The following is a 42,449-nucleotide window of genomic DNA, read 5'->3' as shown; positions in this document are numbered from 1 at the left end:
CAGCTCCGACAAGCGTAAGACAAGCCTTGTAATGGCGCTCTTTGCCATGGAGAGGATTGACTTACGACCTCGAGGAGCTAGGCGCCGGAGCTAGACAAGAAAAGCGTAGGCGCCTTGATCAGCTCCGACAAGCGTAAGACAAGCCTTGTAATGGCGCTCTTTGCCATGGAGAGGATTGACTTACGACCTCGAGGAGCTAGGCGCCGGAGCTAGACAAGAAAAGCGTAGGCGCCTTGATCAGCTCCGAAAAGCGTAAGACAAGCCTTGCTTTTTCTTGCAACAAAAAAACCACTTTCTCAATAGATAAGAAAGTGGTTGTATTGGAAATAAATAGTATGTACACATACAAAACCATACACATACTGGATCCGCAACTCCACTTCCCTACGCCGGTATCAACCAGATCAGGTTCTAAGGGTCTTAAAGCATTCACTTTAATCTCAACCTCTATGCAAGTTAAACTTACAGAAGGTCCCCCTAGTGGAAGATAATTACTAATTCAATTTTCATATTTATAATAACACGATTTAAAAAGAAGTCAACAGGAGGACAAAATTCTTTATTTATGTTAACGTTTACAAATAAAAGGATTAACTTACATGATGCTGTTCTTTACTTATCTCTACCAACTTTTCTTTCTCATCAATCTGCTTAAATTCCAATAATTTAATTCGATTTTCCTCGGTCTCTAAAATTTTGACATCAAAATCGTCCAGTTCAATTGTTTGACCGACTTTTGGAGGATTTTCGATCTTTGTCAAAATATAGCCACCAATCGTGTCAATTCCATCAATCTCTTCTAAGTTTAAACTCAACTCATCATTTACTTGATCAATCAGGACACCTGCATCCACACGAATCTTATCCTGATACTTCCTTATCGGCTCAACCTCATTATCATATTCGTCTTGGATTTCACCTACGATTTCTTCTAAAATATCCTCAATCGTAATTAGCCCGGATACTCCTCCATATTCATCCGTGACAATCGCCATTTGATAGTGGCCTTTTTGCATTTCTTTTAATGCTTGTTTTATCGGCCTCATCTCATATATTTTCGGTATGTTCCTTATTACTTGTTTGAGGTCAACTTCTTGACCATCTTCGTCCATACTATATAGGTCCCTAACATTGATAAACCCTAATATATCATCCCGGTCTTCACCACAAACAGGGAACCGAGAGTGTTTACTTTCCTTAATATAAGCGATATTTTCTTTCCTATCGTTTTCAATATAAATGATATCCATATCTTTTCGGTGTACCATGATTTCCCGAACAAAACGATCGTCAAAATCAAAGATCTTTGTCAGCATCTTTTGCTGCTCTGGCCCTAAATCAGGACTTCTTGAAAGAATCATTTTAATTTCTTCTGTAGAATGTGCTTCCTCCTCATTTCTAGAATCTACTCCGACTACCTTCAGCATGACATCAGTAGACTTCTTTAAAACCTGAATAGGTAGGTAGGTGATTTTACAAAATATATATAGCGGAAGAGCAACCATTAGACTAACATTTTCATTTTTTTGAATGGCCCACATTTTCGGCACCTGTTCTCCAATCGTAATGTGAAGATAAGTCGCAATCGAAAATGCAATGACAAAGGAGATGGTTTGAACAACAGTAGCAGAAATGTTAAGCTCCATAAAGCGAAAAGCATTTTCGATTAATACCGCAATCGACGGTTCAGCAATCCAACCAATACCTAGCGATGTTAACGTAATTCCAAGCTGAGCTGCTGCTAAATGCATATCCATTTCATCAACAACTTTTCTAACAAACTTTGCTCTTCGATTGTTTTCCCGCTCTAGTTGTTCAATTTTTGTTGGTCTTATCTTCACAATCGCAAATTCCGCTGCAACAAAAAAGCCATTTAACAAAATCAACGAAAACATTACTACAAAAGATAATATACTGACCGACTCGCCTTCCAAGAAAAATTCCCCCTTAACAACGTTTGAAATTTTAGCACCAGGTCAACCATGTACTTGCCCATTTGCCTCATATTCCTTTTTACTGGTACTGTATTTAACATTTTACCATAATAGATCACCAAATTTAATTAATTTTATGCTGTTTTCGAAAAGCTTATTGCTATTAACGCAGAAAAAGAAAGCAACAGAAACGACGAATAGGTTTACATCAAATAGTCAATGATAAACTTGATATGTAGGACGTGTCCGTAAAACACTTAATTAAGGGGAAGATAAGAGTGCAAGATTCTATAATTAGCATAGTAAAAAAGGGAAACAAATCATCTGGAATTGCTATGATTGGTAATGCTATTATTGCAGCATCGAAATTCATCGCTGGGGCGGTTAGTGGAAGTGGTGCAATGTTCGCTACAGCTATGCACTCGTCAGCCGATGCCGTCAACCAGGGCTTTGTATACATTGGAAGTATTTTAGCAGAAAAACAGCCTACAACTAGGTTTCCAACCGGATTTGGCCGAGTCATTAATATTTTTTGTATGGTTGCTGTTATTGTTGTAACAATCATGGCATATGAAACAATCCGGGAAGGATGGCACCTCTTACAAGAGCCAGAAGGTTCAGAAGGAGGTGGCTTTCTACTCAACTTACTTGTGTTATTTCTCAACATTACCGTTGATGGAGCGATTCTTATTAAGGCAATGAAAGAAATAAACATTGAATCACGGTCGAACGCAAAGGGACTTGGGATTGTACGAGGAGCGTTTAAAAATGTCGGTAGAGCAGCTCCCCCAACACGACTTGTATTTTACGAAGACCTTGTCGCTGTTACAGGTGCATTGTTAGCCTTATTTGCTGTAGTTGTTATTTCCATCACCCACTTTGAACTCCTTGATGGCTTTGTCACGATCTTAATCGGCTTGCTTATGATTGCTGTTGCCTTTCGCGTCGGTTATGACAACATGGTTGGTTTAATCGGCGTTGCTGCACCAAAAGATATTGAAGAGCGTGTAGCGAATATGATTTTTAAAGATGAAGACGTGACCGATATAAACAAAATTAGAATTCTCCAAGAAGGACGTTACTACCACGTTGAAGCATTAATTGAGCTAAGAGAAGGGCTATCCTTAGCCGTTGCAGATGATATTAAATTCCGCGTCCAGGACAATCTTCTCTCAGACCCTGACATTTCTGACGTCGGAATTAGTATCATCGAAGACAACGGTGTACTTGACTGGAAAAAATAATAAGAAAAGCGTAGGCGCCTTGGTCAGACCCGACAGGCATAAGACAAGACCTGACGTGGCGGTCTTTGCCACAAAAGGGATTGACTTATGACCCCGAGGGGCTAGGCGCCGGAGCTAGACAACAAAGAAAAGCGTAGGCGCCTTGGTCAGACCCGACAGGCATAAGACAAGACCTGACGTGGCGGTCTTTGCCACAAAAGGGATTGACTTATGACCCCGAGGGGCTAGGCGCCGGAGCTAGACAATTTTTTTATCTTTCTTATCTTGTAAGAAAAGCGCAAGGCACGCCAGCAATTCTCAAGGCTTTCGTAAACCTTGGGAATTGCTACTATACTATATTTTATCGGTCTTCAACGACTACATATGTCGCCTTGATTGGTCCGTGAACACCAACAACTAAATTCATCTCGATATCAGCACTATTACTCGGACCAGTTATGAAATTAACACACGACGGAACACGTTCACCACCGCTAACACGATTGTGAATTTCTCTAGTTGCTTGGGACATTCGTGGTACAAGTGTACTTTTTGGCACAATCGCAATGTACGTTGCAGGAAGGAGACTTACCGAGCGCCCCTTTCCTTTATCACTAAAAAGAACGACCGTACCAGATTCTGCTAATGTTATGTCACTAAAGGTAATCCCTACGTCAGCCTTCTCAGCAAAGTGAAGACTCTCTGCCCCGTTGGATGAATTCCACTTTTGAACATTAATCCCTCGTTCTTTCCAAGCTTCAAATGGTTCATCTAACTGAAAACTACCAAATCGCGGATCGTCCCATGTGATAACTGATTTTCCACCGTAATCATCAATAACATCAAATAGTGCTTTTGCTAAATCTCGTTCCTTTGTTCGGATTAATTTCGTATGAATCGATTTGCACTGCTCCTCCAACACATCAACAAGCTCATTCTCAGATAGTCCGGCAAGCACATCCCATTGGACTTGATGATGAAAGTTAGGGCGTTCCACTCCTTTTGATCGTCGCTTTCGACCAAGCTGGGTCGCAATAGTATCTAAGAAAGCCTCTCTGTTTTCAATCATACCTTTAGGCACCTTGACCATCTCCTTTGTTGCGCTTGTTAAACCAATCTCTGAAGCGTTCTTTGGCCGGTGATGGAAGGTCACGAGAAGAAGTCCAACCCTTTATCGGCCCCGGGCCATTGGAAATAACCCCATCCTTCACGAACGGCGTCGAAAGAAACGGCGCTGTCTTCGTAGCAATCTTAAAAAGCTGCGCAGAACCAGCTAATTGACCAAACGCCTGCATGGCAATCCGTTCAGCCAAACCAGATTTTTTTTCTTCCTCCGCAATCTTTTGGCGGTGCTGAATTAAATGTTTATGGAGTGGAATTTTAACCGGACAGACCTCCGTACATGCACCACATAAGGAGGAAGCATAAGGGAGCTCTTTGTAATCATCATATCCACCTAACAAAGGAGTTAAGACTGCACCAATTGGACCAGGATAAATCGAACCATACGCATGCCCACCAACATGACGATAGACAGGACATACATTGATACAAGCAGCACAACGTATACAATGAAGCGCCTCTTGGAACTCGGTACCAAGAATTTTCGAACGCCCATTATCAACAATTACTAAGTGAAATTCCTCTGGTCCATCAACTTCCCCTTCGATTTTAGGACCAGTTAAAGCGGTTACATAACTAGTTAATTTCTGACCGACTGCCGCCCGTGTTAACAAACTAACCACTACATCAAGATCCTCCCAGGTCGGCACAATCCGTTCCATCCCCATCACAGTTACTTGTGTCTTTGGGAGCGTTGAAACCATTCGTGCATTGCCTTCATTTGTCACTAACGCAAACGAACCCGACTCAGCAATGGCAAAATTGCAACCAGTAATACCTACATCTGCTGCTAAAAATTCCTCGCGAAGTTTTTCTCGAGCAAACAAGGTTAGCTCTTCAGGCTTTTCCGATTTCGTATAGCCTAGTTTTTCCTTGAAAACATCACGGATTTGCTCTTTGTTTTTGTGTAACGCAGGTGCAACAATATGCGACGGTGGGTCATGGTCATCGATTTGTAAAATGTATTCCCCGAGGTCTGTTTCAACTACCTCACAACCATTTGCTTCTAGAATATCATTTAAGGCAATTTCTTCGGTCACCATCGATTTTGACTTTGCAACCTTTTTGGCACCTTTCTTCTTGATGACATCACTAACATATTGGTTAGCTTCCTCTGCTGTTTTGGCAAAAAAAACATGGCCACCGAGCTCTGCTACTTTATCGGTTAATTGTTCCAAGTAATAGTCCAAATTTTCCATCGTATGCTGGCGAATTTCTTGACCAAGGTTACGCCACTCTTCCCATTCCCCAAGCTCTTCAGCAGCCTTTGCACGATTAGTTTGCAACCTTCCCTGCGCAGAGCGAACTGCCCCTCGCATAAAACCATCACTCAGACCTTTATCAACTCGACTCGAAAAGTTCTTTTCGCCAATATGCATCGGCATTAGCTTTCACCTCGACTATTCAAAATCTCTGCAATGTGCATCACTTTAATTGGCTTTTTCTCACGGTTAATCCTGCCACCAATATTCATTAAACAACCACCATCTGCGCCTATTAAAAACTCTGCTTCCGTTTCTTCAATATGGTTTACCTTTTCATCGACCATCTGCTGTGAAATGGTCGGCATTTTCACTGAAAAAGTTCCACCGAATCCACAACATGCCTCCCGGTAAGGTAAATCAATCATTTCTAACCCTTTTACGTTACTTAGCAATTTTAGCGGGGCTTCTCTGACATCCAAAAGACGTGTCATATGACACGATGTATGATAGGTTGCTTTACCATGAAATTCTGAGCCAGTATCTTCAATTTTTAATACATCAAGGAGAAATTGGGTTAATTCGTATGTTTTCCCCTTTAATTCCTTTGCCTTTTGTTGCCAAACCGGATCGTCTTGGAACAATTCCTCATACTCATGAAACATATAGGCGCACGAACCAGATGGACTAACGACGTATTCTGCATGTTCAAAGGTTTGAATCATATGCTTGGCTGCCTTTTTAGTACTTTCTCGGTAGCCACTGTTGTAAGCCGGTTGGCCACAGCACGTTTGTGCATCTGGAAAATCAACTTCACAGCCAAATCGCTCTAATAACTCCACAGTTGCCTTTCCTGCATTGACATAAAACACATCACCAAGACACGTTATAAATAAGGAAACTTTCAATTTGCTCCCTCCCCTTTATTCCAATGAGATTATATTCCCTTCCAAGCTGTTTTTCCCCTTAAATCAGGAACATACACTTTTTTATGTTCCTAAAACGCTATATTCTTTAACCCATTGGGAACATACTTTTTTTATATTACTGACTTATCAACCTCTACTAGGTTTTTTGTAACGAAAATTCTTTTATGTTACCAATACGGTCTATCTTCAGTCTCTATTGGGTAAATAAAGCCGTTTACGTCACCAAATTAGTTACATTAACGAATAAAAAAGTCACATAAAAGCATTTATGTTACTAATTGGCCAACATCTCTATATCAGTAGGCACATAATTTTTTATACGTTATACAAAATCATTATTCTCATATATTTCAGTAAAATAACAACTACACCTTCATCAAATTCAACGATCTATCCATTATCTTCTCAACTGTTATAGAATCAACTTTGCTATCGGTAATAATATGATCAATCGTTTCTAATCCACTTATCCGCGAAAATGCCTGTACACCAAATTTACTATGGTCAATCATGATATATACCGATTCTGTAATATCCATCATTTGTTTCTTTATCCTTGCTTGTTGCTCATCGGATTCACTAATTCCTCGGTCAAGGTGTAGTCCTTTACAAGAAATAAAAGCCTTATTAACGTGGTACGAATCTAAAGCAGTTTCTGCTAGTGGTCCTACATATGCCAATGAATCAGGCAATAAAACTCCACCTGTAGATATAACAGTGATTTCCTTTTTCGCACTTAATTCCATCGCTACTTTAATTGAATTGGTCAAGACAGTAATAGGTTTATTCGGAAGCGCCTTCGCCATATACCAAGCGGTCGTACTTGCATCCAAAATAATTTTGTCTCCTACTTCAACATGTTTTACGGCTTCAAGTGCAATTTCTTTTTTTTCTTTCACATTCATAACTTCTCGTTGAGAGTAAGGTAATTCGATATCATCTTTTGATTGAATACTGACCGCACCACCATGACTACGAGCCAGTTGTTTTTCTTTTTCAAGCTTTTCTAAGTCTCTCCGAATGGTTTCTTCGGTAACAGAAAAAATATTACTTAATTCCGTCACGCGGATGCTTTTTCTTTCGTTGACTAAGTCAACGATCTTTTGTTGTCTTTCAGCAACAAGCATGACATCTCCTTCTTTCTTCACCATTAACTTTATATCCCCTATTATATCGTAATTACTTGAATACCGGATAAGAAGTTTCAATGAACTCCCTATCCGGTATGTTAAATAATTATCTAGTAAATGCAGCAGCTACCCCACCATCAACAGTAACCATACAACCTGTTGTTTTAGCCGATTTTTCTGAAGCTAGGAATGCAATTGATTCTGCAATGTCTTGCGGCAAGATATTCACATTTAAAATCGTACGCTTACGATAATGTTCTTCTAGATCATCCGCTCCGATACCGTAAGAGGCAGCTCTTTCCTCTTTCCATGAAGAATCCCAAATTTTAGAACCACGGATAACCGCATCAGGGAGTACGGAGTTTACACGGATTCCATACTGACCACCATCAGCTGCCACAGTACGCGCTAAGTGAACCTCAGCAGCTTTTGCTGTACTGTATGCTGCAGCATTTTTACCAGCATAGATGGAGTTTTTCGAACCAACAAACACCATGTTTCCACCAATCGCTTGTTCCTTCATTAATTTAAATGCTTCCCGCGCTACTAGGAAATATCCAGTTACAAGTACATTTATATTTAGATTCCAACTATCCATCGTTGTTTCTTCGAATGGACTAGAACTGGCCAAACCTGCATTGTTAACGATAATATCTAAGCCACCATACGTTAAGATAGATTGTTGAATAGCCTCAGCTACCTCTGCTTCGCTAGTTACATCCATTTTCACTGCAATCGCACGGTTCTCACCAAAACGCTCGTTAATCTCACTAGCAAGTTCTTGTGCACCCTCTAGGTTAATATCAGCGACAACAACATGGGCTCCGTCTCTGACCAAACGAATACACGTTACACTACCAATACCACCAGCACCACCCGTTACAAAAGCAATTTGCCGAGAAAAGTCAGCTTCCGGTGGAGCAAGGCTAAGCTTATAAAGTTCAAGTGGCCAATACTCGATAGCATAAGACTCTTCCTCATTAAGCGAAACAAAGTTACCAAGTGTCGTAGACCCACGCATAACAGCAATTGCTCGATGATAAAGTGACTCACTTACGTTAGCTGCTGTCCAATTTTTACCGGTATTGATCATACCTAGACCCGGGATTAACACAACACGTGGTGCTGCTTCTACCATTTTGTCTCCATCTGATTTATTACGATTGAAGTAAGCCTCATACTCTTCTTCAAAAGCAGCGATACCCGCTTTAACACTTTCAACTAAACTATCAACATCATTAGTGCTAGGATCCCAATCAACAAACAAAGGTGTGCGCTTTGTATGTACTAGGTGATCTGGACACGCTGCACCAATTTTAGCCAGCTCTTGTGCATCTTGGCTGTTGACAAAGTTTAATACTTCTTCACTATCATCAAACGTCACAATCATTTTCTTGTTTGAACTTACCTGACCACGTACGACAGGAAGTACTTTTGCCAAAACTTCTTTTCTTACATCGGCAGACAAAGCTTTGTACTTCGAACCACCAAAAAGTATTTTACCAGTAGCTTTTGCTTCAATATAATCTTCTGCTTCTTGAATGATAGAAATTGTTTTGTGATAGCTTTCTTCCGATGTTTCTCCCCATGTAACAAGACCATGCTTCTCCATAATTACGAGCTCCGCATTAGGATTATTTTGCACACCTTCTGCAATCATTTTTGATAGTTTGAATCCAGGACGGATGTAAGGAACCCAAACAAAACGATCACCATATATTTCTTTTGCAATTTCTTTTCCATTATCTGCACAAGCGATACTTATGATAGCATCTGGATGTGTGTGGTCTACATGTTTGAATGGTAAAAATGCGTGCAACAATGTTTCAATTGATGAGCGTGGATGCTTGGCATCAATCATACAGTGCGCAAGATAGCTAACCATATCCGCATCGGACATATCTTCCTTTTCCATTAACGGACGAATATCTTCCATTTTAAGTCCTGTGAAATTTTTTGCTTTCATTGTTGCAAGGTCAGAGCCACTACCCTTCACCCACATCACTTCGATATCATTACCACGAAAGTCCTTTTCGATTGATTTCGTCGACGTGTTGCCGCCACCCCAGTTAGCAACAGATCTATCAGACCCTAATAAATTTGAACGATAAACCAACTGATCTAAACCACTTTCTACATTCCCCTTATTCTTATCCCATTTGTTTTGTACCAATGTCATTTCCTCCCCGTTTATTCGCTAAACACAGAATAACACACATTTGTTTATTTTTGAACAGTTTTTGAATACTTTTGTTTTAGATTATTTAATAATTTGTTTTTGTTTGGATTTCTGATGCAAACAACTCAAAAACAGTCCACAGACAAAAACCTAGTAGCATAAACTACTAGGCTCCACCATCAAACATTACCTTTTCGAAAGTACTTCCTTCTCATATGTCTTCACTTCATCCAACCAAGCTTCTTTTACAGGAACTTCCATTTGCTCACAATAGTAATCCCAAATTGCCCCAAATGGATAGGTCTTGAACTCCTCAAACAATGCTAGGCGGTCAGTAAAGTTACCCTCCTCTTGGAATTGTTTTAATGTATCATTTGGTAGAAGTAACGCATATAACAACGACTTTATCATGTTACGTGTTCCAATTGTCCATGCGGCAACCCGGTTAATACTAGCATCAAAGAAATCAAGTCCAATCATCACTTTATCCAATGCATCGTTACGAACAATTTCTAGGCCAATTTCTCGTAATTCGTCATCAAGCACAATAACATGGTCACTATCCCAACGTACAGGTCGAGATACGTGTAATGCTAGCTGGTCACTATAAAGTAACATCGCAGAGATTTTATTCGAAACTACTTCTGTTGGATGATAGTGTCCTGTGTCAAGCAAGCAAAGCTTATTGTTTTTGAGTGCATATCCCAAGTAAAATTCATGGGAACCTACTACATACGCTTCAGAACCAATCCCAAACAACTTACTTTCTACCGCATCGATATTATATTTCTCATCAATTTCTTCTTTAAAAATCTCATCCAATGAATCTTTTAATCGTTGTCTTGGTGTTAAACGATCACTCGGAATATCCTTATATCCATCTGGAATCCAAATATTAGTTAGTGCAGGGGTACCTAGTTCCTTACCGAAATACTCGCCAATTTTTCGGCTAGCAATACAATGCCTAATCCAGAAATCGCGAGTTTCCTTATCTGGATGGGCTAGCGTTAAGCCATCCTCCGCTTTTGGATGGGAAAAAAGTGTTGGGTTGAAATCTAAACCAATTCCATGTTGCTTTGCCCAGTTTACCCAGTTCTCAAAGTGCTCTGGCTTGATTTCATCTCGTTCGACCACTTCACCATTTGTTTCCCCGTAAATGGCATGCAAATTAATGCGATGCTTCCCAGGAATAAGTGATAACGCTTTTTCAATATCACTTCGCAATTGTTCCGGATTGGTAGCTTTCCCAGGGTAATTACCAGTTACATCAATCCCACCTGATAATTCTTGTTGATTGACTTCAAATCCACCAATATCGTCCCCTTGCCAGCAGTGAATAGAAATCGGTACACTCTTTAATTTTTCCAGCGCTTCTTCTACATTGACTCCCCATCTTTCATAATCTAATTTCGCTTTTTCAAAGTTTTCTTTAACAGACATGTAATTTCCTCCCGTTTATGCCGTTATGGCTTGATACTTTTTCATTTCAAAGGATTGTTTAACTAAGTTTCTCGCTTCGTTTATATCGTCTATGTCACCTAGTGCTAGCAGCTGGGCAACGATATTCCCGATTGCAGTAGCTTCGACAGGCCCAGCTACTACTTCCTTGTTAGTCGTATCGGCAATTAGTTGATTTAACATTTCATTTTGACAGCCTCCGCCAATAACGTTGATTGTTGCAAATTCTGTTTCATAGATTTCTTCAATTTGATTAATCGCTGTTTGGTAGCTAACTGCTAGACTATCAAACACACACTTTGCCACTTCACCAGGTGTATTTGGCACATCTTGATTCGTTTCCATGCAATACTTTTGAATTTCTTCAATCATGTTATCTGGCTTTAGGAAGCGGTCATCATCGACATTAACTTTTGCTGAAAAATTATTCGCTTCATTGGCAAGCTTAACAAACTCGGCAAAATCATATTGATCGTTATAGTTTCGTTTCACTTCTTGAATCATCCAAAGTCCCATGATGTTTTTTAAAAACCGATAACGATAGTCTACCCCACCCTCATTGGTGAAATTGTAATCCAGTGCTTTCGTTACACAAATTGGGAACTTGTTTTCGACACCAATAAGCGACCACGTTCCTGAGCTAATATAAATCGTGTTATTTACTTCTGGTACTGCTAGCACTGCAGAACCGGTATCATGAGTAGCAGGTAAAATGACCTCCATGTCAAAGCCGAATTCTTCGACCAATTCTTCCCTTAAGTTTCCTAACTTTGTTTTTGGAGGCAAAATAGCTTGGAACATCTGTGTGTTAATGCCTAGCTGATTGAGTAACTCGATATCCCATTTTTTCGTGAACGCATTGACTAATTGCGTAGAGGTTGCATTCGTATATTCATTCACCTTCTTACCTGTTAGCAGAAAATTAAGATAATCCGGTATCATCAGAAATGACTTGGCCTTTTGTAATACTTCCGGTTGATGCATGTTTAAGTAATAAAGTTGGTAAATTGTATTAAACTTTTGAAACTGAATACCTGTTTCCAAATATAATCTTTCTTTACTTACTTTTTGGAAAACCTCTTCCATCATCCCGTCTGTACGTGGGTCACGGTATGCAACAGCATCTGTTAACAGCTGATCGTTTTCATCAAGTAAAACAAAATCGACAGCCCACGTATCAATCCCGATACTTACCGGGGTAAACCCCTGGCTCTTACACCGACCAATGCCTGTTTTAATTTCTGAAAAAAGCTTCTCGATATCCCAACAAAAATGGCCGTTCTTTTCAACTAACTTATTTTCAAATCGATGAATTTCCACTAGCTGCAATTGACTATTTTCGATATAGCCTGCAATTAGCCGTCCGCTCGATGCACCAATATCAATTGCTATACTGCATTTGCTCATACCCTCACCCCTTATTGAAAGCGTTTTATACCACTATAGTAAAGGATTATAGCAAAATAATAAATATCTTTATTCATCGTATTTTTTGTCCTTATTTGCAAACAGTCTACAGGACATTTTTAAATTGATTGCGAATCCAAACTAGATTTAGATTATTCGGCAGTTCATGTTTATCGTCATTAACGAACCATTACGACCGAGCTTTTTCAAAAAGGATAGGTGATTTATTGTAGATTTCCACTATATATTGAAGGAGATATGTAGACTGACCCTAAGCCCCTTACCAAATTACATCGATCATAATTCAGAAAAGCTTATGTCTAAAGGAGAGAAAATTGTTTGCCGAAATTTAACTGGTTGGCATTTCACTTGGTACTCCTAGGAACCTTGTGCATTGGTGTCGCCGTCGCCCTTTTTAGGCTTAGGTGTCAGTAGTTTCATGGAATTGTCATTTGGCTTGTACCAGCACCTGATTAGAACCTAAACCTCCATCAAGCGTTGATGAATTAAATAAAATTGCTTAGCTAAATAGGCTGGTGTATAAGGCATGCCGTTCCGCAGCCACGCTTCAATCGTACCAATTATCGCGGCTGAATCATACCACAATAAAATATCCTTTTGAATTTCTGCCTTTTGAATGAAGGAGTTACTCCCCTTACTATCTATCCTCATCACCATCCACCGTGTTAAAAATGTTACTAAACGATCTTTAAAAATCGGAATCCCCCTCGAACCAAGGATCGTTTGATAAAACTTGGCATTTTCCGCTACATGGCAAAGGAATTTCTCCAGCATTTCTAGATTTTGTTCATGATTAGACTCTGGAGCAGCTGCCGGTTCTCCTAAAACTTCAGAAATCTCGTCAATCATTTCATCAGCCAACTTTTCTAGCATATCGGAAATATCGTGATAATGGTGATAGAAAGTTACACGATTAATGGTAGCCCGTTGCGCAAGACGGTTTACAGTGATTTTTTTTACATCCACTTCTTGTAACAGTTCAATTAGAGCATTTTTCAACATATACCGCGTTCGAACAACTCGTAGATCTGTTTGTTTCCGTTGGTCCTTCACTAACTCATCTCCTCTTTCTATTAAGAAAAGCGCAAGTCGCGACTTACCCAGCCTAAGGCAAGCTAAGTCAAGCCTCGTAATGGCGGATGAGCGGGATTCGCTCTTCCCTGTCCGAATTCACCCTCAATTCGGACTCAATCAACTCAGATTCGCTCTTCCCTGTCCGAATTCACCCTCAATTCGGACTCAATTAACACAGATTCGCTCTTCCCTGTCCGAATTCACCCTCAATTCGGACTCAATCAACTCAGATTCGCTCTTCCCTGTCCGAATTCAACCTCGATTCGGACTCAATCAACTCGGATTCGCTCTTCCCTGTCCGAATTCACCCTCGATTCAGACTCAATCAACTCAGATTCGCTCTTCCCTGTCCGAATTCACCCTCGATTCGGACTCAATCAACTCGGATTCGCTCTTCCCTGTCCGAATTCAACCTCGATTCGGACTCAATCAACTCGGATTCGCTCTTCCCTGTCCGAATTCACCCTCGATTCGGACTCAATCAACTCAGATTCGCTCTTCCCTGTCCGAATTCAACCTCGATTCGGACTGGGTGAATGCTGAGATTTTTTATTAAGAAAAGCGCAGGGCGCCTTGCTAGACTAAGGCAGACATAAGACAAGACCTGACGTGGCGCTCTTTGCACAAAGATTTTTTGCTTCTTTTAAAATAAACAACACCATGATTTGAAATGTCTTATTTATCTTTGTTAATCAACACACAGCCTATTTATGTTAAATATTTAACACATTCTATCCATCTGTATGTTGTAACTACCTTTTTTTACTTTTATAATTTAATTTATGTTTTGTAAATTATACTACACTTTGTAAATTATCAACAACTAGGAAAGGATGAAAAAGTGTGAGTAGTAATACGACAACAAACACCACTGTAATCAAAAAAGGACCTGTCTTGTCAATAATGATTTTAGGTGCCTTCTTTACAATCTTTAACCAAACAACGATGACGATTGCCTTGCCCACCTTGATGGAGGATTTTCAAATCGAGGCTTCGACTGGCCAATGGCTTACTACTGGATATATGTTAGTCAATGGTGTACTTATACCGGTGACCGGCTTCTTAATGAAGCGATTTACGACACGCCAATTATTCCTAACATCCATGTTCATTTTTCTAGCCGGAACGCTAGTCTCTGCTGTTGCAACGACTTTTCCTATCTTACTTACTGGAAGACTCATACAAGCAGCGTCAACCGGAATAACAATGCCACTATTAATGAATGTTGTGTTGACCCTTTTCCCACCACATAAACGCGGGACGGCAATGGGTACAGTCGGCCTGGCAATTATTTTCGCTCCAGCTGTCGGCCCAACACTGACAGGCTACGTTTTGGATGTGTATCCATGGAAAATCTTGTTTTATGGGCTAATACCATTTATTATCGCACTCATTATCTGTGGGTTTATTTTTCTTAAAAACGTCTCAGAAACAGACCAAAGTAAACTTGACTTTATTAGTCTTGTTTTGTCAACGATTGGATTTGGGGGGCTTCTTTACGGATTTAGCGAGGCAGGCACTGAAGGTTGGTCTAATCGTGAAGTAATCCTTTCTCTTACTATTGGTGTCCTAGTGATTGGTCTTTTCACCTGGAGACAATTGGTTTCTAGCAAACCATTCCTAGATCTTCGTGCCTTTAAATATCCTATGTTTTCCTTAACGACGATCATTAATTCCATCATCACAATGGTCATGTATGCCGATATGATTCTCTTACCATTGTATTTACAAAATGCCCGTGGTTTTACTGCTTTAGAGGCTGGTGTACTCATGTTCCCTGGTGCACTTTTGATGGGATTGTTAAGTCCTGTAGTTGGAAAACTATTTGATCGTTTCGGAGCAAAATGGTTATCCGTAATCGGGATTACTATTATACTAGTTACAACATACGGTTTTACCACTTTAACCGATGCAACCAGCTATCAATACCTTATTTGGATGTATGCAGGTCGCCGAATTGGAATGGCTTTATTTTTAATGCCGATTCAAACAGCCGGACTAAACCAATTACCAGCAAGTTTACACGCCCACGGAACAGCAATTTCCAACACAGCAAGACAGGTAGCAGGCGCAATTGGCACTTCGTTGCTCGTGACGATCATGACAAACCGAACAAAATCACATTTTGAGGAAATTATCGCAGGGGCTGGTACGAATGGTGGAACAAAAGCACAAATGGTAATGGAAGCATCCATCCAAGGAATTAATGACACCTACTTTGCTATCATCATTATAGGAATCATCAGTCTATTATTATCTTTCTTTATCAAACGTGTGGAGCAGGCGCCAGAAATTCAGTAACCTTTAGGCTGGAAATTAATTTTCACTTTATTTACTATTTAAAGAAACAATTTAACAGTAGGAAGAGGCATATCTATGAAAATTGATCTACCAAAAGTAGCAAAAGAATTACCAATAAAGCGTTTTGCTGATCTTTTCTATGAAGAAGATCCTGAATTTGACAACTGTCAAATAATCGATTCAAACTTTGAAAATGAGGTATTGGAAAAGGCGAGGTTATCAAATGTAGTCATCAAAAACTGTACATTTAATCAAACAGACTTACGTCACATAGACATTACCGACGTGCGATTTGAAAATTGCGACTTATCTAATGCGGTATTGAGAAATGCATCGATTCATCGCGTCGAATTCATAAACTGTAAATTATTAGGTGTAGATTTAACGGAATCTAGTATCGGAAATGTAAGGTTTAAAGATTGCTTGTTAAAGCTTGCAGGATTCGGGAATTCAAAGATAGAGAAAGTCATCTACCATGACACCTCCCTCGTCCAAGCAGACTTTTATGATTGTAAATTAAAAAAGCTTGAATTTCTAGCTTGTGACTTGAACGAAGCAAGTTTTGAACAAACTGCCTTAAAAGGAATAGACATTAGCACATCAACATTTGAAACATTAACTGTCTCGTTAGAAAACTTAAATGGGTGTAAAGTATCTCAAGACCAGGCCGTTCGATTCGCTTCCTTAATCGGATTAATTATTACTGACTAGCAGCTCTTTTTCATAACTGATAAATAACAAAATTTCAAGTAACACTTATTTATCCCTGACAAGCTAAGCGAAATATCTGTGGTGCTCTTTGCTATATTTCAATGAATGCCTTAAGGGGATAGGCGCTCGGTGCTATACAATTATTGGACAGCTATAACAATATTTAAAACCTAACCACAATTGATTCCTAGATAACAACTTTATCCTATACTTTCCTCGATAAAAGGTTTTAACCAAATCAAAGGAACTGCTAATAATGCAACTACCATCGCTATCTTGTACATACTGGAAATCGTGACATAGTTCAGCAGCCAGCCTGCCAACAAATTACCAACTACACCGCTTAAACCTAGCGTAACAGCCCAGTAAATTGTTTGGCCGGTTGCACGATAGTTAGGTGGAGTGATTGCATTAACATAAGCAACAGCTACAAAATATTGGATACTAAAAGATAAGCTTAACAAAATTTGCGAGCCAACCAACACTGAAATTTCGTTGCTAAATCCTAAGAAGAGCCATCTGATCGCATACATGACTGCAACTAATGACAATAAAACAGGATAGGAATATTTATCCATTAATTTCTTTGACATGGCAAAAAACGGGATTTCTAAGATAGACTTGATTAATAAAGCAATGCCAACAATCGTCACCGTCGAACCGAGATTTTGTAGGTAGATGGCATAAAAAGAGTTATTTGCATGAACAGTCAGCTGTAAGAAAAAACTAAAAAGTAACAGGGCAATAAACGTCCGATTCTTGAATAAACCGACAGCCTCGACCGCTTTAAAGCGTTTTTTACTATTCGCCTTTATCGGTATTTTCAGCACAAGTAAGAAGGCCACAAGTAGAAACGCACTGTGCAAGAAGAATAAGGTGGTGAGACCGAAAAGATCCAATAGGCGCCCAATCACCAACACGCTAACGGCATATCCAAGCGAGCCCCAGAGCCGAATTTTCCCGTAATCATCCGTATCATCTAATAAGGAGATTACCGTCACATCAGCAATCGGTGGAATAGCACTTTGAAAGAAAAAATATCCTATATTTAATAGTAATAAGTGCGTAAATCCGGTGGCTAACGGAAAAAATAACGCCGTAATCGTAGCTCCGATTGTCATGATGATCAAGGTTAGCTTCGGGGAGCCTAAGAAATCGGTGATAAGTCCCCATAACGGCTGCGCAAACATTAATACAAATGGACCTATTGCAAACAATAACCCGATTTGACCAGAGTTTAGTCCAAAATTAACATAAAATAAGTTGACGAATTGAAATGCTCCTACTGATAAGAAAAAATTAAAATAAAATGTCCTCATTAACCAAATCATAAAAAGGTACCTTTCCAAGACAGATTTTTTGGGAAGCAAAAAGGAATTCTCTGACTTCTTTTTGAAGTCAGAGACTCCCTATCTCAGTCAATGTTTAATTGAATTTCCTTTCCCTTTTCACTTGATTCATAAATACCACATAAGATTTTCATAATTTCAACCCCGTCTTGAACTGGGCTTAACGTTTCTTTTTCCCCTTTGACACTAGCAATAAAATGATTAATTTCATTTTGAAAAGCTTGGACAAAATCGAAAGAGGCACTATCAGTTTGTGGTGTTGCATTTAATATGATGTCGTTTTTTTCTGTAATTAAGTGCAGGGCTGGTTCAAGTTCAGCGCCACCTTTATCCCCATACAAGTTCACCGAAATCCTGTCTTCCTTGGCATGGAGTGTGAAACTGACATCGACCATGAGCGATGCCCCATTTTCAAAGCGAATGATGGCATTAGCTAAATCCTCAACTGTATTTTTGTCAGGATCATAATCGGCCGCTTTGTAAAAGGATAAGTGTTTAACATTGGAACGATTACCCAGTCTCGCATATGTGTTGCCACTTACGGACGCAACCTTTGGCTTGCCCATTAAATACCAGCAAACATCAATAATATGCACACCTAAATCGATTAATGGACCGCCACCTGACCGCTCTTTATCAGCAAACCAACCACCGGGGTTACCTAGTCTCCGGAGACAAGTCGCTTTTGCATAATAAATGTCCCCTAAATCATTGGAATCGACGAATTGTTTAATGATTTGTGTATTTGTCGCATACCGGCGCACAAAGCCTACTTGTAACACCTTTTGATTTCGGTTGACCGCTTCTTCTACCTGGAGCGCCTCTGTTACTGTTTTACACAATGGCTTTTCGACCAGAACGTGCTTACCTGCATCTAAGGCAGCAATAGCAATTTCCGCATGCGAGTTGTTCCAAGTACAAATGCTGACAGCCTCCACGTTTTCGTCTTGGAGTAAGTCCTGATAACTTCTATACACTTTTGTCGCTTGGTATATTTTTGCTTTTTCCTGTGCTCGTTGTTCGTTCAGATCACAAATTGCATAAATTTCGGCCTCTGCATTTTTTGAGTAAGATTGTAAATGACTGTCTGAAATGGAACCAGCACCAATTACACCGATTTTCACTGTCATATTTCGTCTCCCCCTCTATCATAGTAACTTTTTCAAAGGTCTAGCAGGGACTAGCGTGTAAACTTTTAAATTCAAGCTATCAATCCATTTGCTTCCAAAGCCTGCGGACATTGTCCATGCTTAATTTAGACCCTTGTTGACATTCTTCCATCCCTTCAAATTCAACGGAAATATAGCCATCATATCCGGATTCTTTTATTATTTTTAAAATCTCTCTTAGGTTAATATCCCCATGGCCAATAATGGAACCGCGTAAGTAGTCTCCGGCAATTGTCTGTAACCACCCCTCACCAGGATATTGGGACGCTGGCCTGTGGTAAAAGTCTTTAATATGGACCATCGTGGCAAAAGCAATGTTCTTTTTAACGGCAGCGACTGGATTTTCATCGGCGCATAAGAAATTACCAACATCTAATGTTGTTCGAAAATTAGCCCGATCAACGTGGTTAATCAGCGTTTGCACTCGATCACTTGCTTGCACAAAATAACCATGGTTTTCCACACTCGTCGTAATTCCATATTGGGCAGCATAATCGGCAATTTGTTGACAGGCTGCAACCAGTCTTGGCAAATCCTCTTCAAATTGTTTAATCGTACATTCCTGAATTGGGCGGGAAGCAACGTCATGGCGCATCAGCTTCACACCGAGTCGATTCGCAATATCTACTTCTCGTTGGACACGTTCAATTTCGGCTTGATAGCTAGCTTCCTCCTCTTTGAGAAAATCAGCACCAATGGCATAATTAGAGATTGCAATCCCAACCTCAGCTGCTTTGTCTCTAATTTCGTCGACTAAGTTCACTTCATCTAACGTAAATCCAAGATTGGGGACAATCTCGATATGTTCACCCCCTTGATCCGCCACCCATTGAATCGCTTCCAAGATTGTGATTTCCTTAGCTTTTAATGCGGAAAACAAACTGTAGGAGCTTAATCCTAACTTCATCATCATACCTCCTGTTGTAGACTATAATTAGGTGTGGCTACAAGTCACACCTAATCTAATTTCTCTTCACAAGTAACATGTCTGTTCTTGTAAATTATTTTTCAGACAGCAAACAAAAAGTGTTTGTTTTAGGCAAAACTAGGAAAGCAAGGCATTTGATTTACCTGTTCCTATTGATTTGCTGACCACTTTTCTGCACGCTCCTGTAGATTATCTAAGAAAGGTTGAATTTCTGGTGCATTACCGTTACTTGCTTTACTTATAAATCCGTTTATAGCTGGTGTAATTTCACTACTGAAGAAAGGATTTGCTTCATCCATTAACGTCGATTTAGTGACCGAAGCAATATCTGCAGCTACTTTCATAAAAGTGTCTTGATCACTCACAAAGTCTGCGTCGGCAAGTGTTGGCGTCATGGTATAATTTTCATAGTTATGCTTTTGTGCTTCATAACCTGTTAGAAATTTAAGTACCTCCCAGGAGGCTTCAACGTTTTGTGCGTCTTTTGCCATGACATATGGATCAACCGCTACCCATCCTTGACCATCTGGTCCAAGATTTAAAACTGGCTTAAATCGATCAATTAACGCATCATCATCTGTAGCACGAACTTCACCCATTGTAGCTGCGCCAGAACCATCCAGTCTTATAGCAATATCATTGCCTTCAATCCCAAAGTTCTCTGCACCTTCTGCATTGACGAAACCAGAAGGTGGTAACTGTGCAGCCTCTTCTATCCATTCCAACACTTTTACCATTTCTGGACTGTTCAATTTCCATTTTATGTTTGCTAAATCATCCAATGAACCCTCAGCACCTGGTGCTCCAAAAGCATGTGTCAAGGCAACAAATGTTGATGCATTTAAACTTTTACCATCAAACCATAAGCCGTAGTTCTGCTTTCCTGTTTCTGGGTTTTCGCCTGTCATTTGCTTTGCTTTTTCCAAAACCTCTTGTGGACTTGGATTTTCAGAAAGAGGCTCTACCCCCCACTGGTCAAATATTTCTTGATCATAAATCGTGACTCGTCGACCCAATACTGCCGGAATACCAAAATGGACTGTTTTATCGAAGGACTTTGTACTATAGGAACCTTTCCATAAACCTTCTAAATATAAACTAGAATCAAAGCTATCATCATTTTCTATCAAACCATCCAGTGGTTTTAATAAACCTTTCTGATTCCATTGCGATGCAAATGCCCCTCCTGAATACAAAACATCGACGTCTCCGGACTGCAACATAGCCGTTTGTTTGGCTTTTGCATTCTCCCAGGGAACTTGGGTAAGCTCTACTTTAATATTCGGATAACGTGGCGTAAACTGTTCCTTGATGAATGTCTTCATTCCTTTGTTCTCCACACCCGTAATTGGATCCATCCCGTCTTCTAATTGAAACCCTGCTAATGCAACCCGAACTGTCCCCTCTATATCAGAAACAACTTCAATATCACTGTTTTGACCTTCAACACTACCAGATTCAGAGGAACATGCAGCTAATGTAAAAACAGATAACATGCAAACAACAAGGAAAAGCTTCAATTTCATAACTCCACCCCTTTTAAATTTTGACTACATTAAAATATCAAGATAGATAAATTGAATAAATATGCCTCCTTCCCCAATTATTGTTTAATTCCGGACAACGCTATACTTTCAACAATATATCGTTGTAGGAATAAATACGTAAGAATAACTGGAAGCAAACTAACTGTTGTTGCAGCCATGATGACAGAAGGTAATGGTAAATCCTTATTATAGGAAAACATCGCCAAACCTAGTTGGATTGTAAATTTGTCTGGTGTCTGTAACGCCAATAACGGCCAAAGTAAATCGTTCCAAACAGCTAAGAATTGTAAAATGACCATCGTTGCCAAAATCGGTAAACACAACGGCAAGTAAATCTTTAAAAATACGATAAATTCACTCGCTCCATCTATAATTCCCGCTTCTCGCAGGGAAGCAGGAATCTGATCTACGAAAGATTTGGACAAAAAAGTTCCAAACGCAAAATTAAGTGCAGGTAAATAAAAAGCCCAATAAGAATCTAGCAAACTTAACTTTGAAAACAATAAATATTGTGGAATCATTGTCATCTCAAAAGGTATCATCATCGTACTCAATGCTAAGACCAACACAATGGTCGATCCTTTAAACTTTAATTTTGAGATCGCATAGCCAGACATAAGTGCGGAAGATAAACTAACCACTATCACTCCAATAGATATAAGCAATGAATTAAAGATATATTTCATCATTGGAATGTTAGAAAATGCAAGCGTGTAAGTTCTGATAGAAAATTCTTTCGGCCAAAATCTAGGAGGAAATGGGATATTCAAACGCGCTTGCCAGTCAAAGCTTGTTAAAACCATCCACAGGAAAGGAATAATCATGATGAGGGAGCCAAATAAAAGAATTCCTGTTAGCACAATATTACCGACCAATCGCGTTTTTTTAATTGATTTATATGCTATCACTTGATTTTTTTTAATTTCAGAATCTATCGGTACAGTCTTCATTTATATCCCTCCTAATCAAAATTATTTTTCCTATTCGATATTAATAACACAATCGTCAAGACGAGAATAAACATAAATAAAATATAAGAGGCTGCTGTTGCAATTCCCATTTGTGAAGAGAGAAATCCATTTCGATAGATATATAATACTGCGGTCATTAAGGAGCCCGCTGGATTTCCAGCTGTCCCACCAATTAACCAAACATCCGTAAACCGTTTCATTGCGTTTATTGTCCCGATTATGACCATAAACATGATGATTGGTTTTAAATAAGGAACTGTAATATAAAACCACTTTTTAAACCAATTTGCCCCGTCTATTTCCGCTGCTTCATACAAATCCCTAGGTACACTAGTCAAGGAAGCTATAAAAATAATAGTATTGTACCCGAGCATCCCCCACAGTGTCATTAACACGATACTAAATCTTGAATATGTGGGATCTGTAAACCAGCCAATTGGATCAAATCCAAACAACCCAATAAAAAAGTTTAAGAGACCCTCTTTACCGGGGTTGAATAAAAAGGTAAATAAAATACTAGTGGCAACAAGCGAAACAACATTAGGCAAGAAATAAACACCCTTAAAAAAATTTCGCCATTTACTAGACGGGACATTATAGATTAAACTAGCTAACACGAAAGAAAGGATGACACCAAGCACAACTGATAATATCCCCATATAAAATGTGTTGTAAATTGACTGCCAAAAGATCTGATCTGTTAATACATACACGTAATTACTAATACCCACCCATTCACCCACCAAAGAGTTCGATGTTTTTTGGAAACTCATGATGAATGCTGCTACCATCGGATAGATGGCAAAGCCTAGTATGCCAATCAATAAAGGAGCAGAGAAAACATAACCAGCCCAATCCTTTGAGGTGAATAATTTTTTCTTAGGAACTGCACTTTGTTTTACTGCCATAACATCACTCCTATCCAAATAATCCTTAGCTATGGTTTCAGATTTCAACTCGCTCCAATAGAAGCGACTGTTTCTGATGTGCTGATCGATAAGCAGCTTTGACTACCTCCAAGGTTCTCAACCCATCTTCCCCCGAAATCGATGGGTCTCGCCCTGACTTTACACAATCGATAAAGTCATCGATTAACTTTCCATCTATGTCCGATCCCCATGGCAATTGTTGCACTTGTTGGTCGGCATCGTTGTAATACAAGGAATGTTGCTTCAACGCATCAACCGAGAGGTTTCCTTTTGTTCCGGTAATCTCCACCGTGACGTCTCCCCAGGTTGGAAAAGTTTTTGGTCTTGACCAGCTTGGATCAATCGTAACGATGACTCCCGATTCCAATTCAAGTGAGACAATGCCACAATCCTCCACCTCAATATCATAAAAACGGGTATCGAGTTCAGCATAAACACTTTTCACTTCATCGTTTAACAGCCATCGGACGAGATCCATTATGTGAACAATATGATCTGTAGCGGCACCACCACCAGACAAAGATTTATCCACAAACCATCCACCCGGCATTTGACCATGATTCGTTCCATTTATGGCAACAACATCCCCAATTTGCCCTGATGTCACGATTTCTTTAACCCGCTTGATCACTGGCGAAAACCGAACAGGATAAGCCACTTGCAAAGTCACATCTTCCTCACGACAAACAGCAATCATTTCCTTAGCATCGTCTATTTCTGTTGCAATCGGCTTTTCACACAAAATATGCTTTTTCGCCCGTGCTGCTTTGGTTACATGGAGTTTATGGTTTGCGTTTTCGGAACAAATTACAACCGCCTCGATATCCGTTTGTAAAAAGGCATCTAAATCTTGGTAATAGTCGCTCTGATATTGTGTTGCCATCGCCTCCCCTCGCTGTTGGTCCTCATCCCAAATTGCAGACAATGAAACGTCCGGATGATTTAGATTTAGTAAATGCTTGGCATAACTCTGGGCATGCATATGAGCAAAGCTGATGATCCCTACCTTCACCTTAAAGCCCCCTTTTCGACTAAATTTACTGGCTGCCCTAATGACGCTGAAAGAATCGCAGCCTCCGCAACCTCTATCGCTTTTGCCGAATCCTTTGCTGTTACAATTGGCTCCGTTTTACCTTCTAAACAATCTTTAAAATGGCTTAGCTGTTTTAAAAAAGGTGACTCTTCTAGTTGATTGTTGGGTAGATAACTCGCAGCACTTGTTTCGCTTCGGTTCATCAACTGGATTGGCACAGTTTCTTTACTACTATTTACCAACATCCCTTTATCACCAGCTATTTCAAAGGATGTTTCTAAACCTTGTTTGGCCCAGGATAGTTCGACATGGGCAATCGTTCCATTCGCCATTCGCAAAGTAACTAGCGAATACTCCCATTCATTCTCGCTATCTAGACGTTTTTGGATATGGCGGGCCATCACCCTTTCGACATCACCAAACGTCCAGATTAGCCAGTCAAAATCATGAACCCCTAAATCCAGGATTACCCCGCCACTTTTACTGGCATCCCCGTACCATGAGCTCTTTTCTCCAGGATAAGCTGTTCCTCGAGAAAGACGAACTACACCCGGGTTGCCAATTGCCCCGTTTTTAACCTGATTGTGCGCCTCCGCATAAGCAGGAAAAAACCTGAGTGTTTGACCAACGTACAATTGGACTTGATTTTGTTGGCATATGTGAATCATTTCTCTCGCTTCTTTGACATGCAAAGCTAATGGTTTTTCACAAATAATATTCACTTTTGCCTCTGCAGCTGCTTTCACATTGGTAAAATGAAGATAGGTCGGTAAACAGATGTCCACTACATCTGCGTCTATCCTGTTAAGCAACCCCTTTAGTTCAAATCCTGTTTTTGCTTGATACTTTTTTCCAAATCGGTCTAATTGATACTGATTGCGGCTAACCAGACCAACAATCTCGCAACCATCAATCTGTTCCCAATTGTCTAAATGTCTTTGGCCAATTTTCCCCAGTCCTACGACTACTACCTTTAACATCGAATCATCCTTTACCTTAAGAAATGGTTTTTTACGCTAATGATGACTGCCAACCCTTGATTTGGACAGGGTTACCCGTTTGTTGTGATTCATTTGCAGCCAGCGTAACCCCCAACGTTTTCAGGCCATTTTCATAGTTTGAAAGAATCAAGTCTTCATTGTTTGTTAGAATTGCTTGAATAAAAGCTTTATCTTGTTCTTCATAAAAGTTGACTTTCGATTTATACGTCATAGTCCGACCCACTTCTACAATTGTCACCTCTACCCCATCTACAACGACGCGAAAATCCTTACCCAATATCTCCACACCCATTCGGTGATCAGGCTGGGTAAACGTACTATCCAGATGGCCGACCGCTCCATTGGCAAAAGTGAAATTGACGGAGGTTACGTCAGGAATATCGATCCCAGGGATATCCTCTGATACTTGCAAACTCATGTTGGCATAAACACTCGTCATTTCCCCTGTCAAATAGCGAATCAAGTCTAAGGTATGCGTTGCTTGCTCGACTAATTGACCACCTGATTTATCCATTTCTCGGTACCAGGGAGTAGGGACAAAGGAAGTAAGATAATGTCCGCGGACCATTGCAATTTCTTTATCTTCCAAATAGCGCTTGGCTTCGGCAACGGTATCTAAATATCGTAGGCAATAACCCGTTGCACAAAGGATGTTTGCTTGTTTGATTTTTTCATGTTTACTTTGGACTGTCGCCAGCTCCAATCCGATTGGTTTTTCAACCATGAGATGGATTCCTAGCTCTGCGGCCCTTTCCTCGATGCTTCCATGCGCAAATGGTGGAACACAGATAAAGAGTGCGTCTAGCTCCTCGTTGTGAAACATCTCATCCACGTCTGTATACCATTGGCAGTCATATTGCGCCCCAGATTTGGTAGCGCTTTCACTGACGATGTCACATACCGCTACAATGTCAGCATCCTGATTTTGGGCGATATTTTTCAAATGCTCAGCTGCTATTCCTCCAACACCTACAAAACCAACTTTTACCTTATTCATTACGTCTCCTCCTATACGGTAGTTTTTGTTTCTAGATGGATGATAGTCTCCATATGTCTTGCCGTATCTTCAGCCGCCGATCGCGGTCCGACAGCATAAGGAGAAAGCTCGGCGGTAAGAGTGTCCTCATAGCCAATTTCCGCTAATGCCTTCCTTACCTCTAACCAATTCACATCACCCACTAACAATGGGACAAACCCAGTAATATTTCCGACTGCAGTATTAAAATCCTTTACATGGATTTTCTTAATGCGTTGTCCTAGAGTTCGAATCCATTGTTCCGGATAGCCAAACTGCAACACATTGCCGACATCAAAATAAGCACCAATATACTCCGAATCTAGTTCATCGATAAATCTCGCCATTTCCAAGGGTGACAGCAAAAATTTATTCCATACGTTTTCAATGCCAATCTGAACCTGATATTTTTCGGCTACTGGAACCAATTTTGCTAACTCCTCTTGACTCCGTCGATAACAGTTTTCATACGAAGTCTTAGCACTGACGGCACCCGGAACAACTAGGACAGTATCCATTCCCATCGCGTGTGCTAATTGAATCTGTTTTTCGACAACGTGTCTGCCTTGGTCTCGAACAGTTTTATTTTCATCAGACAGAGGCGATTGCCATAACAGACCAGTCGAGATACTTCTTAATTGCAATTGATAGGACGTCGCTAACTCAAGAATAGCTTGCGCCTCTGCTTCCGATGTCGTCATTGTTAAACCAACCCCATTATTCGGATTGAGATTTAACTCGACAGCATCAAAACCCGCATCACGACTATATTCAAACACCTTTTCCAGTGGCGTCCCCTCAGGATAGCACCATTGATTAACCCCTTTTAACATTTAAATTCCTCCTTCTATAATAAAGAGCTGTTTGCAATTCCCCCATAACTAGCTTGTTCCTTCGCTTAAAAATTACGATAATTGAAATTTGAATTTCCCATGAAATATAACTGCTGCAGTACCTAATAATTCAAATTCAGGACCTAATGATGTTGACTGAATATTTATCTTATCTTGTAAAATTGGAATAACTTGATTGGCAACACTAGTTTTCATCTTTTCTAATAAAACAACATTGTTTTGGATAATATCACCGCTTAAAATGACAACTTCTGGATTAAACAAGTGAACAGCATTTTTTATCGCGATTGATAGATATCGGATTACTTCCTCCATGATCTCCATTACTAGTTCGTCATCTTGATTAACTGCATCCACAAACACTTTAGGATGGATATTATTTAAATTGTGATCAATCATTTCTGTAATAACTGTATCTCGTCCCTTGGTCATAATCCCTGTTACAATTTTTGAATAGATGGCTGGCCAATTGACATAGTTTTCGAGACATCCTGTTTGACCACATTCGCACCTTACTCCATCTTGAACAACAGTCGTATGCCCAAATTCACCAGAACTGCCCATAAAACCGCGGAATACTGAACCATTAACCATCATCCCAGCACCTACTCCATCACCAATTGTGATAAAAAGAAGGTCTTTATAAGTGCTAAATGAACCAAAATAACTTTCGGCTAACACAAGAGCATTTGCATCATTGTCTACGTATGTGGGTAAATGCGTTCTTTCTTCTATCAACGATTTCAGTGGTACATCATATAATTTAAGTTTTGAGTTATATGTAATCACCCCGTTTTGTGCGTCAACAATCCCTGGCGTAATCACAGAAATACCTTGACAGTTATCAATGTCTGCTTTTTTAAATAGAAATTGCTCTACTACTTCTAAAATATGATCAACCATTTCTTGCCCTTGGTATTGGTAGGTAGGATAAATTTCTTTCCGCAATGCTTCGCCTTCCAAATTCATGTCAGCTATTTTAACCATAGAATTGGAGATAGATAGACCAATAATTGTGTGATTGTTAGGATTAAACCGTAACAATACAGGTTTTCTTCCTCCGTTTGAAACCCCGACACCATCTTCATAAACAAGTCCCTCTTGAATTAATTCATAAACTGCTGAAGTTACCGTTGTTGGACTAAGATCAATAATTTTAGCAATTTCACTTCTAGAAATGGGGCCTTTTTTTCGAATTACATCTAAAATTATTGATCTATTTAATTCTTGAATTAATTTTAAATCTCCAGTTCTTTGTCTTTGCACCTATTTCATTCCTCCTAGGGTATTTACGTCAATCGCTTTTAAAGATTCACTATCTTTTTCCATTGCCTTTATTAACAAATTAATGAGTGCCACTTCTTAATCTAAATGAGTAATTGACAGCCATGTTATGAACTAATATCTTGACAATAATGCTAGTAGATTTTTGACAGGGATTATGGAGCCCACTTTCTTTTTCTAATGGTTTTATTAAGTATAAAATAACCTCCCCCTATTGTAAACGCTTTCAACAAATGATTTTAAAAGCTTTCATGTTTCGACAATTTTAATTATCACAAACTTTATTATAAATAAAAAAATATCAGATACCTTCATTCGACATTTGCCAATTTCGGTACCTGATCCTATATTTTTATCTACTCATTTTAACTAATGACCCTGCACCAATCACGCCTGCATCATTTCCTAGCTGTGCTAGTTTAATTTCTGTACTTGTTTTTACTGGTGGAAAGGCATACTTTTCGAAGTACTCTCTAACACCATCAACTAATACGTCTCCGGCAGCTGATACACCACCACCAATCACAATCGCATTCGGACTTAAAATGTTAGCAATATTGCCGCAAGCAAGGCCAAGATAAAACGAGAATTTATCAACAACCTTTTTAGCCAGTGGGTCGCGTTTTTTTGCTTGATCAAAAACTATTTTGGCAGTTATTTCCTGTTTCTGATCGATTAAGCCTTTTAACTCGGAATCTCCAGCATAGCCCTCTGCATAATCTTGTGCTAAGTGAACGACACCTGTGGCACTAGCAACTGTTTCTAAACAGCCAACATTTCCACACGTACATTCGTAGCCATTCGGGTCTACATTCATATGACCAATTTCACCAGCAGTGCCAGCACCATGAACAAGTTTCCCTTCCGCAACAACTCCACCGCCAACACCAGTACCTAACGTAATAAAGACAACATTGGCATTACCTTCACCAGCACCCTTCCACTGTTCACCCAATGCCGCTACATTCGCATCGTTATCTATGTAAAAAGGAATACTGGTGCCAGCCTCTATCTGTTCTTTCACTTGCTGCAAAGTTTTCCAATTCAAATTATAAGCACCTATCACTGTTCCCTTGTCAATATCAACTGAACCAGGAGAACCCATGCCAATTCCGAGAACATCGGTCGATGACAGTCCACTTTGACTTAGTTGCTGATTGATTGAATCGATTATATTCGGAACAATGTTTATTCCCTCACGTTCAATATCGGTAGAAATACTCCATTTCTGTTCTATCTCTCCCGCTTCATTCAATATGGCAAATTTTGTCGTGGTGCCTCCTAAATCTACTCCAATTATTTTTTTCATGTTTTCGCCCCTTCTCTTTTATCACAACTTAAAGCTTATATCTTTCCATCATGATACTATCTTTGCAGCCAAGATACTAGTTTACACATCTTTTTTCAATAAAAAAAGAATCTCTGACCAGATAGGAAAGAGATCCTTTTTAAGAATTGGGGTTAAACCTACTATTACCTACTCATATTCTGGCAACCATTCACCGTGTTCTTCAATTAAATCATCACATAGAGCAATGATATCATCAATAGACAGCTCTGCTGCTGTGTGAGGATCGAGCATCGCTGCTTGATAGATCTTACTCTTCTTTCGCGTCATTGCAGCTTCGATAGTTAATAACTGTGTATTAATATTCGTCCGATTTAACGCTGCACATTGCTCTGGTAAATCGCCCACATAGGTTGGGGTAACACCACTAGCATCAACTAAACACGGCACTTCAACCACAGCGTTTTCAGGCAAATTACTTATTAGTCTTCCCGTATTCAATACGTTTCCACCAATTTTAAATGGTTTATCCGTCTCCATTGCTTCGATAATATAAGATCCATATTCATGCGTCCGTTCGTGGTATAAATTTTTATCGTGGACAAGGTCGTCTCGCATCTTTTTCCAACCCTCAATTTGGTTGATACAACGTCTCGGATATTCATCTAATGGAATATTATATTTTTCTATAAGCTCTGGATAGTTACTCTTAATAAAATATGGATGGTATTCCGCATTATGCTCTGATGATTCTGTTACATAGTAATCGAACTTATCCATTAATTCAAACCGAACCATATCATGATGCTTTTCCTTTTGCTTCTCTTTCGCACGTTTCTTTATTTCTGGATATAAATCTTCACCGTTTCGAGTAATTTCTAGCAACCACGCCATATGATTAATCCCGGCAATTTTCCATTGGATGTTATCCTTCGGCATATCCAAGGAATCAAGCAAATGATCGGCGCAAACTTGGACACTATGACATAAACCAACCGTCTTAATTCCCTCGCGCAGCATCACATTCGTTAACACTGCCATCGGATTTGTGTAGTTCAACAACCAAGCATCTGGACAAACTTCCTTTATATCTCGAGCAAATTCCTGCATGACAGGGATGGTTCTTAGATTCCGGAATATCCCACCAATCCCTAACGTATCTGCTATGGTTTGCCGTAAGCCATACTTTTTCGGTATTTCAAAATCGGTAATTGTACACGGATCATAGCCACCTACTTGAATGGCATTAACAATGTATTTGGCACCACGTAATGCTTCCTTGCGATCATGGTAGGCTTTTACCGTTACATTCGAGTTAAGGCTTTGCTTCAGGTTATTTAACATCATCTCTGAATCATTTAGTCGCTCATGATCGATGTCATACAAAGCAAATTCAAAATCCTGTAACGCATCAACTGTCATACAATCTCCAAGTACATTTTTGGCAAACACAGTACTTCCTGCTCCTAAAAAAGTAATTTTAGACATATTTTTTCCTCCCCTTATATTCCAATCATTCATATGCTAATATTGTTGTCTTACCAACAATATTAAGGGGAGGAAAGCGTTTTTACAATCGTAAAAAAATTTAATATAAGTAAAATATTGCTCATTTCTTAATCAAGAAATAACTGATTTACCGGCATAATTGATTTACTATTGCGATATTCACTAGGTGTGACATCTACTATACTTTTAAAGACTTTGCTAAAATAATTGGCGTTAGCATACCCTACGTTTCTCGCCACTTCATCAATCGTTAGGTCCATATTTTGCAATAACTCTAAGGCATGATTCATTCGTAATTTTGTTAAATATTTGATTGGGGTGTCATCTACCGTTTTATGGAACAATCTAGTAAAATGGTATTTGGACAATCCAGATACATCAACAAGATCAGCCAATGTTAAATCCTCTTGATACTGTTGCTCCATAAATTTAATTGTTTTTGCGATAGCTACTGGCAGCTTATCGACTTTATTTTGGTCATGTTCAAAAAACTGCATGCATTCCATTAAGAAACTATAGGCATAGCCCGATAATTCATACGCGTGATGAATACCCGTTGTTTCCACTTTATGTAATAAGTGAAATATGTGTTTAATTGGTCTAGCATTCGTCTCCAAGTCTAAAATGTGGCCATGTTTCTCGGTAATTTCCTGATAATAACGCGCGGCTTCTTGTCCATATAACGTAATAAAAATGAATTCCCAATGAACGGATTCGTCAGGCAAATAATAACAGTGATCACTAGGAATTTCGACGAAGAAAGCTTTACCTTTACTTAAAGGATGCGTTTGTTTTCCAATTCGAATCGCACCTTGCCCTTCTAATGTGTATTGAAAGACAATTCTCCCGCTCTCATTTCGTCTTAGTCCGTCCCATTGATATAACTCATTGGATCTATTTTCCTTTCCTATTGAATGAATCCCCGCAACACGCGTCTGATGCTCACCCTTTAGTTTAAATCCATATGAATTGTAATCATTCATTTTATTCATTAGAATAGCGCAGGTCGCGCCTTACTCCCCCCCGACAAGCTTAAGTGAGAATAGCGCAGGGCGCCCTGCGCTAGACAGCTCTTGGATTTTTTTATACTTTCTTATCTTTCAAAAAAAGAGCGCTTTTCGCACTCTTAGTTATTACTTTTATTTTTCAATACATAAAGTTCTCTTTCTAGCTTGTTTACCTTATCAGCAATAAAATCCACGTTAGTAATTCTTGATTCATTCGTTAATTCAAACTGTCCCCCAACACCTTCCAACTTCCGTTCGATTGTGTCAAATCTATTATGGCATTTCTGATTTCATACTTTTCATTTCTGAATTTACACTCTGCATTTCTGACTTCATACTTTTCATTTCTTTGTTCATTTCAGTAAGTAAATCAAGAATTTGCTTATCCACTTTATCACCTTTACCATGATATCTAATCTAATTATACCATTAAAAATTACAAAGACACAGATAGCTATAAATGCTATTTGTGCCTTTTCACTTACAAAACTTTCGACCGCTCCTTAGTTAGAAGAAAAACTATTCTAGCACCCGTTAGTTGTCTTCATGTCCGAAGATGACTTTAAGACGATATAAAAACCCCAACTTCAAATTTCATAGCAATGAAGCGGGGTTTTTTCGGATGAATAGTTATTTTTTTGCATCGAGCTTTTTTTGTTGAACATAAAGATAAGCTCCATACACTACTGCTAGCACAATAATCCAAAACGTTGTCCATTGTCCTGCAGATAGATTTAAGAAGTATTTCGGTGAGTCTCCCCGAAGAAATTCAAACATAAATCGTTGTAACGAGTAAAGTATTATATACGTTAAAAACAGCCATCCTTTTGGTATGTTTTTAGAACTTAAGATGTAGAGTATAGCGAATACGGCAAAAAGGAACTGTCCTTCCCATATATCAGCTGGCCACAACGGCTGTGAACCAAAATAGGAATAGGCAACAGTACCCTCAGGATAAACCATTCCATAATTTCCACCAGTTGGGTTTCCAAAAACATCACCAGCTAAAAGCTCTGCAGCTCGTCCAATCCCCTGACCAAGTACCAATGCTGGTGCCAAATAGTCAGCAATCTCAAGAAAATTGAATTTATGTTTATAACTGTACCAGATTAGCACGGCGATTCCACCGACCGTTGCCCCAAGTATCGAAATACCACCTTTCCATATCATCAATATTTCTCCTGGATTCTGGGAAAAGTATGGCCATTGGAAAATAAACACGTGCCAAATTCGCGCACCTATAATTCCCCCAATAATTGCATATACCAAAAAACGATCTAAATGCTGCTCAAACGGAGTACCTTTCACTCGCACTTGTGCAACCCCATATGCCAACATGATCGCGATTACCGAAACAACGCCATGTGTTTGCACAGTATAGCCAAAAATATTAAACAGATCCTTGTACATGTAGTGCCTCCTTCTATTACTTTTCAAATAAGTATAGGACATAAATATGTGGAAAAATTGAAGATTCATAAGAAAATGAAGTATCTCTTAGAAAAGTGAACCACATTGCTAAGCCCTCACTAAACTAACATCTTTAAATTATTGACTTGCTTTTCTCCCAAGGATTATACTATAACCTTTTTTGCAATCTTTCAACTCCCACATTGAACCGATATAAGAAAGTTTTTACTTATAACTAGCTTTCTCTACAAGCTTCTCTATCATTTTTATTCGGATCATCCTTAACTAGCAGTCGTATAAGAACATTTGTATCCATTAGAAATTAGTCTGGGGGAATGTATAACTTCACTAAACCTTCTCTATCAGTGGCGGAATTTCTGTCCAACCTGGGGATATCATCATCGGCGATGTTATGTTAATGGTGTAGTAGTTGTCCCACAAAACATGGAGCAAGAAGTACTTAAGAAATCAAAAGAAAAACTTGAAAAAGACATAGCTCGTGATGAGAAAGTCTCGGGAAAACCTGATGAAATAATAAAGTATATCAATAATATGTTAGACAAGGGGAAATAATTTCTTATCATCCTGAATTTCGAGTCTATGGATAGGTCAATTTACCCACAGACCCGAAATTGAGGATTAATCAATAAGTACCGTGGTTATTTTACAAGGCAATTTGAATGATTTTCGGTCCAAAAATGCGCAGGGCGGTGAAGCTGGACGTGGCTGTTGCTAAGATGGTATCCACACTTGAATCTTTTTATAGTTTTGTATCTTTTAAAAAGGAGCCAATGATTGGCGCCTTTTACGATATCGAATATTTATTGATTTCCCTTTTCAACCCATTCTGCTACTGTAACAGTACGTTTCGCTTGATGTTTCACTGCAGCTTCAACATCTTCAATCATCTTACCATCCTGGCCGACTGTTACACTTGTTCCATAAGGATTTCCACCTGCACCAAATAGTACTGGGTCCGTGTAACCAGGTGCAGCAATGATCGCACCCCAGTGCATCATAGATGTATATAATGACAATATTGTTGCTTCCTGACCACCATGTGGGTTTTGCGCAGAAGACATCGCACTGACAACTTTATTAACCGTCTTACCACTTCCCCATAGTGCACCTTGTGTATCAAGAAACTGTTTCATTTGAGATGCCATGTTCCCGAAACGTGTTGGTGTACTGAAAATAATTGCATCTGCCCACTCTACATCATCTGATGTCACTACTGGAACGTCTTTTGTTGCATCGACGGTTGATTTCCATACTTCATTTCCCTCAATGACCGATTGTGGAGCTAATTCTTGAACTTTTAAGACTCTTACCTCCGCACCAACTTCTTTTGCTCCTTCTTCCGCCCATTTTGCTAATTGATAGTTTGTTCCACCCATGCTATAAAAAACTACAGCTAATTTTACATTTGACATATTATCCGTCTCCTTTGGTTTTCTAAATAGTTTGTCTAAAAATCCCATATTTTACACCCACCTCTGTTTATTTTTCTATTCCTTATAAGAACCACCTCCATTGAATATCAACCATTTCAATGATTCCCTGTTCTTTTGTTCCTATTCAGATATTACTAATATAATTAATTCATATCTCTTGATTTAGAGATATAATAGATAAAAAAATGATTTCATTTCTATATCTATAAAAGTTCCCGCCCTTTTTGCTTTATTCATCTCTGTCCTGAATATCACCACTTAATATATCTCTATTTCAAGATATTTATAATGATTTTTCACGTTTAGAAAATGCAAATGGTGCTCCCAAAATTCAACAGAACTAGTCGGAATGATATATCTTGTTACTCCTACCTGACCTATCCGATACGTCCTTTCCATTGTTTCTTCCCGGAAAAAAGGTAATTACAGTCCCTGGGCCAACAGAATCATTTCCAAAATAAAGATGATACACTTCGGGCCGATCAAAGTTTATTGTCTTTTTCACAAGTCGTAACCCTAAAACACCAGAATAAAAGTCTATATTTCTTTGTGCATCATTAACCATCGCTGTAATATGGAGAATACCTGCTGTTTTCTACAATCTACTCACTCCATTCTTAAGTAAGATCCACCCAAAAATTATTTGGGTCTTTCCTTAGTGAAGATTTCACCAATTTTTGCATAATCATGCCCCGCTAACCTGCTGATGGCACCGAGACCTCTAGGATCAATTTTCCCATTTTCATAAATATCGTTATCAATGTGAAATTGCACCACTCTTCCTATCAGAAAATCACACCCTGGTATATCTTCGTCCCCTAGCTCTAATGCATGTTCCAGCACACATTCCATACGAACTTTTGCTTCTTTCACACCTGGCACGGAGACTTTTACACTTTCTACTTGCGTTAACCTAGCTAACTCAACTTCACTTTGACTTGGTGGTAGATTTGCTGCAGTCGTATTTATTTTTTCAACATTTTGTTCATCGACAATATGAACCACAAACTCCTTACTCTTCCTAATGTTTCTAGCAGTATCTTTCTGGTCCCCTGCAGATCGTTGTATCGATAAGGAAAGCATTGGTGGATTAGAAGATACAATATTAAAATAACTAAAAGGTGCTCCGTTTAAGGTAGCATCTTCTGCTAAACTGGTAACAAATGCAATTGGTCTCGGTATAATACTGCCGATTAAAAATTTGTAATTCTCTCTTTCCGTTTTTGTCCGCGGATCAATCGAAAGCATCGAATCACTCCTTTACAAAAAATTAATCAAGTTCTTTTACTTTTATTGGTATCAACCTATTTTCTAATTGTTCTCTGTATTGTTCATATTGGACTGGTAACATTAACTGTTCTCCCATAGTTTCATGTGATTCATCATGAGCAAACCCTGGAGGGTCTGTTGCAATTTCGAATAGAATCTCCCCATGTTCTCTAAAATAGATAGCATTAAAATAATTTCTGTCTTGTACAGGTGTAACACCATATCCATTTTTCTCAATATACTTTCGCCATTCTAACTGATCCTTATCATCAATTGCTCTCCATGCAATATGGTGAACTGTGCCTACACCCATTTGTCCACTTCCTATTGTTGTTAATTTCAAATCAATGACATTTCCAATATCACTTGAAGAACGGAAACGAACAAAACCTCCTTCTTCCCCAACTTTTTCTAGCCCCATTACCTTTTCTAATAATTCAGCTGTTTTTTCTGGTTGTTTGGATAAAAGGGTTGCTCCGCCAAATCCTTTTATTGCATTATCTGGTGTTATTTCCCCGAATTGCCAGTTGTTCTTGTCCCCTCCTTCTCTTTCAACTATTTCTAGGTGAAGTCCATGAGGATCATCAAACTCCAAATAATCCTCTCCAAAACGGTTCATCTTTTTATAAGGAACGTTAAATTTTGTTAGTCTGTTTTCCCAGAATGTCATTGCCCCTTTAGGAACGACATAAGAAGTAACACCTACCTGACCATCTCCGATTACTCCTTGACGAGCACCTGCCCATGGAAAGAATGTGATGATAGTTCCTGGTTTACCGCCTTCATCACCAAAATATAGGTGGTAAGTACCTGGATCATCAAAATTAACAGTCTTTTTCACCAAACGTAAACCTAGAACACCAGCATAAAAATCTACATTTTCTTGCGGATGACCTACAATTGTCGTAATGTGGTGAATTCCAATTGTTTTTTTAATCATTTCATTTCACTCCTATTTTATGTTATAAGTTACAAATTCACTTGCAGATTTTCTTTCCGAGTGGTATCAACATAGCAACTAGTATTGTTTTGTTCACCTATCTTTACTTCATTTTTAACCCTTATAGAGTCAAATCCAATCATTAGACAATGATCACTCGTCCAAATAATTATTACGAATTAATATATTATTAATTCGAGACATTATCATAAAAAAATTTACATACTCTGCGCATGGAAACCTAGTTTTTTTAATTGTTCAATTAAAACTTCTTTTTCTTTCATGTCTAACCCACCAAATATTTCTTTCATTGCTGCTTTATGTTTTGGAAAGACTTTGTTCATCAGTTCCGTTCCATCATTTGTTATAGCAGCATAAGTTATCCGCCGATCTTTAGGACAAGGCTTTCTCTCTATTAAATTTTTCTTCTCTAGCTTATCTACAACATAGGTAATACTACTACTTGCAATCAGAACCTTTTCGCCAATTTTTTGTATTGGCTGATCACCTTTACTATAGATTAATTCTAAAACAGCAAACTCAGTTGGATTTAATCCTAAGCATTTTATGTCTTCTTCCACGCGCTTTTTAATCGATTGTAATGCTCTCGATAAAACAATAAATGCCTTTAAAGACAAATCTTCTTCATATTTATTTATATCCTTACTGTCCATAATTTTCATTCCTTTTTACTATCTCGAATTCGAGGTAATTATATAATACCGATTTTTATGTGTCAACCTTTTCTAAAATTAACTTTCAAATAAAATAATTCACCTCTGAACAGTATCGTTAAACTATGCAACTACAATAAATCTTCTGGCATGTAGTATTCGCAGTCCAACTTTTTAAAATCTTTCCTATCCCAAGTTAATACAGGAAGTTTTCTATTAGATTTACTCGAAATTAAAGCATCAGCAAAATCCACATTCTTATCCGAATACATTTTAAGCGCAATGACTACATTATCTTCTTCTACTTCAACATTCTCAGATTCAATTACATCTAATAAATATTCGGTTATTTTGCGTTTATCTAATTTATAGAAAGACTTTAGTAACCAACAGCATTCGGCAATTACGACAGTAGGGATTACTAAAGTTAATTCATTTTTTTCTACCTTCTCTACAAGCTTCACTATAGTATTAAATTTATTTGGATCGTCCTTAACTAGCAGTCGTATAAGAACATTTGTATCAATTAGAAATTTATTCATGTTCAAATCCCTCTGATAGAATATGTTTAGATGCTTCTTGGCGAGCAATTTCTCTCATTTTTTCAAAATCAATTGACTCTTCAGAAGTAATTCTACCAATTGCTTGACTTAATAATTTCTTCTTAATTGGTTCTATTCTCACTTCATCGTTTTCAATTAAAAATTTGAATTGGTCGCCCTCACTTAAACCTAGCTTTTCTCTAAGTTCTTTTGGTATTGTTATTTGTCCTTTACTCGTCATCTTCCCACTTACTAATTCCATTCATCATCACCCCTTACTTATCTTTTTGTATTACATATATTATAAGTATTACTAAAACACTTTGCAAACTCAACTGAATAATATGCGTCGAATGTAGCATATTACACTATTCATCAATACGTAACCGTAGTATAGAACACATAGATTTTTTCTAATGTGTAAAACATCTCAATTTGAATATATTCCCATGCTAAAGGCAATCTGTAATATAGATATGGGATTAAAACCAAGTATTTTTCACGACGTATATTTCATAAATGTTAGCAAGGACACTATATTTCACGTATATGATGATAGGGGGTGTGATTTGCTAGCTACCTCGCCTGATACAATACGAGAAATTTATGAAGAGTACAATGATTGGATATTAGATTATGACCGAGATGAAATTGATAAAGTTTTTCAAAAAGGGTTTTTAAATATCTACATTAAGAATTTTACATCCTTACGGTTAGTAAAATAATAAAAGCCGATTTTCTTACATTAGAAAATCGGCTTAATCTTAATTCTTTTTGCACTGTTCCCAAATAGGTCGAGACCATACAATTTCCCCATCGTCCTCACTGTTGTCAATTAATACAAGGTTGTCAATCAGGTAGGCATAGTCATACAGATGTTTAAACGACGTTTTATTTCTTCTAATAATATCTTCAGTAGGAATGTTATGGCCCCATTCTTTACTCTCACTGCAACCCTTTCAATGTTTTGGCTGACATTACTTAATGCAACATAAAACATCGTTATCTCATAAGCCATCTGGGTCGATTCTTCGAGTGATAGCATCTGGATCAATGTTAATATCAACACCAATTTTATCCATTATTAAAACTTTTACCACTTCCGTTATTACCTGCAAACACAAAAAATATTGGTTTGTGGCTGTGCATTAAGATTCACTGTCTTTTTTTAGAGGAACAATGTCACCATTAGGAAATTCCTTTACAAGCTTACCGCCTTTTTCATATACGATATACGTGTTATTTACTTTTGCATCAATTCTAGCCCGTTCACCAGTCATATTAGCCCATTTACTTAACCATTCATATTTTCTTTTAGGTTCATTGTTTTGTTCTTCTAACATAAGGAACACCACCTTTATATAAATTATATCAGATTGATTATTAAATTTATAAGCTAATTGAAATGCAATGGTACTGAAACTTTGTGAGGTTTTTAACTTAAACTATTGAGGGCGTTAGTGGAGGAACAAATTAAGGCTTGGATCTATTTCCAAGCCCTTTTCTTATTTGTCAGTTTGGCACTCAACTTCTGTTCCATCCAGCAAAGTTACAATTACACACCTTCTCTTCTTTGTTGACCGTCATCTTCTCGGCTAGTTTAAAGAATAAATTTACATCAAACGCTGTAATTGGTGTAGCATCTTTTATGATCTCAATAAACTGCTTAGCTTTATATCTCTCGAGGAGATTCTCGCTAGTTTTCTTTTCCTCCCACTTTTGCATAAAATACTCGCTGTTATCTATGATGGCATTAAAAACATTAATAAAAATTTGGTAGAGTACTTTATCTTCAATGTGCGTGTTGTTGCAGCCCTTTTTCCCTTTCTCAGCATACTTCTTGTTACATCTCCATACCTTCCTTCTAAACCGATCATCATTGGAGTTCCAAACCTTTCTGCCAAAGGCCTGCTGCAATCGCCACATATCACTTTTCCTGCAAATGGGTTATCGCTGGTTCCATAGTCCACTCTTTTAAATCCATGGTTTTCTGCAAATACCTTTTTTCTCTCCATTTCAAGCTGTACGGCTTCCCACATGTCCTTATCAATAATCGCGGGGTGATTGTCTTCCACATAATACCGTGGAACTTGTCCAGTGTTCTCTACTCTTTTCTTGGTTAAATAATCAACGGTGTAGGTCTTTTGAAGAAGGGCATCGCCTTTATACTTTTCATTACTCAACATCTTTCTGATGCTGCCTTCATACCATTTGGCTGTTCCGTTCCAGTTTGGAGCATGCTCTTCCTCAAGCTCCCTTGCAATTCGATTTGGCCCTTTCCTATCAAGATAATCGTTAAATATCCTTCTGACAATCTTGGCTTGTGGTTCGTTAATGATCAAGTTGCCATCTTCATCTTTATCATAACCTAGGAATTTTGTATGGTTGATGGCGATTTTTACCTGCTCAAATCGTCGCCTGATTCCCCAGGTAGAGTTCTCTGAAATAGATCTAATAAACTCACTTGTAATTTCCCCCCCAGAAAATATGCTATAATGTAAGAAAGGGAAATTAGAGGAGCAGGAACTTGTTAGAAAAATTTAATATTAGTTATCATGGCACAATCAGTGATTATGCAGATAAAATTGTGGCCAATATAGATATAACAGCAGGTAGGACATTTACAGATTTTGGGCAAGGGTTCTATGTGACAAATAACATGAACCAGGCAGAAAAGTGGGCATTAAAGAAATTTCACGACTATAAAGAAATGAACCAAATGTTGTTCCCAACTATTATTGTGCTGGAATTAGATTTTGAAAAACTAAGCCGTTTAAATGGGCAAGAGTTTGAAAATCCTTCTACACTATGGGCCAACTTTGTTTATAATTGTAGAAGAATTGGTAAACGTGGCGGTCTATATCATCAAGATGACTATGTTTGTGGTCCCCTGGCGGACGGAAAGATTGTACCGCTTCTAAAGCGACTAGAAAGTCAGAGAATTAGTTTTGAACAATTTCATCAAGGTATCATGCCCTATACAGAAATCAGTAACCAACTATCACTAAACACATTACAAGCAATAAAATGTATTAAATACATGGAGGTGAAACGCATTGACATTAAATAAATATAACTTCGATGAAATGGACATGGAATTCATTTTAGATGTTCAATTTGAACTAGAAAAACATTTTGGAAAAGAGGCATCTACCATTTTAGTTCAGTCGGATTTCTTAAAGAGGCTAGCAGATGATCCAATGTATGTTCACCATTATGATGAAACATATTGGGCGGAGCGAATTCGGGCACTTCATGTAAAAAAATCTAATAGTACGGTAAACTAGGAAGAAGTAGCTAATACAGTGATTAGTTACTCCTTCCTTGTTTTATAAGAGCCGCAACTTACAAATCAGGAAAAGCAGCAGTTTTCTCGCAGCCATTCATTTTATATTCCATACCGTTATTTGCGGTCCAGAATTCGAGCTGCGGACCAATTTTCGGTCCAGGTCTACTTTTGTAATTGTCAACTGAAAATTCCCCCACATAGTCATTTAAAATTCCCCCACCTATAATTTTAATATTGGATAGGGGAATGGGAGTTATCAAAACGGTGTGATGCCTAGCTCTTGCTCTAATTCTGAC

Annotated in this window: 39 protein-coding genes, 2 pseudogenes and 1 riboswitch; of the genes and pseudogenes, 6 read left to right on the top strand and 35 right to left on the bottom strand. The window is 38.6% G+C overall.

The window, feature by feature from the left end; translation table 11 throughout:
• Nucleotides 1–364: 364 nt before the first annotated feature.
• Nucleotides 365–489: riboswitch (TPP riboswitch) on the bottom strand.
• Between the two features lie 101 nt (nt 490–590).
• Nucleotides 591–1,934 carry a hemolysin family protein gene (locus NC799_RS14280; RefSeq protein WP_272447114.1) on the bottom strand — a complete coding sequence of 448 codons (1,344 nt, stop codon included), beginning with the start codon at nt 1,932–1,934 and terminating at the stop codon, nt 591–593.
• 278 nt (nt 1,935–2,212) lie between these two features.
• Between NC799_RS14280 and NC799_RS14275 the strand changes: the two genes are divergently transcribed.
• Nucleotides 2,213–3,178 (top strand): cation diffusion facilitator family transporter, encoded by a 966-nt coding sequence (locus tag NC799_RS14275; RefSeq protein ID WP_272447113.1) that lies wholly within the window; start codon nt 2,213–2,215, stop codon nt 3,176–3,178.
• 340 nt (nt 3,179–3,518) lie between these two features.
• Here the strand turns inward: NC799_RS14275 and NC799_RS14270 are convergent, their stop codons facing one another.
• From NC799_RS14270 to NC799_RS14235, 8 genes are all read right to left on the bottom strand, one after another.
• Nucleotides 3,519–4,247, bottom strand: a complete 729-nt coding sequence (locus NC799_RS14270) for a LutC/YkgG family protein (RefSeq protein ID WP_272447112.1) — start codon at nt 4,245–4,247, stop codon at nt 3,519–3,521.
• Nucleotides 4,231–5,664 (bottom strand): LutB/LldF family L-lactate oxidation iron-sulfur protein, encoded by a 1,434-nt coding sequence (locus NC799_RS14265; RefSeq protein ID WP_272447111.1) that lies wholly within the window; start codon nt 5,662–5,664, stop codon nt 4,231–4,233. Before NC799_RS14265 ends, NC799_RS14270 begins: the two co-directional genes overlap by 17 nt.
• Nucleotides 5,664–6,389, bottom strand: a complete 726-nt coding sequence (locus tag NC799_RS14260) for a (Fe-S)-binding protein (RefSeq protein ID WP_272447110.1) — start codon at nt 6,387–6,389, stop codon at nt 5,664–5,666. The genes NC799_RS14265 and NC799_RS14260 overlap by 1 nt, the downstream gene beginning before the upstream one ends.
• 386 nt (nt 6,390–6,775) lie before the next feature.
• Nucleotides 6,776–7,537 (bottom strand): DeoR/GlpR family DNA-binding transcription regulator, encoded by a 762-nt coding sequence (locus NC799_RS14255; protein ID WP_272447126.1) that lies wholly within the window; start codon nt 7,535–7,537, stop codon nt 6,776–6,778.
• Between the two features lie 109 nt (nt 7,538–7,646).
• Complete coding sequence (locus tag NC799_RS14250) at nt 7,647–9,719, bottom strand: bifunctional aldolase/short-chain dehydrogenase (protein WP_272447109.1); 2,073 nt, start codon at nt 9,717–9,719, stop codon at nt 7,647–7,649.
• A 186-nt stretch (nt 9,720–9,905) separates the two neighbouring features.
• Nucleotides 9,906–11,159: an L-rhamnose isomerase gene (rhaA, locus tag NC799_RS14245; protein WP_272447108.1), complete on the bottom strand. Its 1,254-nt coding sequence runs from the start codon at nt 11,157–11,159 to the stop codon at nt 9,906–9,908.
• A gap of 15 nt (nt 11,160–11,174) precedes the next feature.
• Nucleotides 11,175–12,584, bottom strand: a complete 1,410-nt coding sequence (gene rhaB, locus NC799_RS14240; protein WP_272447107.1) for a rhamnulokinase — start codon at nt 12,582–12,584, stop codon at nt 11,175–11,177.
• 480 nt (nt 12,585–13,064) lie between these two features.
• Nucleotides 13,065–13,658, bottom strand: coding sequence for a TetR/AcrR family transcriptional regulator (locus NC799_RS14235; RefSeq protein WP_272447106.1), 594 nt, complete (start codon nt 13,656–13,658; stop codon nt 13,065–13,067).
• A gap of 864 nt (nt 13,659–14,522) precedes the next feature.
• Between NC799_RS14235 and NC799_RS14230 the strand changes: the two genes are divergently transcribed.
• Together NC799_RS14230 and NC799_RS14225 are read left to right on the top strand one after the other, a co-directional pair.
• On the top strand, nt 14,523–15,980 hold the full coding sequence (locus tag NC799_RS14230) for a DHA2 family efflux MFS transporter permease subunit (protein WP_417006691.1): 1,458 nt from the start codon (nt 14,523–14,525) through the stop codon (nt 15,978–15,980).
• Between the two features lie 75 nt (nt 15,981–16,055).
• Nucleotides 16,056–16,691, top strand: coding sequence for a pentapeptide repeat-containing protein (locus NC799_RS14225; protein WP_272447105.1), 636 nt, complete (start codon nt 16,056–16,058; stop codon nt 16,689–16,691).
• Between the two features lie 200 nt (nt 16,692–16,891).
• On the opposite strand, the gene NC799_RS14220 is transcribed toward NC799_RS14225, so the two are convergent.
• From NC799_RS14220 to NC799_RS14115, 22 genes and pseudogenes are all read right to left on the bottom strand, one after another.
• Nucleotides 16,892–18,022, bottom strand: coding sequence for an MFS transporter (locus tag NC799_RS14220; protein WP_272447104.1), 1,131 nt, complete (start codon nt 18,020–18,022; stop codon nt 16,892–16,894).
• 83 nt (nt 18,023–18,105) lie between these two features.
• Complete coding sequence (locus tag NC799_RS14215) at nt 18,106–19,170, bottom strand: Gfo/Idh/MocA family protein (RefSeq protein WP_272447103.1); 1,065 nt, start codon at nt 19,168–19,170, stop codon at nt 18,106–18,108.
• Between the two features lie 79 nt (nt 19,171–19,249).
• Nucleotides 19,250–20,116 carry a sugar phosphate isomerase/epimerase family protein gene (locus tag NC799_RS14210; RefSeq protein WP_272447102.1) on the bottom strand — a complete coding sequence of 289 codons (867 nt, stop codon included), beginning with the start codon at nt 20,114–20,116 and terminating at the stop codon, nt 19,250–19,252.
• 170 nt (nt 20,117–20,286) lie between these two features.
• Nucleotides 20,287–21,663 (bottom strand): ABC transporter substrate-binding protein, encoded by a 1,377-nt coding sequence (locus NC799_RS14205; RefSeq protein ID WP_272447101.1) that lies wholly within the window; start codon nt 21,661–21,663, stop codon nt 20,287–20,289.
• 77 nt (nt 21,664–21,740) lie between these two features.
• A complete protein-coding gene (locus NC799_RS14200; RefSeq protein WP_272447100.1) occupies nt 21,741–22,634 on the bottom strand; it encodes a carbohydrate ABC transporter permease in 894 nt (297 codons plus the stop codon).
• 11 nt (nt 22,635–22,645) lie between these two features.
• Nucleotides 22,646–23,563 (bottom strand): carbohydrate ABC transporter permease, encoded by a 918-nt coding sequence (locus NC799_RS14195; protein ID WP_272447099.1) that lies wholly within the window; start codon nt 23,561–23,563, stop codon nt 22,646–22,648.
• A gap of 37 nt (nt 23,564–23,600) precedes the next feature.
• Nucleotides 23,601–24,596: a Gfo/Idh/MocA family protein gene (locus NC799_RS14190; protein ID WP_272447098.1), complete on the bottom strand. Its 996-nt coding sequence runs from the start codon at nt 24,594–24,596 to the stop codon at nt 23,601–23,603.
• Entirely contained in the window at nt 24,593–25,597 is a 1,005-nt protein-coding gene (locus tag NC799_RS14185) for a Gfo/Idh/MocA family protein (protein ID WP_272447097.1), read from the bottom strand. Before NC799_RS14185 ends, NC799_RS14190 begins: the two co-directional genes overlap by 4 nt.
• A gap of 31 nt (nt 25,598–25,628) precedes the next feature.
• Nucleotides 25,629–26,615, bottom strand: a complete 987-nt coding sequence (locus NC799_RS14180) for a Gfo/Idh/MocA family protein (RefSeq protein ID WP_272447096.1) — start codon at nt 26,613–26,615, stop codon at nt 25,629–25,631.
• A gap of 11 nt (nt 26,616–26,626) precedes the next feature.
• Nucleotides 26,627–27,466 carry a sugar phosphate isomerase/epimerase family protein gene (locus tag NC799_RS14175; protein WP_272447095.1) on the bottom strand — a complete coding sequence of 280 codons (840 nt, stop codon included), beginning with the start codon at nt 27,464–27,466 and terminating at the stop codon, nt 26,627–26,629.
• A gap of 72 nt (nt 27,467–27,538) precedes the next feature.
• Nucleotides 27,539–28,753 (bottom strand): ROK family transcriptional regulator, encoded by a 1,215-nt coding sequence (locus tag NC799_RS14170; protein ID WP_272447094.1) that lies wholly within the window; start codon nt 28,751–28,753, stop codon nt 27,539–27,541.
• A gap of 370 nt (nt 28,754–29,123) precedes the next feature.
• Nucleotides 29,124–30,080, bottom strand: a complete 957-nt coding sequence (locus tag NC799_RS14165) for an ROK family glucokinase (RefSeq protein ID WP_272447093.1) — start codon at nt 30,078–30,080, stop codon at nt 29,124–29,126.
• Nucleotides 30,081–30,248: 168 nt separating this feature from the next.
• The gene (gene melA, locus NC799_RS14160; protein WP_272447092.1) at nt 30,249–31,547 is read right to left on the bottom strand and encodes an alpha-glucosidase/alpha-galactosidase; all 1,299 of its coding nucleotides are present in this window, start codon (nt 31,545–31,547) and stop codon (nt 30,249–30,251) included.
• Between the two features lie 128 nt (nt 31,548–31,675).
• Nucleotides 31,676–32,560 carry an AraC family transcriptional regulator gene (locus tag NC799_RS14155; protein ID WP_272447091.1) on the bottom strand — a complete coding sequence of 295 codons (885 nt, stop codon included), beginning with the start codon at nt 32,558–32,560 and terminating at the stop codon, nt 31,676–31,678.
• A 645-nt stretch (nt 32,561–33,205) separates the two neighbouring features.
• Nucleotides 33,206–33,985, bottom strand: coding sequence for a prolipoprotein diacylglyceryl transferase (gene lgt / locus NC799_RS14150; protein WP_272447090.1), 780 nt, complete (start codon nt 33,983–33,985; stop codon nt 33,206–33,208).
• Between the two features lie 821 nt (nt 33,986–34,806).
• Nucleotides 34,807–35,418, bottom strand: a complete 612-nt coding sequence (gene wrbA, locus NC799_RS14145) for an NAD(P)H:quinone oxidoreductase (protein WP_272447089.1) — start codon at nt 35,416–35,418, stop codon at nt 34,807–34,809.
• A 318-nt stretch (nt 35,419–35,736) separates the two neighbouring features.
• Nucleotides 35,737–36,004 (bottom strand): annotated as a pseudogene (locus NC799_RS14140) (VOC family protein); the annotation flags it as partial.
• 74 nt (nt 36,005–36,078) lie between these two features.
• Complete coding sequence (locus tag NC799_RS14135; protein WP_272447088.1) at nt 36,079–36,687, bottom strand: flavin reductase family protein; 609 nt, start codon at nt 36,685–36,687, stop codon at nt 36,079–36,081.
• Between the two features lie 22 nt (nt 36,688–36,709).
• Nucleotides 36,710–37,648, bottom strand: a complete 939-nt coding sequence (locus NC799_RS14130; protein WP_272447087.1) for a ring-cleaving dioxygenase — start codon at nt 37,646–37,648, stop codon at nt 36,710–36,712.
• Nucleotides 37,649–37,866: 218 nt separating this feature from the next.
• Entirely contained in the window at nt 37,867–38,322 is a 456-nt protein-coding gene (locus NC799_RS14125; RefSeq protein WP_272447086.1) for a MarR family winged helix-turn-helix transcriptional regulator, read from the bottom strand.
• A gap of 131 nt (nt 38,323–38,453) precedes the next feature.
• Nucleotides 38,454–38,864 (bottom strand): PIN domain-containing protein, encoded by a 411-nt coding sequence (locus tag NC799_RS14120; RefSeq protein WP_272447085.1) that lies wholly within the window; start codon nt 38,862–38,864, stop codon nt 38,454–38,456.
• Nucleotides 38,857–39,126 (bottom strand): AbrB/MazE/SpoVT family DNA-binding domain-containing protein, encoded by a 270-nt coding sequence (locus NC799_RS14115; RefSeq protein ID WP_272447084.1) that lies wholly within the window; start codon nt 39,124–39,126, stop codon nt 38,857–38,859. Before NC799_RS14115 ends, NC799_RS14120 begins: the two co-directional genes overlap by 8 nt.
• A 130-nt stretch (nt 39,127–39,256) precedes the next feature.
• Here NC799_RS14115 and NC799_RS14110 point away from each other — a divergent pair.
• Nucleotides 39,257–39,589 (top strand): annotated as a pseudogene (locus NC799_RS14110) (DUF3885 domain-containing protein); the annotation flags it as partial.
• 423 nt (nt 39,590–40,012) lie between these two features.
• On the opposite strand, the gene NC799_RS14100 reads toward NC799_RS14110, so the two are convergent.
• The 3 genes from NC799_RS14100 to NC799_RS14090 all read right to left on the bottom strand — a co-directional run bounded on the left by NC799_RS14100 (nt 40,013) and on the right by NC799_RS14090 (nt 41,206).
• On the bottom strand, nt 40,013–40,207 hold the full coding sequence (locus tag NC799_RS14100) for a hypothetical protein (protein WP_272447083.1): 195 nt from the start codon (nt 40,205–40,207) through the stop codon (nt 40,013–40,015).
• Between the two features lie 181 nt (nt 40,208–40,388).
• Nucleotides 40,389–40,589, bottom strand: a complete 201-nt coding sequence (locus tag NC799_RS14095; RefSeq protein WP_272447082.1) for a hypothetical protein — start codon at nt 40,587–40,589, stop codon at nt 40,389–40,391.
• 17 nt (nt 40,590–40,606) lie between these two features.
• Complete coding sequence (locus NC799_RS14090) at nt 40,607–41,206, bottom strand: recombinase family protein (RefSeq protein WP_272447081.1); 600 nt, start codon at nt 41,204–41,206, stop codon at nt 40,607–40,609.
• Between the two features lie 185 nt (nt 41,207–41,391).
• On the opposite strand from NC799_RS14090, the gene NC799_RS14085 reads away from it, so the two are divergent.
• Both NC799_RS14085 and NC799_RS14080 read left to right on the top strand, forming a co-directional pair.
• Entirely contained in the window at nt 41,392–41,934 is a 543-nt protein-coding gene (locus NC799_RS14085) for a DUF3990 domain-containing protein (protein ID WP_272447080.1), read from the top strand.
• Nucleotides 41,921–42,151 (top strand): hypothetical protein, encoded by a 231-nt coding sequence (locus NC799_RS14080; RefSeq protein WP_272447079.1) that lies wholly within the window; start codon nt 41,921–41,923, stop codon nt 42,149–42,151. Before NC799_RS14085 ends, NC799_RS14080 begins: the two co-directional genes overlap by 14 nt.
• A gap of 58 nt (nt 42,152–42,209) precedes the next feature.
• On the opposite strand, the gene NC799_RS14075 is transcribed toward NC799_RS14080, so the two are convergent.
• On the bottom strand, nt 42,210–42,449 hold a 240-nt coding region (locus NC799_RS14075), incomplete at its 5' end, for a hypothetical protein (RefSeq protein WP_272447078.1).

It is taken from the genome of Aquibacillus salsiterrae (genome assembly GCF_028416595.1).
Lineage (GTDB): Bacteria > Bacillota > Bacilli > Bacillales > Amphibacillaceae > Aquibacillus_A > Aquibacillus_A salsiterrae.
The sequence above is the reverse complement of the archived record's forward strand: the minus strand, read 5'-3'. Positions and strand labels throughout refer to the sequence as shown.

Coding starts and splice junctions, on each gene's coding strand:
- NC799_RS14270 (WP_272447112.1), bottom strand. CDS start 4,247: ATGGTCAAGGTGCCTAAAGGTATGATTGAAAACAGAGAGGCTTTCTTA.
- NC799_RS14265 (WP_272447111.1), bottom strand. CDS start 5,664: ATGCCGATGCATATTGGCGAAAAGAACTTTTCGAGTCGAGTTGATAAA.
- NC799_RS14255 (WP_272447126.1), bottom strand. CDS start 7,537: ATGCTTGTTGCTGAAAGACAACAAAAGATCGTTGACTTAGTCAACGAA.
- NC799_RS14250 (WP_272447109.1), bottom strand. CDS start 9,719: ATGACATTGGTACAAAACAAATGGGATAAGAATAAGGGGAATGTAGAA.
- rhaA (WP_272447108.1), bottom strand. CDS start 11,159: ATGTCTGTTAAAGAAAACTTTGAAAAAGCGAAATTAGATTATGAAAGA.
- rhaB (WP_272447107.1), bottom strand. CDS start 12,584: ATGAGCAAATGCAGTATAGCAATTGATATTGGTGCATCGAGCGGACGG.
- NC799_RS14225 (WP_272447105.1), top strand. CDS start 16,056: ATGAAAATTGATCTACCAAAAGTAGCAAAAGAATTACCAATAAAGCGT.
- NC799_RS14220 (WP_272447104.1), bottom strand. CDS start 18,022: ATGATTTGGTTAATGAGGACATTTTATTTTAATTTTTTCTTATCAGTA.
- NC799_RS14215 (WP_272447103.1), bottom strand. CDS start 19,170: ATGACAGTGAAAATCGGTGTAATTGGTGCTGGTTCCATTTCAGACAGT.
- NC799_RS14210 (WP_272447102.1), bottom strand. CDS start 20,116: ATGAAGTTAGGATTAAGCTCCTACAGTTTGTTTTCCGCATTAAAAGCT.
- NC799_RS14205 (WP_272447101.1), bottom strand. CDS start 21,663: ATGAAATTGAAGCTTTTCCTTGTTGTTTGCATGTTATCTGTTTTTACA.
- NC799_RS14200 (WP_272447100.1), bottom strand. CDS start 22,634: ATGAAGACTGTACCGATAGATTCTGAAATTAAAAAAAATCAAGTGATA.
- NC799_RS14195 (WP_272447099.1), bottom strand. CDS start 23,563: ATGGCAGTAAAACAAAGTGCAGTTCCTAAGAAAAAATTATTCACCTCA.
- NC799_RS14185 (WP_272447097.1), bottom strand. CDS start 25,597: ATGTTAAAGGTAGTAGTCGTAGGACTGGGGAAAATTGGCCAAAGACAT.
- NC799_RS14180 (WP_272447096.1), bottom strand. CDS start 26,615: ATGAATAAGGTAAAAGTTGGTTTTGTAGGTGTTGGAGGAATAGCAGCT.
- NC799_RS14175 (WP_272447095.1), bottom strand. CDS start 27,466: ATGTTAAAAGGGGTTAATCAATGGTGCTATCCTGAGGGGACGCCACTG.
- NC799_RS14165 (WP_272447093.1), bottom strand. CDS start 30,080: ATGAAAAAAATAATTGGAGTAGATTTAGGAGGCACCACGACAAAATTT.
- melA (WP_272447092.1), bottom strand. CDS start 31,547: ATGTCTAAAATTACTTTTTTAGGAGCAGGAAGTACTGTGTTTGCCAAA.
- NC799_RS14155 (WP_272447091.1), bottom strand. CDS start 32,560: ATGAATAAAATGAATGATTACAATTCATATGGATTTAAACTAAAGGGT.
- lgt (WP_272447090.1), bottom strand. CDS start 33,985: ATGTACAAGGATCTGTTTAATATTTTTGGCTATACTGTGCAAACACAT.
- wrbA (WP_272447089.1), bottom strand. CDS start 35,418: ATGTCAAATGTAAAATTAGCTGTAGTTTTTTATAGCATGGGTGGAACA.
- NC799_RS14135 (WP_272447088.1), bottom strand. CDS start 36,687: ATGCTTTCGATTGATCCGCGGACAAAAACGGAAAGAGAGAATTACAAA.
- NC799_RS14130 (WP_272447087.1), bottom strand. CDS start 37,648: ATGATTAAAAAAACAATTGGAATTCACCACATTACGACAATTGTAGGT.
- NC799_RS14125 (WP_272447086.1), bottom strand. CDS start 38,322: ATGGACAGTAAGGATATAAATAAATATGAAGAAGATTTGTCTTTAAAG.
- NC799_RS14120 (WP_272447085.1), bottom strand. CDS start 38,864: ATGAATAAATTTCTAATTGATACAAATGTTCTTATACGACTGCTAGTT.
- NC799_RS14115 (WP_272447084.1), bottom strand. CDS start 39,126: ATGGAATTAGTAAGTGGGAAGATGACGAGTAAAGGACAAATAACAATA.
- NC799_RS14100 (WP_272447083.1), bottom strand. CDS start 40,207: ATGTTAGAAGAACAAAACAATGAACCTAAAAGAAAATATGAATGGTTA.
- NC799_RS14095 (WP_272447082.1), bottom strand. CDS start 40,589: ATGCAAAAGTGGGAGGAAAAGAAAACTAGCGAGAATCTCCTCGAGAGA.